The organism is Cohnella sp. GCM10020058 (genome assembly GCF_042683485.1).
Classification (GTDB): Bacteria; Bacillota; Bacilli; order Paenibacillales; family Paenibacillaceae; genus Cohnella.
The window spans coordinates 286,594-343,354 of the sequence record NZ_JBHUJV010000013.1; the positions used below are offsets into that span (position 1 = coordinate 286,594).

A 56,761-nucleotide genomic window follows, 5' to 3' on the forward strand; every position below is an offset into this window, starting at 1 on the left:
TGGCTTCACGATCTCGATCGCCTTGCCGCGCAAGACGTATACGTTGATCGGATCGCCGAAGTTCAGGCTGTCCGTCGTGATCAGCGTATCGCCTTGATGAATGTAAGCTTGCGGAGACAGCGCGACCGAATAGTTGTCGTCGCTCAGCGATTCCTTCTGGTAATAGAACGTGTTCGTCGTCTTGTCCGTGCGCCAGTAGGTCTTGCTGATCGGCGTAACGACGCTCAAAATCGTACGGTCGTTCTCGTCCTTGCGCAGCTCGACGCGGTCGTCCAGCTGAATCGCGGACAGCGAGTTCGACGAGACGCCGTTACGTATGACGAGCGGCGTAACGCCGACCGTCTGCTTCACAGCGGCGCCGGTGCCGGTGCGAAGGTCGATCGTACCTGCAGCCGTGTCGATCGCGACCACGCGCCCGAACGTCGAGGGCACGATCTTCGCGAGCGTCGGCGTCGCGCCTTGCAGCGTCACGTTCAGCAGCGTCCCTGCAGCGAAGCCGGACAGCTGCACGGCGTTGCCGCTTGCGTCCTGCAGCGCGAAGCCGGTGCCGATCGTCCACTCGGCGACCGAACCGTCGGAAGCCTTGGCCTTGAGCTTGGCCGCAGCCGTGTCGACGGAAGTGACTTCGAACTGAACGGTCTTCACGACCTGCAACCCGACGGCATAGTTTTGTCCGCCGTCCAGCAGCGCGACGATCTTGTCTCCTGCCTTGATGTCCGCATAGGTGCGGTTCGTCTGACCGTAAATCTCGACAGTCGGCGAGGTGTAAGGAACCGATACGGTCGAGTTGTTGTCCAGCAGGATCTGGAGCGTCTTGGTCGTCGTATTGTTAACCGACACCGTCCCCTTGTATTGGGCGACGAACGAAATCGAAACAATGTTGCTGCCCGAGTAACCGATATCGACCTTGCGGCCTTTGTAGAGCATGCTCGCGCCCGCGTCCGCGGTGATCGTCGTGCCGTTCAGATCGAAGCGTACACCGGAGCCGAGGGTGAAGGTTTTGATGCTTCCTGCGGCATCTTTAAGGATGAGCACCTTGGCATCGGAATCGTAGGAAGATACGATCAGCCCGTTCTGAACCTGGACGCTTCGGCCCGTCGCCTCGACAGCGGTGACCTTGCCTTCCGGGTTCAGCGTGAGCGTGACTGCGTCGCCTGCATACAGATCGGCGAGCGTAGCGTTGTTCAGTCCCGAAATTTTGACCGAGACGCCAGCGACGTATTCCTTGCCGATGATGTCGCTCGCGCCGGCGATCCGGTATTGGATCGTCTGCGCGGTCGTATCGATCTTGAACAGCGTGCCCGTCGCGCTGGCGGCGACGGCGCTCTTCGTGACCGTAACCTTCGTAAACAGGCCGCCTTTGATCTCATAGGATACGGTATCCCCGACCTTAATATCGCCGATGGCCGCCGGCACGCCGCTGACCGTGCGCAGCACCGCATTGGCGTCGAGCGTACGGGTCTCGGCGATCGACGTGGCGTTGTCCTTGACCTCAAGCTTGCGATTAGCCGTATCGACGCCGAGCACCGTGCCGGTGCCGGTCTTGGCGACGGCCGACTGGCCGGTCTTGACTGCGAGGACCTTGCCGGATTGCGTATACGTATCGATCGTCAGCGTAAGATCTGCGTTTTCGGGCAAATCCGCCAACGCCACCTTATTGTTCTCCGCGTCCGTCGCGGACGGCAGCCTGGACGCATCGTAAGAATACGACTGCACGTCTTCTCCGCTCAGCAGCGTGATCGAAGACTTGGACGCGCTAACGACGACAAGCTTGCCTTGCACCGTCTTGACCTGCGGGGTATCGCTTGCCTGCTCGACGTAAGCCGCGGAACCGTTCGCGGCCGCGATGACATTTACAGTACCGTAAACCTTCAGCGCATCCTGCGCCGTCAGCGCCTCGCTGTCCAGACGCGAGTACAGCGTGCCCGTTCCGACCGAATAAGCGGTAGCCGTGCCGTTCGCTTGCAGTACGGTGACACCGCTCGCATCGGCGCCGAGCAGCATGCCGGTCGTTTGCTTCGGATAAGCGACCTGCTTCGCCGCTTCCGCGCGGCTGAACAGCGTCGCCGCCGTCGCCCTGGTCACGACGCCTTTGGGCGCGAACGTGTTGCCGCTCAGTCCCTTCACGAGATTCAGATCGACTGCGGCTTTGACGAAGCCGACCAGATCCTTGTCGATCGAAGCGTTGTCGGCAAAGGAGGTAGCGCCCGTGGCCGCCGTCTTGCCGATCGTGCGGACGAGCAGGCGCGCGATCCACTCGCGGGTCGCCGGCGCTTCGCCCCAATTGACCTTGGGCTCCGCTTCGGCGAGCGCGAATTCCTCGTTACGGCTGAGCAGCCCTTCTTTCAGCGCGTAGCTGACATACAAGTTGGCATAGGAACTGACGTTAAACGTGCTTGGGAAGGCGGCGACGCCGGAATCAAGCGCCTTTTGCTCGAGACCGAGGAAGCGAATCGCGATGATGACAGCATCCTGTCGCTTGACGCTGTCGTTCGGCGCGAACAGGTTGGCGCCCTTGCCCGCGATTAGTCCTTGGAGCGCCAGCTTGGCGATATGCTTCTCCGCCCAGTGACCGGCCACGACGTCTGTGAACGGCGTCTTCGAGGCCGCGGAGGCGGTTGGCGTCGGCCCTACGGCCGCGGCACCGGACCAGAGCAGAGCCAGCAGAAGAATGGATAATAACAGATTCCGTGGTTTAAACGACATCGTGCGATCTCTCCGATCATGCGGCAGGCCGGACTCGCCGGCCGTCACGCTAATTTAAGATAAGCTTTGACCGCTGCGGCAAGGCCGGCAGCCGTACGATTCTGGAAGTCTTCGGTGAACAGCTTCTTTTCTTCCGTCGCGTTCGACAAGTATCCGGCTTCGAACAGCACAGCAGGCATCTTGGTCTCGCGCGTTACGGCAAGGCTCTTCTGGATGACGCCGCGGTCCGTCAAGCCCGTCGCCGGCGTCGCGTACTGCTTCACGACGTTGGCGAAGGCGAGGCTCTCCGCACGCGTATAATAGACTTCGGTTCCGCTGACCGTGTTTTTGGTGCTGCTGTTCGCGTGGACGGACAGGAACAGGTCGGCCTTGATCGAGTTGGCCATATTGTATCTGTCGCTGAGCGACGGGAACGTGTCCCCCGAACGCGTCATCACGATCTTGATTCGCGGATCGGTCGCAAGCAGTGCCTGCACTTTCAGGATGACGGCAAGGTTGAAGGTTTTCTCGTATTTGCCGCTGACCCCGATCGCGCCGGAGTCCGTTCCGCCGTGTCCGGCGTCGAGCACGACCGTGTACACCTTATTCTGAGGATCGGTAACCGGCGGCGTAACCGGCGGCACCGCATCCGCGCTCAGCTTGATTTTGAGCTCGCCGGCAGACGCGTCATTTTGAACCTCGTAGCCGTAAGCGCTGCTCAGATCAAGCACAAAACGCAGGGCGTTCGGATTGGTCTGGAACAACGAATAACGAACTTGCGTAAGCACCGGATGTCCGGCAACCGGATAGGTGCCGCTCTTCGCCGTCGTGCCGTTCACGACAAGATTCTGTGCGAAGTCTGTGGCGAAGTCGGACTTGGGCACGTCTACCACGATGCGGTCCGGACCCGTCAGCGACGTGACGACCGGTTGCACCGTTCCCTCGTAGCTCAGAATCACCGTTTCGTTTTCGAAACGAATCCCGTGAATGTAAGCGAGGCTCGTGTAAGGGTCGGTGATCGTCGTGCCGTTGCCTCCGTCCGTGGAACCGTCCGTCGCGGGCGGATCCTCGTCGACGACGCCGATCATGCCGCCGCCGGAAGCGTTGTCGCCGCTCCCGCCGACATTGCCCCCGCTCGTCCCGTCCGAAGTTCCGCCTGAGCCGGACTTAGACGTGTAGATGAACGCGGACTTCGTCTTGTTGTCCCAGACGATATCCGCGCCGAAGTTGTCCTTCACGAAAATGAGCGGAACCATCGTCGTGGCCGTCTGCGGCGTCGTCTGCTTGATGATCGGCGCCGCCTCGAGCTCGCTCGCGATGCCGTTGATGGTCGCCTTTTTGCTGCCGACGGTCATAACGATGACCGAATTTCCGTTCGAAACCGTTACTGTCTTGGTCGCATTGTCGAACTTGACGGTGTAGCCCAAGCTCTCCGTAACGGTACGAACCGGCAGCATGACGCGGCTATCGATTAGCGCGGGCGGTTCCTTGGGCGTTAAAACGACGCCATCCAGAATCAACTGGGGCGTGACGGTCGCCGCGGAAGCGAGACCGGCGGCCGTTAACAGCATCGATACGACAAACAGCAGGGAAATCCAGTACCTCATGCTTCACCTCGGTGTCAATGATTGGGCCGTTCCAAAAGCGGCGCTTCCGTTAAAAAAGTCCTATGCAGACCTTTTTATGGGAAGGGGCGCTTTTTGGCTTGTCCACCCTAATTTAGACGCCGGGCAATGTCAAAAGTTGCGAGTTAAAGCGGAAAAAAAGGCCTTCTTTCCCGAAAAGTGTCGACCCGGGAAAGAAGACCCATATAGCGTTAGAAATCAATAATCAAAATACGTTCGCCAGTCTCTTTTCGTTCTTGGATTCGTATGCTGCAATCTCGTCCGCATGCTTCAGCGTAAGGCCGATATCGTCGAGTCCCTGAAGCAGGAATTGGCGGCGGTGCTCGTCAAGTTCGAACGGAATGCGCAGGCCTTGATCGTCGGTGATGATCTTGTTCTCCAGGTCGACGGTCAGCTTGTAACCCTCGTTCGCTTCGGTGCGCTTGAACAGGTCGTCGACCTGCTCCTCGCTCAGCTTGATCGGCAGGATGCTGTTCTTGAAGCAGTTGTTGTAGAAAATGTCCGCGTAGGACGGCGCGATGATGACATTGAAGCCATAGTCGAGAATCGCCCAAGGCGCGTGCTCGCGGGAGGAGCCGCAGCCGAAGTTGGCGCGCGACAGCAGGACCGTGGAGCCTTGGTAGCGCGGCTTGTTCAGGTTGAACTCGGGGATGACGGCTCCCTGCTCGTCGAATCTCCATTCGAAGAACAGGAACTGGCCGAAGCCGCTGCGCTCGATGCGCTTCAGGAATTGCTTAGGGATAATGGCGTCGGTGTCGACGTTCACGCGGTCGACCGGCGCGACGAGACCCGTGGATTTGATAAATGGTTGCATATGCGTATGTCTCCCCTCTTAAGCCGTCACTTCGGACTTGAATTCCCAGTTGCGGACGTCGGTGAACTTGCCCTTGATCGCAGCCGCCGCGGCCATTTCCGGCGATACGAGGTGCGTGCGTCCGCCGCGGCCTTGACGCCCCTCGAAGTTGCGGTTGGACGTCGAGGCGCAGCGCTGGCCGGGCTGCAGGACGTCCGGGTTCATCGCGAGGCACATCGAGCAGCCCGCTTCGCGCCATTCGAATCCGGCGGCGGTGAAGATCTTGTCCAGGCCTTCTTTTTCCGCCTGGATCTTGACGCGTCCGGAGCCCGGGACGACGATCGCGGTGACGTTCGGGCTCACGCTGTGGCCGCTCGCCACGGACGCGGCTGCGCGAAGATCCTCGATCCGGCCGTTGGTGCAAGAGCCGATGAACACGTAGTCGATCGGAATCTCGGACATCGGCGTTCCCGGTGCCAGATCCATGTATTCAAGCGCCTTTTCGGCGGCTTTGCGTTCGTTCTCGGTCGGCAATTGCTCCGGATAAGGCACGATCGAAGTAATGCCGGTGCCCATGCCCGGGCTTGTACCCCAGGTGACTTGCGGCACGAGCGTTGCGACGTCAAGATCGACCTCGGTGTCGTATACGGCGCCTTCGTCCGTCGTCAATGCCTTCCACTGCTCGACGGCGCGGTCGAAGTCGTCGCCCTGCGGCGCATATTCGCGGCCGCGCAGGTAGTTGAACGTCGTCTCATCCGGCGCGATCAGGCCGGCGCGCGCGCCGCCTTCGATGGACATGTTGCAGACGGTCATGCGCTCTTCCATTGTCAGCCCCGTGATCGATTCGCCCGTGTACTCGATGACGTAGCCGGTCGCGAAGTCGGTGCCGTACTTGGCGATCAGGCCGAGGATGAGATCCTTCGCCGTGATGCCGGCCGGACGCTTGCCGATGAAGTTGACCTTCATCGTCTTGGCCTTCGATTGCTGCAGACACTGGGTCGCGAGCACGTGCTCGACCTCGCTCGTGCCGATGCCGAACGCCAGCGCGCCGAACGCGCCGTGCGTCGAGGTGTGGCTGTCGCCGCACACGATCGTCTTGCCCGGATGCGTCAGGCCGAGCTCGGGACCCATGACGTGCACGACGCCCTGATCGATCGTGTTGAGGTCGTACAGCTTGACGCCGAATTCGGCCGCATTGGTCGTCAGCGTGTCGATCTGCTGCTTGGAGATCGGATCGGTAATATTGAAGCGGTCCTTGGTCGGCACATTGTGGTCCATCGTCGCGAACGTCAGGTCGGGACGGCGCACCTTGCGGCCGGTCATGCGCAAGCCTTCGAACGCCTGCGGCGACGTAACCTCGTGAACCAGATGCAGGTCGATATACAAAATGCTGGGCTTGCCTTCTTCCGAATGAATCACGTGATTGTTCCAAATTTTCTCGAACATCGTTTGTTTGCTCATTTTACATTCACCCCGTGTAGATATCCTCGTCTAGAATGATTCTATAATAACATTGGTTCTATCATTGTTCCAAGATATAATATCTATAAAGTTGATAGTTCAGCCGAATAAGGAGAATGTTCCATGGAATTCAGATTGCTTCATTACGTCATCCAAATCGCCGCCGAGCGGAACTTCTCGCGCGCCGCCGAAAAGCTTCATATCGCACAGCCGTCGCTTAGCCAGCAGCTGTCCAAGCTCGAGAAGGAGCTCGGCGTGCTGCTGTTCAAGCGTACGACCAACAGCGTCGAGCTGACCCACGCAGGAACGGTATTCGTCGAAAAAGCGCAGCGGATCGTCGATATGACCGAGCAGCTGCGGCGCGAAATGGAAGATATCGCAGACCTGCGCAAAGGACGGATCGTCGTGGGCACGTTGCCGATTACGGGCTCGCATATACTGCCGCACGTGCTGCCCGCGTTCCGCGAGGCGTATCCCGACATCGAGATCGCGCTCGTCGAGGAGGCGTCCGCAACGCTCGAGCAGCTGACCGCGAGCGGCGGCACGGACGTCAGCCTGCTCACGCTGCCCTTGATCGAGCCGGCGCTCGCCTACGATCCGATCCTCGAGGAGGAGATCTGCCTTGCGGTGCCCCGCGACCACCCGCTGGCAGCGGCAGGCGCCGTCGAAGCGGACGTCGGCGCGCTCGCGGACGAGGCGTTCGTCATGCTGAAAAAGGGACAGGGCTTCCGTGCGATCGCGGTCGGCCTCTGCCGCAAGGCGGGCTTCGATCCGCGCGTCTCCGTAGAGAGCACTAATATAGAAACGGTGCAGTCCCTCGTCGCGGCCGGCATGGGCATCGCTTTTGTTCCGCAGATGATCACCCGCCGAGAGAACGACGGCCTGCAGCCCGTCTACTTGCCGCTAAAGGGACGGCCGACGCGCACGCTAGTCATCGCCTACCGTAAAGGCAGGTATTTGTCCAATGCGGCCGAGGCCTTCATTTCCACGTTTCGGGCTACGATGCGGAAGCTGGAGCCGTCATGAGCCATACGGTCTTCTCCATTTAATAGAGCGTCCTAATAAAGCGTCGGCCTGCGGTCCGCGAATACGGGGATCCTCCCGCGGACCTCGTCCGTCAGCGCCAGGTCGATCTCCGCGCGCAGGATCGTCTCCTCTTCGCCCGCTTCGGCGACGATCTCGCCCCACGGATCTACGACCATCGAGTGGCCGAAAAACCGCGTCTCTCCGCTGACGCCGCTGCGATTGCAGGCGACGACGTACATCTGGTTCTCGATGGCGCGCGCCTGAAGCAGCGTTCGCCAGTGATGCAGGCGCGGATGTGGCCATTCTGCCGGTACGAACAGCACCTTTGCGCCGTCCAGCGCAAGCTTGCGCGCGAGCTCCGGAAAGCGGATGTCGTAGCAGATCATCGCGCCCGCCTGCACGCCTTCGAGCTCGAACCGCCCCGGTCGTTCGCCCGCTTCAAGATGGAGGTGCTCGTCCATCAGCTTGAACAAATGAATTTTGGCGTACTCGGCGATCTGGCTGCCCGTGCGGTCGAATGCGTATGCCGTGTTGGTCACCCCGCCGCCGAGCGCGGCGCGGCTGGCCGCGACGGAGCCAGCCAAGACATTGACGCCGTGCTTCCGGCTGAACGAAGAAATAAAATCGATGGTGCGCGCGCCTTCGGGATCGGCAATCTCGCGAATGTGCGCGAGATCGTAACCGGTGTTCCACATCTCCGGTACCACGATGACGTCGGGCTTGACGCCTTCGCTCACGGCCCGCTCCAGCAGCGCCGCCAGGCGTTCGTAGTTATCGTCCGGGTGTCCGGCATTTATATCCATTTGGATGAGGGCCAGCTTCAGCTTGTCGTTCATTCCCCAATCGCTCCTTTGCCATGAAAGGCCTTTATCGTGCCGAGCTTGCAACTAGCTCATCGTAACCGATTCCCTTTGGGCGGACAAGAAGCGTTATTCCCCTCTTTTCCGATTGTCCTACTCGATTCCTTGTGCTATTGTCTACATAGATTGTATAGTCAACCTGATCCCTTTATAAAGTACTTTAATGAAAGCAACGGAGCGTGAAGCTGTCTCATGTCCATCTCCATTCAACCTGCGGACCGCATGTCCGGGCTGCCCGAGCAATTTTTCGCGGCGCTCGTCGGCAGGGCGAACGCCCGCGCCGCGACCGGGCGCGACGTCATCAACCTCGGCCAGGGCAATCCCGATCTGCCCACCCCAACGCACATCGTCGACAGGCTAAAGGAAGCTGCCGAAAATCCGCTCTACCACAAATATCCGCCGTTCCGCGGATTCCCTTTCTTAAAGGAAGCCGTGGCGAAGCGATATAAAGAAGACTACGGCGTCGAGCTCGATCCCGCGACAGAGGTCGCGGTGCTGTTCGGCGGCAAAACCGGACTCGTGGAGATCAGCCAGTGCCTGCTCAATCCCGGCGACGTCTGTCTCGTGCCGGATCCTGGCTATCCCGATTACTGGTCCGGCGTGGCGCTCGCAGGCTCGCGAATGAGCCAGATGCCGCTGCTTGCGAAGAACGGCTTTCTTCCCGACTACGAGGCGATTCCGTCCGAAGATCTGACACGCGCAAAGCTGATGTTCCTCAACTATCCGAACAATCCGACGTCGGCTGTCGCGACGCCCGCGTTCTATGCGGATACCGTGCGCTTTGCGGAGCAACACGGCATCGTCGTGGCGAGCGACTTCGCCTACGGAGCGATCGGCTTCGACGGACGCAGACCCGTCAGCTTCCTCGAAACGCCCGGCGCCAAGAATGTCGGCATCGAGTTTTATACGTTGTCCAAAACTTACAACATGGCCGGCTGGCGCGTCGGCTTCGCGCTCGGCAACAGCAAGATCATCGAGCTGCTCAATCTGATTCAAGACCACTACTACTGCAGCCTGTTCGGCGGTATCCAGGAAGCCGCCGCGCTCGCGCTCACCGGTCCGCAGCAAGCCGTAACGGATCTGGTCGCCGTCTACGAACGGCGTCGCGACGCGCTTTACGACGCCTTGGCGTCGCACGGCTGGCACGCTCCGAAGCCGGACGGCTCGTTCTTCTGCTGGCTGCCCGTGCCCGAGGGATATGACTCCGCCTCCTTCGCCAACCTGCTGCTGGAAGAAGCGGACATCGTGGTCGCGCCCGGGATTGGCTTCGGCACGCACGGCGAAGGGTACGTCCGCCTCGGCCTGCTTGCCCCGGAAGCTCGACTTCGCGAAGCCGCCGACCGCATCGGACGGCTGGGATTGTTCCGCTAAGTCGGCAAGCCTAGCGGACGTTCGCTTCCTTTACAAGGTGTTGGGGCCGTGCTATTCTTAAACCAATCGGCATCGCCAGCAAGGGCGGTGCCTCCGTCCTCATTTAAACGCAATGACGGGAAACGAAGGAAATTCGCGCCGATCAGAGAGCAAATTCCATTGGCTGGGAGAATTTGCGCGGTCGCCCTCCTTCCCCCATCCCCGAGCGGCCGGCGAAGAGCCGGACAGGGCCCGCTGTTACCGGGCGTTCAAGCGGACGTTTCTTCGCCCTCGCGGCAGGAAGCGTCAACGAAGGTGGTACCGCGGGAGCCAGGCTCTCGTCCTTTGAACAGGACGGGAGCCTTTTTGCTTGCGCTTCTTCGTTTAAGACTTGAATGTTGGATCATGCACAAGGAAAGGAAGCGGTAAGGATGCGTCGCATCGTCGTCAAGATCGGCAGCAGCTCGCTCGCCGGCGAATCCGGCGGACTTAACCGGGTCAGCTTCGCCTACTTTGCTGCCGAGATCGCCGCTCTGCACCGTCAGGGCGTGCAGACTTTGCTCGTCAGTTCGGGCGCCATCGCGGCCGGATTCCGGGCGGTCGGATACGAGACGAGGCCAAAGCTCGTTCACGAAAAGCAGGCGGCCGCCGCCGTCGGCCAGGCGCTGCTCATGCAAGCCTATCAGGAGGCGTTCGCGCCTTACGGCATCGCGGCCGCGCAAATCCTGCTCACGCGGCCGGATTTCAGCCAGCGGCAGCGCGCGCAAAACGCGCAGCGCACGATCGAGGAGTTGCTTCGGCAGGGCGTCGTGCCGATCATTAACGAAAACGACACCGTCGCCGTCGACGAGATCAAATTCGGGGAGAACGATTCCTTGTCCGCGCTCGTGGCGAATCTCGTCAAGGCGACAGGCCTGTATATTTTAACCGACATCGAAGGGTTGTTTACGGCGGATCCGCGCAAGGACGCCTCGGCTGTCCGCATCGAGCGCGTGGAGGTCATCTCCGAGGAACTCTATCGGATCGCCGGCGGCGCGGGCTCGTCGGTCGGCACGGGCGGCATGCGGTCCAAGATCGAAGCGGCGCGGATCGCCATGGGCGGCGGCGTGCCGACGTTCGTCGGACGTTCGACCGAGCCCGGAGATCTGTCTGCCGCGGTCGAGGGCCAAGGCAGAGGTACCTACTTCGCCGCCTCCCTCCACTCTTTGCCGGCAAAGAAGCAGTGGATCGGCTTTTTGTCGGTGCCTCAGGGCCGCGTTTTCGTCGACTCCGGCGCCGAAGCGGCGCTCCTGAACGGCGGACGCAGTCTGCTGCCTGCCGGCGTCACGCATGTCGAGGGCGAATTCCACCCCGGTGACGTGGTTGAAGTCGTGAGCGGCGGACGGACGCTTGGGCGGGGCGTGTCGAACTACGACGCCTGGCAGGTCACCGCGGTGGCCGGACTGTCGAGCGATGAAGCCGCCCGCCGCGTAGAGGTCGGGCGCATCGAAATCATACACAGAGACGAATGGGTCACGACTTACGTACCCAAGGAGGCGAAGGGATCATGAGCGAAGCAAGAAATAAAGCGATCGCGGCCGGAACGGCGACGGCTGCGTTGAACAACCTGACGACGGCGCAAAAGAACGAAGCGCTCGCCCTGATGGCGGAGGCGCTCGTAGCCGACCGCGATGAGATCGTTGCGGGCAACGACCTCGATATTCAGCGCGGGCGGGCAGCCGGCACATCGGAGTCGCTCCTCGACCGGCTGAGGCTCGATTACAAACGCATCGAGGCGATCTCGCAGGGTCTGCGCGAGGTCATCGCCCTGCCCGACCCGGTCGGCGAGAAGATCGCCGAGTTCGAGCGTCCCAACGGCCTGCGGATCGAGCAGCTGCGCGTACCGATCGGCGTCGTGGGCATCATTTATGAAGCGAGGCCTAACGTCACGGTCGATGCTGCGGGTCTGTGCCTGAAGACCGGCAATGCGGTCGTGCTTCGGGGAGGTTCCGCCGCCATCGAATCGAACAAGCGCATTATAGCGTCACTTCGCGGCGCACTCCGCAACAGCGCCATTCCAGAGGACGCGCTGCAGCTCGTCGAGGATGCGAGCCGGGCTTCGGCCAACGAGATGCTGAAGCTCAACGGCCTGCTCGACGTCATCATACCACGCGGCGGCGCCGCGCTTATCCGCAACGTCGTCGAAAACGCCACCGTGCCCGTTATCGAGACCGGCGCCGGCATCTGTCACACCTATGTCGATGCGACGGCCGACTATGACATGGCCGAGGCGATCGCCTTGAACGCCAAGGTGCAGCGTCCTTCCGTCTGCAACTCGATGGAAACGCTGCTGATCCATGCCGACTTTGCGGGCAAGCATCTCGAACGCCTCGCCGAGCGCTTCCGTCAGGCAAGCGTCGAGCTGCGCGCAGACGCAGCGGCAAGAGCCCGCGTAGCCTGGGCAAGCGAAGCGACGGACGAAGATTTTGCGACCGAATACAACGACTATATATTAAACGTACGCGTCGTCGGCGATCTCGACGAGGCGCTGGCGCACATCGCGCGCTTCGGTACGAAACATTCCGAAAGCATCGTGACCGAGAATCAGGCGAATGCCGACCGCTTCCTGCAAGAGGTCGATGCAGCCGCCGTTTATCACAATGCGTCGACCCGTTTCACGGACGGCTTCGAGTTCGGCTACGGCGCCGAGATCGGCATCAGCACCCAGAAGCTTCATGCGCGCGGACCGATGGGCCTGCCTGCGCTGACCTCGACCAAATATCGTATTCGAGGCAACGGACAAACACGCGGATAATCATTCGCCCCATTAATCATTAAAGACGTTAATTAAAAGAAGGGAGTCGAACGACGATGACTGCAACGCTAGACAAACTCGCTCAGTCTAAAATTTGTTTTTACGGCGCCGGTTCGATGGCGGAAGCCATTATCCGCGGACTCGTGGACACCGGCACAGCGCCGGCCGGCAATATCACGGTTTTCAACCGTTCGAACTTAGGCAGGCTCGCAGAGCTGCGCGGACGCTACGGCGTCCTGACCGCGGACAGCGAGGCTGCAAGACAAGACGCGCTGCTCACCTCGGACGTCATTGTGCTGGCGATGAAGCCGAAGGATGCCGCTGCTGCGCTGAAGGCGCTCGCGCCTTCGCTGCGCGCAGAGCAACTGCTCGTCTCTCTTATCGCGGGCTTGTCGATCGAGACGATTCGCGGACTGACGAGCGCGAGCCAGCCCGTCGTGCGCACGATGCCGAATACGTCGAGCAGCATCGGCCTTGGCGCGACCGGCATTGCCTTTTCCGAAGGCTTGGCGGAGGAAGCGCAGCGCCTTGCCCTCGACATGTTCGGTGCGGTCGGCATCGCGCAGGTCGTCGAAGAGCGCCTGCTGGAGGCGGTGACGGCCGTCTCGGGCAGCGGCCCCGCTTACATCTATTTCATCATGGAAGCGATAATTGCCGCGGGCGTCGCGCAAGGGCTGACGCCCGAAGCCGCGCACGAGCTGACCGTGCAGACGGTTCGCGGCGCGGCGGACATGGTCAGGCTCACCGGCGAGCAGCCTTCCGAGCTGCGCCGCAAAGTCACTTCGCCAAACGGCACGACCCAAGCGGCCATCGAGACGCTGCAGCGGCTTGGCGTCGACGAAGCGTTCTCGGCTGCCATGAATCGCTGCGCAGATCGCGCCGGCGAACTCGGTCGCGCGATTGCCGAAGAGGCGCTGCGCGGTTGAGTGCCGCCTAACGATATTTTCAGCAACTTACAGCAACTTTTTAACAGAAAGAAGGTATCGCGAATGAGCGCAAACAAAAGCCAGGCCACCTATCGCCTATTCGACGACAAGGCGGACTTCGCCAAAAAAGCCGAAGGCATCGCCGTCGGCCTGACGGTCGGAAGCTGGACCGAGCTGCCGGAAGTCGCCAAGCAACAAATGGAGAAGCATCTCGGACACGTCGTCTCCGTAGACGCGCATGAACCCGAAGGCGCCGGACCGGGCGAGCGCTACGCCGACATTACGATCGCGTATCCCGACCTCAACTTCAGCCGAGACATTCCCGCGCTGCTCGTGACCGTGTTCGGCAAGCTGTCGATGGACGGCCGCATCAAGCTGACCGGCCTGAAGCCGTCCGCCGAATTTCTGTCCGCCTTCCCGGGTCCCAAACTTGGACTGGCCGGCGTGCGGGATTATCTGGGCGTTCAGGATCGCCCGCTGCTCATGAGCATTTTTAAATCCGTCATCGGCTACGACCTGGACGGCTTGCGCGAGCAGTTTCTCCAGCAGGCGCTCGGCGGCGTCGATCTGATCAAGGACGACGAGATTCTGTTCGAAAATCCGCTAACGCCGCTCGAGCGCCGCGTCGAAGCCTGCATGTCCGCCGCCCGCGAAGCGGAAAACATCACCGGACAGAAGTTGATTTACTTCGCCAATCTGACGGGACCGACGTCCAAGCTGCGCGAAAACGCGCTGCGCGCCGTCGATGCCGGCGTCAACGGCCTGCTGTTCAACGTGCTGGCCTATGGCTTCGACGCGCTGGCCGAGCTGGCCGCCGATCCTGCGATCAGCGTTCCGATCGCGGCGCATCCGGCGATGGCGGGCGCTTACTACCCGTCGCCGCATTACGGAATCTCGGCCTCCGTCCTGCTAGGCACGCTCATCCGGATCGCCGGTGCGGACCTGTCGCTCTTCCCTTCGCCTTACGGCTCCGTCGTTATGCCGAAGGCCGAAAACCTGGCGGTCCAGGACGCGCTCGTGAACGCCGAGCTGCCCCAAAAGGCCGTCCTGCCGGTGCCGTCCGCGGGCATCCACCCCGGCCTCGTGCCGCTGATCGTCCACGACTTCGGACGTGACGTCGTCGTCAACGCCGGCGGGGGCGTCCACGGTCATCCGCTCGGCGCGGCCGCAGGCGGACAAGCCTTCCGCCAGGCGATCGACGCCGTGCTCGCCGGCCAGGACCTTGAAGCCTATGCGTCCGCCGGCGGCGACCGCGAGCCTCTGAAGCTTGCGATCGAGCGCTGGGGGGTGCGCCGCCCTTGAGCAAGCGAACCTTCAACAAGCCGCCTGTCCTGTTCTGCGATTTCGACGGCACGATCACGCTGAGCGACAACATCGTGGCCGTCATGAAGCAATTCGATCCGCCCGGCTGGCGGCCGATCGTCGATGACATTGTCGCGCTGCGCAAATCCGTGCGCCAGGGCGTCGGCGAGATGTTCGCCCTGATCCCCTCCGCCCAAAGGCAGGAGATCACGGATTACATCCTGTCCACGGCCGGCATCCGTCCCGGCTTTCAATCGCTGCTCGATTGGTGCAAGGACAACGGCGTCGAGTTTTACGTGACGAGCGGCGGCATCGACTTTTTCGTCTACCCGATGCTGGCGCCGTTCGACATTCCGCTCGATCATATTTATTGCAACGGCAGCAGCTTCGAGGGCGAGCGCATCGAGATTTTGTGGCCGCATGCCTGCGACGACGCGTGCGACAACGATTGCGGCATGTGCAAAACGACGGTCATCCGCCGTTTCCCCCAGGACCGGTATACGCGGATTCTCATCGGGGACAGCGTCACGGATTTTGCCGGAGCGAAGCTGGTCGACCTTGTGTTCTCCCGCTCCCATCTGACCGAACGCTGCGCCGAGCTCGGACTGCCGCATGTACCGTTCGAGACGTTCCACGACGTCGTCAAACATCTGGATGAAGGAGATTGGTAATCATATGAGCGACATTTTACTGGAAGACAAGCAGCGGGTCTACCGCGAACTGGATGCGGTCAAGTCGGACTTTGCCTCCCGGGGCTGGTTCCCGGGCACGAGCGGCAATCTGTCGATGCGGGTAGGCGGCTTCGAGCCGGACCGATTCGCATTCGCAGTGACGGCGAGCGGCAAGGACAAGGCCGCATCGACGCCGGAGGACTTTTTGCTCGTCGATCAGACGGGTGCGCCGATCGAGGCTACGCGGCTCAAGCCTTCTGCGGAAACGCTGATTCATTGCGAGATTTACCGCCAAACGGGCTGCGGCGCCATATTTCATATTCATTCCGTCTACAACAGCATCGTCTCCGAGTTATTCTGGGAGCGCCGCGCCGTCCCTGTCGAAGGCGTCGAGCTGATCAAAGCCTTTAACATCTGGGATGAAGAAGCCGTCATCGAAGTGCCGATCGTCTCCAATTTTGCAGACATTCCGCGTATCGTGCCGGAGGTCAAGGAACGCCTGGACAAACGGATTCCCGGCATTCTGCTGCGCAAGCACGGCATTTATGCCTGGGGCCGCGATGCGTTCGAGGCGCGCAAGCATCTGGAGGCGTTCGAGTTTCTGTTCGAATACGTCTACCGAATGGCGCTGCTGAAGCGCTGATCCTTTATCCTCACGCACGCATGCAAAGAGCCCGCCTTTCCATACGGAAGCGCGGGCTTTTTTAATATCGTATGAAGTTCGCTCACGACCTGCCTACGAGCCGCAAGCCCCTGTCTTTTTCCCGCTCGAAGCCGTAAAAACGTGTGCCCTGGTACGTAAGCATGCCGGCATCCTGCTCTGCCAGCAAACCGTACTCGCCGCCGCTCAGCTTGAATTCGATGCGGGCGCCGTCCGGGAGCTCGAACGTCGCGTAATAAAAAGTATCCGACTGGTGATGGGAAACGCCGTCGTCGTGATGATGGCGATAATGGACGAGCGAGCGCTTGGAGACGACACGGGAGGCGACGGACAACAGCGGCTGCTTGTTGTTGTGGCTCCACTCTCCGATGCTACGGACGCCGAAGATCGCGATGATGCCGAGTACCACGCAGAACAGAACCGGAAGAATGACCTGCAATTCGCCCAAAATGTCCAAATCGATCCGCTCCTCTCAGTTCCTGTCGCCGGCCTAGCCGCTTATACCTATATGTACGCGGCTCGGTCCGAAAACTTAACTGAAAAAAACGGAATCGTCTCGGCGTCTTAGAAAACAAGGCGATCAGGGCTTCGTGGACTTGACCTTGCTGACATGGCGGAAGCGGAGCGCCGACCAGACGACGTCGATGGCCACGTTGCTGACGACGCGGTAATCGGTGCGGGTCTCCATGATCCGCCACAGGAGATCGCGGTTCAGATCCGTCACGACCTTGGCCGATTGCTTCGGGTAAGAGATCCAGCAGACGGCGTCCGGCTGCAGCAGCGGGATGATTTTCGGCAGCGTTTTCAGCACGTCTTCGGTATTTTTGACGAACACGAGCACGAAATCGAATCTGCCCTCCGCCTCCGTCTCGACGTCTACGCCGAGGTCGAAGCCTTCCGGCGCCCCGTATACGAGCGCCCTCCCCGTCTTGTAATAAAGTTTCTGATAAAGCGGCTTTTCCATCGTCGCATACTCCTTCTTGTGTTCGAATCGATATGGCCTGCCTCCGGTCAGCGTCCGGTACGGAAGCGCTGGGCGTGCGCCCTCGCATCCTCGACGCTGCGAACCCGATTGCGGCTCCATTCAAGCAATATTCTGTCCATGTACCGAAAAGAAAGCTTGCCCGCAAACACGGATTCCTTGAGGGCGAACAGGATCAATTCCTCCGCGTACTTGTCCTGGTCAAGCCAGCCGGCGATCGTCTCCGCCTCCATCGGCGAGATCGGGCGCCCGAATTCCCGCTCGAATACGGCGAACAGACTGACCGCCTCGGCGTTCGGACCGTCCTCCAGGGCGGAGCGGGCGCCTGCTGCCGAGACTGCGGCACTCTGTGCGGAGGAGCCGCCTTGCGTACCAGCAGCCCGCACAGGAGCCTCGCCCGATACGAGCAGTTGGGCGACGGCCTGGAACAGGCCGGCCAGATTGTACCGCTCAGCCCTGACGCCCGATACCGGGTCGCTAACCTCGTCGATCGCGATCAAGCCGCGGCGGATGAGCTTCTGAAGCGATTCGCCGATGACGGCGCCGGTAGCCCCGAGCCGCTGCTGCAGCTCCTCCATCGTGGGAAAATCGTTTTGCTCCAGCTGCCTGAAGGCGATCACCTGAATGAGCAGCATGCATTCCGTGTCGGACAGCCCGAGCATCCGGTAGACGCGCAACAACGCGTAAGGGATGCTGGCCGCACCGTCCATGTAGGCTTCGGCCAGGCTTGCAGCCATGCCCCCGGCTTCATTCATCGACTGCCGCCTCCTTGGCTGTCACGACGAGCCTGTAGGTATCGCGCGCAATGAGGAGCTCTTCGTTCGTCGGCACGACGAGCACCTCGATCTTGGAAGCATCCGTCGAGATCCGCCGCGGATCGCCAGAGCGCACGCGGTTGCGCGCTTCGTCGAGCTCGATGCCAAGAAACGTCAGCCCCTCGCAGACCGCCTTGCGCAGCACGTCCGAGTTTTCGCCGACACCTGCCGTGAATAAGAGCACGTCGATGCCGTTCATCGCGGCCGCATAGGCGCCAACGTACTTGCGGATGCGGTAGACATACATCTCGAACGCGGTCTTCGCGGGCTCGCTGCCTTCATTCATCGCCTGCACGACTTCGCGCATATCGCTGCTGATGCCGGAGATCGCGATTAGACCGCTATGCTTGTTCAGCATGGAGTTGACCTCCGACAGGGTCAGTTCTTCTTTGTTCATCGCATACGGTACGATCGCGGGGTCCAGGTCGCCGCTGCGCGTGCCCATCATGAGCCCCTCGAGCGGCGTCATGCCCATGCTCGTATCGAACGACTTGCCGCCCATTATTGCCGTGCAGCTCGCGCCGTTGCCGATATGGCAGCTGACGATCTTCAGCTCTTCAAGCGGCTTCTCCAAATATTCGGCAGCCCGCTTGCTCACGTAATCGTGCGACGTCCCGTGGAAGCCGTAGCGCCGAATCTGATGCTTGCGGTAGAGCACCATCGGAATCGCGTACAAGTAAGAGGTCTTGGGCATCGTCTGGTGAAAAGCCGTATCGAAGACGACCGCCTGCGGCACGTCGGGCAGATTCGACTCGACGGCCAGAATGCCCATCATATGTGCCGGATTGTGCAGCGGCGCCAGGTCGAACAGCTTGCGGACCTCCAGCTTCACGTCAGCGTCGATGAGCACGGACTCGCTGAACGTCTCGCCCCCGTGAACGATCCGGTGGCCGACGGCCTGCACCTCGTCGATATTGCGCAGTACGCCGAATCGGCGGTGCGTCAGCATGTCGAGCACCTTGCGCACCGCTACCGTATGCTCGAGAATCTCGCTAACCTCGCGCACTTCCGGCTGCCCCTCGACCTCGTGCGTCAAGATCGACGACTCCATGCCGATCCGTTCCACGCGGCCTTTAGCGAGCACGTTTTCCGTTTTCATGTCGTACAGCTGATACTTCAGCGAGGAGCTCCCCGCGTTAATGACGAGTACGTTCATGACCTGCGCTCACCGTCCTTCGTATACTGGAAGAAGCCTTGTCCCGACTTCACGCCGAGCTGTCCGGCGCGAACCTTCTTCTTCAGCAGAATCGACGGCCGATACTTCAGTTCGCCGTAGTCTCTGAACATCCGGTCGAGCGCCGCCCACACCGAGTCCAGGCCGAACCGGTCCGCCATCTCCAGCGGACCGTATTGAAACTGGTATCCGATGCGCATCGCCGCATCGATATCCTCCGGCGAAGCGACGCCTTCCTGCAGAACGTTCAACGACTCGTTGATGAGCAGGCAGATCAGCCGCGTCGTCACGAAGCCGGGCGATTCGAACACCATGACGCCTTTTTTGGACAGATCCCGCTCAATGAATTCCTTCGTCCGCTCGAACGTCTCATCCGATGTCTGCAAGCCCCGCACGATCTCCACGACGTCGATCCGGAACGCGGGATAGACGAAGTGCATGCCGATCACCCGCTCGGGATGCTTGGTCACGCTCGCCAGCTCGGTGAGGCTGAGCGTCGACGTATTGCTTGCCAGCACGCGGCCTTCAGGTATAATATCGTCCAGCTGCCGGAAAACGGACTTTTTGCTTTCCAGGTCTTCGCTGATCGTCTCGATAATCAAATCGCACTGAGCCAGATGCTCCAGCGAAGGCTCGGCATGGATTCTGTTCAATATGAGTTTTTTCTCCGCCTGCGTAATGGCCCAACGCTCGATCTGACGGTCGAGGTTTTTTTCGAGCGCGAGCTGCGCCTGCTTCAGGCGAGCGCCGGAGCTGTCGGTCATATGCACGTCCAGCCCTTTGCCGGCCAGCATCTCCGCGATGCTCTGGCCCATCGTCCCTGCTCCTACAACGCCGATCGTCCGAAACATCCGCCATTCCCCCTCCCCATTGCACGTTCTGCATCCAACCTGACTTTCCCATATTAACATAACCGTTCTCCGACATAAACCGACGGAGCTTGCGGAATCCGGGAAGGGTTTGAGGCAGTTTTGCGTCGGGAATGTGACAAGCGCAAATAACCGTTCCCTGCGGTTCAGTTAGTCAGCTTCGTTGCGAATGTCAGTAGCGTCAATCGCTCTGCTATCGGATTGCAAAACGTCCGCTAAGCAAGCGAGCAACAGGTCGATCTCTTCTGCGGCGCCGACTGATATGCGCAGACAGCCGGGCAGCTCCCATCCGGCTCCGCTTCGAACGATGACGCCTCGCCTCAGCAGTTCGTCGTAAACATAGACTGCCCGGCTACCGAAGTCCGCGAGCATAAAATTAGACTGCGACGGCACGCAGCGAATGCCAAGACGCCCCAGTCCCTCGCGCAAACGTATGCGGCCCGCCGCGTTCGCAAGCAGCGTCGCTTCAAGGTGCGCCTCATCGTCCAAGGCGGCCGCCGCGGCAGCCTGAGCGAGCGCGTTGACGTTAAAAGGCTCCTTGACGGCGAGCATATGGGCGATGACTTCTGCCGGACCCGCGGCGAATCCCGCCCGTATGCCCGCGAGTCCGTAGGCTTTGGAAAAGGTCTGCAGCACGACGAGCCATGCTCCATTCTTCAGCAGCTCGAAACCGTCGGCATAATCCGTGGCATCGGCGAAATGCGAGTAGGCGGCGTCCAGCACAAGCAGGCAGCCGTCCGGAAGCCGGGATCGCAAATACGCAAGCTCCGTCTTCGTCATATAGGTGCCAGTCGGATTGTTCGGCGAGCAAACGAAGACCAGCTTCGTGCGCGCATCCACCGCAGCCAACAGGTCGTCGGCCCGCAGCTCGAAAGAATCGGGTAACGGAACTGCGATCGTCTCCGCGTTCATCAGCCGCCCGCCAAATGCGTATTCGCTGAAAGTCGGCGCGAACGTTACGATTCGCTCGCCCGGCTCGAGATAAGCTTCGCAAATCAGTGTGATGAGCTCATCGGCGCCGTTAGCGACAATGAATTGGGACGGGAGCAAGGATAGCTTCGTTGCCAGCTTGCTTTTCAAATGCCCCGCGCGATCGTCAGGGTATCGATGAATGTCTGGCAGCATCTCGCGAATAGCTTGAAGGGCATGCGGGGACGGACCTAGCGGATTTTCGTTGGACGCCAGCTTGACGACCCGTTCGAGTCCGAATTCGGACTTGATAGCGGAGATCGAACGCCCGGGTACGTAAGGCTGCATCGCTGCGATCACCGCGCGGGGGGACGGACTTCGCGCGTCTGTCCCATGATTCTCTGGGAAGTCATTCCCTGCAGACGGATTCATTGATTTCATGTTTGGATCATCTCCTGAACGCTTAATATTGATATATTATATTAACGCGTTAATATAGTAAAGCATTAACGTAAAATAAAACTGCAATTCGCAATAAGGCCTCGAATTGCAGTTTCCTTAAAACCTATTATTTCACGCTGCGCTCGGCCGAATCGTCCACAAGCACGGTAGCAAGCTGTTTTTTCCAGCTGTCCAAGTATTTGTCTTCCTTCGCCCATTGCGCCATAATCAGCGACTCGTTCGATTGAAGCGGAATGCGGAGTGGATCCTGATCTCCGCCCAGCATATGGTAGGGATAGATTACCAGCTCATCGTCAAGTACGATGACGAGCATGTCCTCATTAGGCGAGGAATAAGCATCCTTGGCGCCCGGCTCAATCTGGAGAATCTGGGACCAGGTCGGATAAAGCGTGTCGAATTTGTTGATCGAATCCGGCAGCGGGGTCGACAGCTCCGTCAGTGTCTTGTTGGCAAGCGGCGCATAGGATTGCCCGGCCGTGTCGGCCGCCGCCGCTACCCAACTGCCCGTGCGACGGATAATCGACCACTGTTCCGTGCGCTGGGCGGTGGCAGCATCCTTTTGGGCGACCGGCGTCTCGGTCGCCTCCGCGGTTTTCATTGCCTCTTCCAGCGAGATATGCGGCTCGGCTTCCGGCTCGAACGTCGTGCGCTGCGCGCTTGCCGCCAACTGGTCCATATCTTTAACCCACCGATAGACGCGATTGGGGGCATCCGACGGATTTTGCTCGACCGATACGTATTTGTTGCCGACGAAAAGCAGCCGCTCGGTGAGCGGCGCCGAAGACGATTCGCGAAGCGCCTTAGTGTCGGTCTTGGCGGCATCCTTGCCTGTAACGGGATAAGCGATCAGCTTCTGGGCGGTTGCCGCGCTGCCCGCATCGGACGTTACAGCTTCGATCTTCCAGAAGTTCTGGCCGTAAGGCATGACGATGCCGTCGCCTTGCGCCTCCAGCTCGAACTGCCCGTCCGTCGGCGCGATGAAGAGCGTGCGGTAACTGCTGACGACGCTGCCGTCTTCGCTCTTCGGGTCCATGCGAAGGCCGAGCAGCAACGCGGAGTGCAGTTCCGAATTGGCATCCGCGAACAACGGAGATTCGGTGCCGGCGGTCTGTCCGGCCATCTGCAGGTTGATCGTGCCGGCAGGTCCGCCGGAGCCGAAAGACCAATGCCACAGTCCTACGAACAGAAGCAGCATAGCCATCGCGGCGAGACCCGCGCCGTGCCAGCCGAACCGAAGAAGCGGATGGCGGCGCCCCTCGGGGCGTTCGATCGCTTCTTCGATGCGGGCGATTAATCGCGCGTCAAAACCGTGTTTGATGAGCGGGCCCCGCGATAGCTGCTGTTTGAGGTCTTTGTCATTCGGTTCCATGGCCGTTGCGCTCCTTCATTTTCGCGATTTTGCGACGAGCGTGAAACATCCGCGACTTGACGGTCCCTTCGGTCACGCCCAGCACATCCGCGATCTCCTTTAGAGACAGCTGATGGTGCGCGTACAGGATCAGCACCTCGCGCGACTTGACCGGCAGCTTGAGCACTTGCTTCCACAGGTCGTTCACGGCGTACTGTTCGATAACGTCGTCCTCAACGGAGCGCCGCTGTCCGGTGTCCAGGCTCCAATCCGTAAGCGACACCCGCCGGATAAAAGCGGAGCGCTGATGGTCGATCACCGTATTGCGCGTGATCGTAAGGAGCCAGGTGCGGATGGACGAGTCGCTCCGGAACGTGTCCAGGTTTTTGAAAACCTTGATGAAAACGTCCTGCGTAATATCGTCCGCCACGTCCCACTTCCGCGTCAGGCTGTAGGCAAAATTCCATACCTCTTTGCCGTAAGCGGTCATCAGCTCGTGGAGCACCGTTTTTTTGTCGTCGGAATCGCTCATATATTTCAAGTATTCAAAATTGGCGTCAGAGTTCTGCAAACAACCACCTCATTATTGGACGAAGACAAATGACTTCCGGTTCAAATTATTATGTTACCACAATTATTTGGATCGGTCATTTCCTGTCGCCCCCGGGCAAATCGGGCGCCGGTTCGCAAGAGCGGGAATAAAAAAAGGCCGCCCCGCAGCCTTGCTCGGCTAAGCGGGACAGCCTCATGGCTGCCGGTCAGGCAGCCGCAGCGCTCAGATGCGTACGGAGCTCTTCGCCCGACAGCGTCTCCTCGCGGATCAAAATGGCAAGCAAATTCGCGAAGGTCTCCATGTGACTCGACAGCAGCTTCCTAGTATTTTCCGTCAAGGCGTCCAGAATCCGCCCGTTTTCCTTGGACCACTGCTCTGCGGTAAGCGCCTCGGGGTGAATGATGCCGAGTTCCGTCATGCCCGACTCGATCAGCGTCTTAACGATATTGGTCGCCTGGTCGAAGTCGCCGCGCGAGCCGGTGCTCCGTCCGCCGTAGTGCAACTCTTCCGCAACGGCACCGCCGAGCGCGATCTGGATCTGCGCCTCGAGATAGGTTTTCGTATAAAGATAGCTGTCCTTGCGCGGATGATGGCGTACATAACCGAGCGCCTGGCCCCGCGGCGTCAGCGACACTTGCGCGACACTGCCCGGACGCACGCTCTCGGCGACGATGGCATGGCCAAGCTCGTGCAGCGCTACGCGCTCCCGCTCCTCGCTCGTCGTCTCGCGGTCCATCCGCTCGCCCATCATAACCTTATCGATCGCTTGCGCCAGATGCGCCGGCCTCAGAACCTCGCTCTCCTCGCGCATGGCGTAGATCGCCGCTTCGTTCATGACGCTCTCAAGCTGTGCGCCGGAGAAGCCGAACGTCTCCTCTGCGACCTTATCTAGAGACACCTCTTCGGCCAGCGGCTTATTCCTGGCGTGCAGGCGGAGAATATGCTCGCGTCCGTGCCGGTCCGGCATGTCGACTTGGATGTGCCGGTCGAAGCGTCCGGGTCGGGTGAGCGCATTGTCGAGCAGCTCCTTGCGGTTAGTGGCCGCAATGATCAATACGCGGACCGACTCGTCGCCCTGAATGCCGTCCATCTCGGTCAACAGCTGGTTCAGCGTCTGGTCGTACTCTTTGTTCTGCGAGCCGTCGCGCTTGCCGCCGATCGCGTCGATTTCGTCGATGAAAATAATGGCGCTGTCCCGCTTCTGCTTGGCTGCCAATGTACGTGCCTGGCGGAAAATATCGCGGATGCGGCCCGCGCCGACGCCGACGTACATCTCGACGAACTCGCTGCCCGAAGCTGCCACGAACGCCGAATCGGTGTGCTTGGCCGCGGCCTTGGCGAGCAGCGTCTTCCCCGTTCCGGGAGGACCCGTAAGCAGGATGCCCTTGAGCGGACGGATGCCGAGCTTGGCGATCCGCTCCCGCTGGACCAGAAAATCGAGCGCTTCTACGAGCTCGCGCTTGGCCTGTTCCTGACCGCCGATATCCTCGAACGTCAAGTAAGCGGGCGGGCGAGACGGTCCCTTGCGCATGGCGCCGCCGAACGCCATCCCGTTGCGCGACTTGGCCATGAACAGCAAGCCGCCGACGAGCCCTGCGCCGAGCAGCAGCGGAAGTGCAGGCACGCCGACGAAAATCATGAAGACGATAAATACGGGCACGAATCCGATCGCGATTTCTTTGCCATAGGATCTCCAATTACGCATTCGGCCACACCTCCAATTGCTCGCCCTGGCGAGGCAGAATGACATACTTGGCGCTGCCGGAAAGGCGCAGGCTGATATACACGTTTTGCTCGTCGATCTCCGTGGAAGCGGTCAGACCCGGCGTCTGCGACTGGAGCTTGGCCATCGCATCGCGGATTTCGGTATATTCCTTGCGGTCCATCGCTTGCGCGACGTCAAACAATGCCGATCGCCAGATTTTCTCGAGCGCTTCATTATCCGAATTCTCTGCGACCAGCTTCAAGCTCTTGGAGCCGATCGCGCGGGCGCCTTCTTCCTTCACCGTTCTATATACATCCGCCAGATCAGCGGAATCGCTAAGCTTGACCTTGATCGTGACGCCGTCCGCATTCATGTTCGAGCTGGCCGATTCGACGCCCGGCACCTTCGCCGCAGCGCGGTCCAGCGGCTGCTCCACGCCATAATGACGATAAGCAAACCAACCACCGAACAACAGCGCCACCGATACCACGGCCGTCGTCGCTATAGGCAGGATTCGCAATTTCATTTAGGCATTGGCCTCCTTTAGTCTGATATAAATTGTGTCCATCATGTCTCTGCTCCAACAATACATCAGCTAGTATATCATATTCTGATAGACTAAATATATATCAACGCTTAAAAAGTTGTGTCAAATATTTGCGTATGGGGTAAATGATAGGTCGCACGCAAGAAAACCGCCAGGGATGTTCCACCTGACGGTCCTTTTAGTTTGCGGATATCCGAAACGGGAGTCGCGCAGAACACCTGTTGCCGGCTTATCCGCCCGCCTTTGCGATGGGACGGCGTTTCGTCGCATGCCACGTTCATTCACCGCAATACATGCAAAAAAACATCTTTTTTCTCCGATTACGTATCATCGTACAGAATAGATGTTAAAAGAGTTACTACACAAGAACTCCTAGGCGCCTCATACACATGACTGGCCGAAGTTATTCCTGCTTAGGAACTCCTTGACGCTCTATAAGCAACGCCAGCCGAAATTGTACTTAAGTAGGAACTTAAAAGGCAGTTATTTTCTTTATCTAACCGGAATATCGGCTAAAAAACTGATCTTTCTAAAGAAGACCCGCGCCGTAAGGGCGCAGGCCATAAATTCCGATACCTATTATTTACGAGACCAAATTATAAGTTCTAAGCGCGCTTCCGTCCTTGAAGGAATAGAAGACGATCGCTTGCCGTTTCAAATCGGGATCGTCCATGTAGCGAATCTCCCAGGCGGGTTGTCCCGAAAACCACCCCGGCAGCAGACGTACGATTTTTTTGCCCGGATGATCCGAATTGAAGCGGTCACGGATGCCGTCTTCGCTATAGCCGTCCCCGACCTTCTCCTTGAGCGAGCCGTCCTGACGCAGCCATACGAACCAGTCGGTATTGGAAGCGTCCTTGCCCTCGACGACCCAGACCGAATCGTCCCACACATGCTGCGAAACGTTGCCGATCTTAATAAGCCCCGCTTCTTGCTTGGCCTTCGCGACCGCGGTTCGCTCCTCGCCCCGGTATTCGGCATCCGCGCTCCGGATGTATACGACAAATACGACCGCAACGAAAAGGAGGAAGCCAAGGACAATTAAGGTCAGTCGCCACCCTGTCCACGCCGACTGCCGTCTCCGCTCCGCGATCCGGCTAGGCGTCATCCCCGCAGCCTCTCGAAGCAGCGCTGCGCTTCATAGCGGATCCGTTCGACGTCAAGCGTCAGCAGTTCGCGATCGCGCATGATACGCCGGCCGTCGACCCACACGTGCGCAACGTCCGCTCCGCGGGCCGAATAGACAAGATGGGAAATATAATCGGTGCGCGGCATAAAGTGCGGCTTGTCGATCGAAACCGCGGTGATATCGGCCTTTAAGCCCGGACGGAGACTGCCGGTTACGTCTCCCAGACCGATCGAACGGGCGCCGTAAAGCGTCCCCATTCGCAGCGCTTCCACCGCGGGAACGGCCGTCGGATCGCCGGACACGCCCTTGTGGAGCAGTGCCGCAAGCCGAATCTCCTCGAACAGGTCGAGATTGTTGTTGCTGGCGGCGCTGTCCGTCCCGAGCGAGACGGTGACGCCGGCGCGCAACAATTCGGGCACCCTCGCTACGCCGCTCGCCAGTTTCAGATTGCTGACCGGATTATGTGAGACGGCGACGCGTCGCTCGGCGAGCAGCGCGATCTCGTCGTCGTTCAGATGCACCGCATGGGCAACGAGCGACGGACGGGAAAACAGCCCGAGCTTGTCCAGATGCTCGACCGGACGCGCGCCATACTGTTTGACGTTTAATTCAACCTCGGCAGCCGTCTCGGACATATGCGTATGCAGCGGCAGATCAAGCTCGTGAGCGGCGGCCACGATGCGTTCGATATAGTCGGGCGGGCATGTGTAAGGCGAATGCGGAGACATCATCACCTGAATGCGGCCGTCTGCCGCGCCTTGCCAATCCTTAGCGAATTGAATCGCGTCGTTCAACTTCGCCGTCTGGATGTCTGGCGGACAGAGTCCGATTACGCCGCGGGTAAGCGTAGCCCGCAGTCCTGCCTGGGCAGCAACCTCCGCGACTTTGTCCATGTGATCGTACATATCGACGAAGGTCGTCGTTCCGCTAAGAATCATTTCCGCTGCGGCAAGGGACGTCCCCCAATATACGTCGTCGGCCTTAAACTTCGCTTCCATGGGCCACATATGATTTTCAAGCCAGTCCTGAAGCACCAGATCGTCCGCCAGGCCTCGCAGCAGCGACATCGCCGCATGACCGTGCGTGTTGATCAGACCGGGCATGAATAACAACCCTTTTCCGTTTACGATTTCCTCCGCCTGATCGCGAAGCTCCGCCGGGGGGGCGCCTTCGCCCGATGCGGAGATATACCCGTCCTCAACGTAGAGCCACCCTTCGAAAATTTGCCGATTAGCGGACAGCTCCGCGAAAATGCCGTTCTCGATCAGCCAACGTTTCATTGTTCCACTCCTTCTTCGTCGTCGGATACGCTTGACTCTTCAGCCCCGTCCGCATCCAAATCGTGATCCATATAATAAGCCAAGCTCAGCAGGTCGCTCGTAAAATCCGCATGATGAATGCGAATGCCCGCAGGTATTTTCAGCACCGTCGGCGCGAAGTTCAGAATTGCCCGGATTCCCGCTTCGACAAAGCGGTCCGCGACCTTCTGCGCTTCGCTCGCCGGCACGGTGATGATTCCGATCGAGATCTCCTTGTCCTTCACTTCATGCGGAAGCATCTGTATCGGGTTAACGGTCAGATTGCCGATGGCCACGCCTTTTTTGGCCGGATCGTCGTCGAACACCGATACGATTTTCATATTGTCCTTCAGGTACATATTGTAATTGCACAGCGCGCGGCCCAGGTTCCCGGCGCCTACGAGCGCCACATGAATCGGGCGGTCGAGGTTGAGGATATGGCGGATCTTTTCGATCAGATAACCGACATTGTAGCCGACGCCCTTTCGCCCGAACTCGCCGAAGTAGGCGAGATCTTTGCGGATCTGGGCGGGATTGAGATCGAGCTTGTCTCCGAGATCCTGCGAGGACACGGTCTGTACGTCGCTGATGCTTAGCTCGTTGAGGTAGCGCAGGTAGATCGGAAGGCGCCGGACGACCGCTTCGGAAATTTTGATTTGCTTCAACTGGAGACTTCTCCTTCCCACCCACCGGATTCCTGCTTCGGTTTTTTAGCTCTTGTCCGTTTCGTCTTGGTGTTCCCGGGTGCCGATGCCTCCGGAACGCCGGCTTCGCCGGAAGGTGCGGACGGCATATCGCGGGCGGATGCGGGCGATGAACCGCCTTGCTCTGCAGCATCCGTTAGCACTCCGCCCGTCGGTGCTGCAGAACGCCGGTCCGCGTCGGAGCCGGACTCGACTGGGACCTCGGCTTCGGATGGGGCCCCAGCGTTGGAGGCAGCATCGTTGTGGGAGGCGGCTTCGGCGTAGGACGCCGTTTCCGCGGCAGCGACAGCATTCGCCGGATGCAGCCATTCCCGTATGCGCGGCACCAGGCCTGCAAGCGGCAGATGTTCCATCTTGGGGCCGGGCAGCGAGTACAAAAAGTATTTGCCGTAGCTCGTATCGATGACGCGCGTATCGTACAAGACGACGATGCCCTTGTCCGAGGCAGTTCGCACGAGTCTGCCGAAGCCCTGCTTGAACTTGATAACCGCTTGCGGCAGCGACAGCTTCATGAACGGATTTTTGCGCTGCGCCGTCAGGCGCTCGCTCTTGGCCTCCGTCACCGGATGGTTCGGCGGCTGGAACGGCAGCCGGACGATAGCGAGACAGGTCAGGGCATCGCCCGGAAGATCGACGCCTTCCCAGAAGCTGCTCGTGCCGAGCAGCACCGAGCGCGGTTGCTCCATGAACTGGCTCGTCAGCCGGCTGCGGCTACTGCCGTCCATCCCTTGCCCGAGTACTTGAATATCGACCGGCCCGAGCGCGGACTTAAGCGGCTCGTATACGGTTTTCAGCATTTTATGAGAGGTGAACAGCACGAGCATGCGGCCGCCGGTCTCGGTCGCCACCTCGGCCAGCGATGTCGTCAGCGCCTGTAAAAACGCGGCTTCGCCGTCCCTGCCCTTGATCGACGGGAAGTCCCGGGGAATGAGCAGCAGCGCTTGCTGACGGTAATTGAACGGCGAAGGAAGCTGCGCAGTCCGCAGTCTTCCCTGCTGCTCCGCTTCGTCAAGACCAAGTTGCTCCTTGACGTACTGGAACGACTTGTCGACCGTCAATGTGGCGGAAGTGAGCACGATGCTTTCCTTTTGACCGAACAAGCCCTCCTTCAGCAAGCCGCTGACGTCGGCGGGCACGATATACATCCATAACGAGCGGCTTTTGTATTGGGTGTGTCCTTCGATCCAATAAACGCACTCCGCCTCGGACATCGAGACAAACGTCTGCAGGTCGCCGCGAACGGATGACAGCTCCTTGACCGAGCCGTTCATGTCGGTCAGAAGGCTCTGCAAGGCCAGATCCTCGCTTCGGTCGCGAATCTCCGCCAGCAGCTTCTCCAGCGGACGCACGAGATCCGAGAGCCGCAACACGACATTGTCCCCGTCTACGCGGATCGACTCCCAATCCCTCGGCATCGCGTCCGGCTTAAGCCGGTAGCTAAGCCCGCCCGTCTCGTCGGCGGCAGCACCCGAAGCGAGCAGGCCGTAGAGCCTGTCCGTCCATTGTTCCCACGATTCCCGAAGCTCCTGCACGCGCGGCAGCAGCTCCTCCAGCTTTTCGGCCCAGGTACCGCTCGCGCTCTCCGCCGTGCCGGTCAACTGGGAGATCAGGCTCGGCAGCTGCCCGGTCCTGGCATCCTTCGCGAGCCTCGCGAGCGCGGAAGGCAGTGCGCCGTAACCGATCCGGCGTCCGAGATGGTTGCTCGCCACCTCTTCCATATGATGGGCTTCATCGACGATCAGCCGATCGTAGGCCGGCAACAGCCGGTGCTCCGCGCGCATATCGGTAAATACCATCGCATGGTTGGTAATGACCAGATCCGCCTTGAGGGCATCCTGCCGCGCACGGTGGTAGAAGCATTTGCGGAACCAGGGACACTGTCTGTTCAAGCAGGAATCCGCGTCGCTTGCGACGGCGTTCCACTCTTCCTTGGAGCGGCTGCCTAGATTGAGCTCCTCGGCTTCGCCTCGCTCCGTCTCCGACAGCCAGACGGCCAGCTGGCCTCTCGCCACGGCTTCCTCCCGGGACAGCGCGAACGCGGGGGTCTGCATCTGCTGCTCGAACTTGCGCAGGCACATGTAGTTGCTTCGCCCTTTGAACACCGCCGCCTTGAACGGAACGGGCAGCACGTCCTGCAGCAGCGGCAGATCGCGCTGGCGCAGCTGTTCCTGCAGCTGAATCGTATGCGTCGTCACGACGATTTTTTTATTTTCTTTTAATCCATAATAAAGGGAGGGCAGCAGATAGCCGAGCGACTTGCCGGTCCCGGTGCCGGCTTCGACCAGCAGATGGGAATCTTCGGCCAGCGCCTGATGAACTTCGTCGTACATGATGCGCTGTCCTTCTCTTGGCTCGTAGCCCGGAAACAGCTCCTTCATGCGATCGGCGACGATGCCGAGATAGTTCTCGAACGGCATATCGGCGAGCGAGCGCTCCGCCTGCAGACGCTGAGCCTCGCGGCCTTCATCGTCGTCCGTCCAGTCGGCGATCCGCATGGCGAACTGACGGTAGTATTGATAACCCTCCGGCTCTTCGAACCATGTGGTATCGCGCTCGGCGCGAAGCGACGTCAGCAGCCAGCCGAGATCGCTTCGCTCGCCGTCGGTCAGCTCGCACAGCCGCTCAAGCGTCAGCGTCGGCAGCGCCCGGAGCCTGCCGATGCAGGCCGTCAGCACCTCCGCCGTCGCCAGCGCGTCGCTATCGGCCTGGTGAGGCCTGTCGTGCGCGATGCCAAGACCGTGCGTAATTGCAGTTAGCCGGTAGGAAGGCAAAAACGGAAAGACCAGTCTTGCCAGCTCGACCGTGTCGAGCACGCGCCCGGAAAACGGCAAATAACCGCTCTTGTCTAGAGCGGCTTGCAAAAAGGCGGCATCGAAGCCGGCGTTGTGCGCGACGAGGACGGCATCGTGAAGCAGCGGCACCATCTCGGCTACCGCGTCTTCGATCGCCGGCGCATCCGCGACGTCCGCGTCGCCGATCCCCGTCAATGTCGTAATAAAAGCGGGTATCGAGCGGGACGGCTTCACGAGCGATTGAAATACGGAAGACACCGCGCCCGTGTCGTCCACGACCGCGATGCCGATTTGTATAATTTCATCTTGCTGGGACGACGTCCCCGTCGTCTCGAAGTCGAGTACCGCAAATTTCATGAAAGACTTCCTTTCCTGCACTTCGCCTTCATCGCGCCATCGGACTTGCTGCGCGGTCAGCTTCAGCCAAGCGCGAGCGCCGACAGTTCTGCGCTGCCGAAGGAGAGATGTACGCTGCCGGCGTCGCAAATACAGGCGTCCAGGTTATGCTTCGCATCGGCGAAGCCCGGATCGAGCTCAAGCGCCTTGCGAAAAAATTGCTGTGCCTGCGCCATATTCGCTTGAACCGCCTGTACGCAGCCCATCGCGTTGTAGGCGATCGACTGCAGCTTGGGCTCGTCGGCCGTTCCGGCTACGAGCTGAAAATGGCGGTGCGCTTCCGCGAACTCGCCGAGATGCATGCGGCTCATTGCCAGATACAGGCGGGCAAGGGACCATTCCGCGTACCGGGCGAGCAGCAGTTCGAACTGGCACGCGCATTCGCGAAACATATGCAGTTTGAAGTACCCCTGCCCCTTCACGAACGGAACGGGCCATTCGGTCGGCATAACGGGATCGGCAGACTTTCCCTTAAAGCCGTCGATATCGCCGGTTTGCCGCCGTCTGTAATCGCCCATCTTTTCCTCAAGCGCAAGCCATGACTCAATGATATCATCACTCATCGATTTTAACACGTTCCATTGCTCTTCCAGCGCCAACTTTTCATCCGGCGATGAATTCGGGTAGCGTTCGATCATCTGGTCCAGCACGTCGTTCATGGCGGAGAAAAAGGGTTGAATCACGGAAGAAGGCCCCCAGTCGCAGACGATTTGTACTGCTCATTCTGCGTTTACCGGAGGCCTTTCATACGCTTCAGACGACGGTCGAATGAGGCTCCTGCGCCATCATTTGAACGACGCGGTTGCCTTCGTCCAATATGGCGACCTTCGGCTTGTGCCGCTTCGCTTCTTCGTTTTCCATATAGCCATAAGCGATAATGATTACCTTGTCTCCCGGCTGCACGAGACGCGCTGCCGCGCCGTTCAGGCAAATGACGCCGGAGCCGCGAGGCCCCGGAATCGTGTAGGTCTCAAACCGCGCGCCGTTGTTGTTGTTCACGATCTGAACCTTTTCATCCGGCAAAATATCGACCAGTTCCAGCAAATCCTCGTCGATCGTAATGCTCCCGACATAGTTCAGGTTCGCTTCCGTCACCGTCGCTCTATGAAGCTTGGATTTCATCATTTGTCTCATCATAAGGAATGCGCCTCCGGAAGGGAAATAAGAATATTGTCAATGAGGCGCGTGCGTCCGAAACGGACCGCTGCCGCGACGATGATCCGTCCGCCTGATTCGGACTCGGACAGCGAGGCGTCCGGAGCGGGCGCCTGCAGTCCAGGATAAGTCAATACCTCGACGTAGTCGATATCGGCCAGCGGCGAAGCCGTTATGCCTTCTTTGACGGCTGCCGTCAATTCGACTGCGTTCATGCCCGATCCGATCCAAGCGGGTACCTTGGCGAGCGTGGCTGAAATAACCAGCGCCTCGCGCCGTTCGTCGGCCGACAAATACACGTTTCTCGAACTCATGGCAAGTCCGTCCGCCTCCCGCACGATCGGACACGGCACGATCGCGACCGGTTGATTGAGATCGGCGACCATGCGTTCGACGACGGCGACCTGCTGCGCGTCCTTCAGGCCGAAGTACGCGCGGTCGGGCTGAACGATGTTAAACAGCTTCGTCACGACAATGCCTACGCCGTCGAAGTGTCCGGGCCGACTGGCTCCGCATAGACGCTCTGTGACGTCCGAGATTGTAATGTGCGTCGCCGCGGGAGTCGGGTACATCTCTGCGACGTTCGGCAGGAAGACGATATCGGCGCCTGCGCGGGCGGCGACGTCCAGGTCTCCGGCTTCGTCGCGCGGATAGCGTTCGAAGTCTTCGTTCGGGCCGAACTGAAGCGGATTGACGAAAATGCTGAGCACCGTCAGTCCGTTTTCCTGGCTCGATCTGCCGATCAGACTGGCATGGCCTTCATGCAAAAATCCCATCGTAGGCACGAAACCGACGGATGCGGCCGCGCCGGCATCCATCCGGTAGGCGCGGATCGCTTCGCGCATCTGTGCAATCGTGCGAATGACCGCAGGAGCCGAAGTTATCGTAGCCGTCACTTTGGATCGCCTCCGTACAATTTGGTCGTTGGCTTTTCTTGGGGCTGGGCTTGCAACTGGAACGAATGGCTTTCTTCCGGAAACCGTCCGTTCTTCACTTCGTTCACATATTGCGACACGGCGGATCGGATCGTCTCGCCGACATCCGCATAAGGCTTTACGAATCGTTTATCGCGAATACCCGAGCCGTACCTGATTAAGTCGTGGTAAACGAGCACCTGCCCGTCGCAGCCCCTTCCGGCGCCGATGCCGATCGTCGGAATAGACAGCGCGCGCGACACGGCAGCCGCTGCAGGCTCGACGACCAGCTCGAGCACGACGGCTGCTGCACCCGCTTGCTCAAGCGCCTTTGCATCGGCCAGCAGCCGAGCGGCCTCAGCCTCATCGCGGCCCTGCACTTTGTAGCCGCCGATCTGCAGCACCGACTGCGGGGTAAGTCCCAGGTGGCCGATGACGGGAATTCCGGCGGATACCAGCAGCGCGACCTCCTCGGCGAGCTCGGCTCCGCCTTCGAGCTTCACCGCGTGAGCACCGCCCTCCTGCATGAGCCTGGCGGCATTGCGGAGGGTCTGCTCCTTGCTCCCGCGATACGTGGCGAACGGCATGTCGGTCACGATCATCGTGCGGGGAGCGCCTCGTAGTACGGCTCTCGTATGATAGATCATATCCTCAAGCGTCACAGGCACCGTCGTCTCGTAGCCGAGCACGACATTGCCGAGCGAGTCTCCGACGAGCAGGACGTCCACGCCGGCCTCCTCGGCCAACCTTGCGGACGGGTAGTCGTAAGCGGTGACCATGGCGATGGGCGAACCCTGGGCTTTCATCGATTTCATTTTAGGCGGCGTTAACGGTTGACTCATTACGTAGGGCTCCCTTCTGTGGGCGGCCAGCCATCCGAGCGCGCAAAAAAACCTTCGTTTGCCCATGAGCAAAGAAGGTGTCCATTCAGCAGGAACGCTTCACGTCCTTCTGTCTCGGTCCCTTGGGCTCAGAGCAGAATCCGCCGCGAATCATCACGGTTATTCGGTTCTTTTCGGCATAGCTCGTCATTGGTTAGCATGTCTCTCAGTGCGGTTCGTCATGATACCGCCCGAGAGCTATATTATAACAGACCGGCCTCGGATCGTAAACGGTCCGATTCCCCGATGAGGCCCCATTAGCGGCTATCTTGATCCTTGGTGCCGGGCAGCGGCGCCGCATCGCCGATCTCCGCCGAATAGATCGTCCGGACGCCGCCTTCCGGCAGCTCGACGCGAAGTCCTCCGCTCTCGTCCAGACCTCTCGGCACGCCTTCGAAAAATCCTTGCCCGGCGTTCAGGGATACCGTGCGGTTCAACGTTATCGAATAGGTTTCCCATAAAATGCGAATCGGCTCGAAGCCTTGCTGCTTATAGACGGCGTACAACTGTTCGAATTCAAGCAGCACGGCGGCGACAAGGGCAGCACGGTCGAAGGCGCGCCCGGCCGCCAATTTCAGAGAAACCGCTCGCGACAACAGCTCCTCGGGATAATCTTCCTCGTCCAAATTCACTGCGATGCCGAGTCCGACTGCGACATACCTCAGGCGTTCGTCCTCGGTTGCGGACTCCAGCAATATGCCGCTGATCTTGCGTCCGTCCACGAGCAGGTCGTTCGGCCATTTGATCCCGATCGTCAGGCCGGTCTCGCGGCCAATGCTGCGGCACAACGCGACGGCCGCTAGCAGCGTCAGCTGCGGCGCCAGCTGCAGCGGCACGTCAGGCCGCAGCAGCAGGCTCATGTACACGCCGCGTCCGGGCGGCGACACCCAGGAGCGGCCCATGCGCCCCCGGCCGTTTTCCTGACGCTCGGCGATGACGAGCGTCCCCTCGGGCGCTCCCGCTTCGGCAAGCTCGCGCAGCACGTCCTGCGTAGAAGAGACGACCTCGCGGATATGCAGGCGCCTGCCAAAGAAATGCGTTCCGAGCTTGCTCTGAAGCTCAGCGACATTCAGTCGGGAAGGCCTCCCCGTCAGTCTATAGCCTTTGCGTGGCACAGCTTCGATCGCGAAGCCCTCGGCCTCCAGTCTGCGGATTTGCTTCCAGACGGCGGTCCGGCTGACGCCCAGCAACCGGCTGATTTCCTCGCCGGATACGAATTCGCCCTGCTTGCCCTCCAGCAGCGTCAACAGCTGCGATTGTTCCATCAATGCTCACCTTCCTGTTCGAGCGATGTAAACCCGCTCTGTATCTCTTACGAACCGTTCTTTTCATTGCCGAGAACGCTGTAGTAGACGCGCCCTGCACCACGAGAGGCGTTGAACCCCCGCAGCTCTGAAGATGCGCCATCCCCTGGATCAAGAGAGGCAATGAACACTATTCATGGTCCCGGAGGCTCCTTAAATAAGCGTTACGCAGCGTTTCCGCGTCATTGTGCAGCTCGCCCAAAGCAACCCGCTCGAGCAGGTCCCGGAGCGCGATCGCGATCCAGGGCCCCCGCGCTATGCCGGCTGCGGCCGCCAGCTCGTCTCCCCGGAGCGCGAGATCGGCAGCCCGAACCGCGGGCAGCGCCGCCGTCCACTCGGGCACAACCGAATGCAGCTCGCCGGGCACGCCCAATGCCAAGCGAACGTCCTCGGTGCCGAAAAGCTCATGCCAGTCCGCGGCGGCTTCGGTCCCCCGGTCGAGCACCCCTAAAGTCCAGTTTCGACGCCACAGCTCCGACACTGACGATATAGATAAACCTAGGTGCAGGCGAAGAATGTCGACAATTCGCTTGCTCCGCTTCCCCGCGAAGTGCAGCCGCCTCATCGCTTCTTCCGCCGCTTCAGGGGACGCCTCACCAGCGAGGAATAACGCCGTCCATCGCAAATCGCCATCTACATCCTTCGGCAAATAACGAGCGAGACTGGACTTATAGGCGAGGCCTGCCGCTTGAATAACCCCGGCCTCCCCTTCGGCTGTTCCTTCAATCTGCCGAAGGCGAGCAAGCCACGCCTCCGGCAGCGGCAGCTTGAACCGCTCGGGCAGCGATGCCGCCAACAGCAGCGCGAACGCGCGGCCCGGATCGCTGCCGGCCACCATCTTGTCGAGCTCCGCTCCGATGCGCTCCATCGCGACGAGCGGAAGCTTGTCCCGGCAAGCCAGCACGCCCCTCCAGGTCGATTCGTCGATGGCGAGACGGTACCGGGCCGCAAATCGCACGCAACGAACGATTCGCAGCGCATCCTCGTCGAACCGCTGAGCCGGATCGCCGACCGCGCGCAGCCGGCACGCTCGAAGATCGTCCATGCCGCCGAACGGGTCGACGATTGCGCCGTCGGGACCTGCGGCCATCGCGTTTATCGTAAAATCGCGACGCGCCAGGTCTTCACGGACATTCTGCACAAAAAAGACGTCGTCAGGTCGTCTGCCGTCACTGTAGCCGGCTTCCTGCCGAAACGTAGTCACCTCAAAAAAAAAGCCCGAACGGCGAACCGTCACGGTGCCGTGCTTCAGGCCCGTCGGCAGCGCATCCGGAAACATTTGCAGCACTTCGCCGGGGGCGGCCGAGGTGGCGATATCGATATCGCTGGCTTCGATCCCGAGCAGGGCGTCGCGCACGCAGCCGCCGACGAAATAAGCCTCGCTGCCCTGTCGGCCCAAGATGCGCAGCACCTCGAGTCCCGCTTCCCATTGCGCACCTTCGTAGCTCATCATGGCGATCGCCCCCTCTTCGTATGGGATCCGGAGAACCGCTCAACCCGGTCAGCGGGGTTCGCAGGCCGGTTCGATGTTCGGGGCCGGAATGCCCAGCACATTGTAATAAATTTGTTCATATTGCGCCGTAATCAGATCGTTGCAAAATTGCGTGCGCGAGCGCATCAGGCAGGCTTCCCTGAATTGCGCGTAAAGCGCTTCGTCCGAGAGCAGCCGCACGGCATGCGCCGCCATCTCCGACGTATGGCCGATCGGAGCAAGATATCCCGTCTCTCCGCTGACGACCAGCTCCGGAATGCCGCCGGCGGTCGAGCCGATCGTCGGCACGCCGCAAGCCATCGCCTCAAGTGCGACGAGACCGAAGCTTTCCTTTTCGGAAGGAAGCAGCACGAGATCGGCCAGCGACAGCACTTCGGCGACATCGTCCTGCTTGCCGAGATAATGCACACGATGCTCAAGCCCCATCGACCGGATCTTGGACTGGATCTTCGGCAGGTCCGGTCCTTCGCCTACGAGAAGCAGCTTGGCGGGCAGCTCCGCATGGACTTTAGCGAAAATGTCTACGACGTCGGAAGTGCGCTTGACTGGACGGAAGTTGGAGATATGCATGAGCACCTTTTCGTGCGGTTCCGCAAAGTCTTTGCGCATTTCCGAAACTTCGCGCGGATAATAAACGCGTTTGTCTACGAAATTGTATGTCAATTCGATCGGCGTCCTGATGTCGAGCAGCTCCTGCGTCTCGCGAATCAGGTCCTGGCTGACAGCGGTTACCGCATCGCTTGCGCCAATACCGAGCCGAATGATGTCCTTGAGCGATTCGTCCTGCGCCAGCACCGTGATGTCCGTACCGTGCAGCGTCGTGACGATCTTGAGCTTGCCGCCGGACATTTGCTTGGCCAGCAGCGCGCAAATCGCATGCGGCACCGCATAATGGACATGGAGCAAATCGAGCTCCTGCAGCTTTGCGACCTGGTGCATCTTGCTCGCGAGCGACAGATCGTACGGCGGATATCGGAAAACGTAATAATCCGACACTTCCACCTCGTGATAATAAATGTTCCGCTGGAACTTGCCGAGCCGAAAAGGCATGCTCTGCGTGATGAAATGAATCTCGTGTCCCTTCTCGGCGAGCAGCTTACCGAGCTCGGTAGCCACGACGCCCGAGCCGCCCAGCGAAGGATAGCATGTAATGCCGATCTTAAGCGGTCTGAACATTTGCGAATCCCTTCTTCCCGAGCGTGAGCGGCGGTCTGCGATGCAAGGAACCTGGAAGGAGATCCATGCAGGGTACCGCCGGTATCGCGATGTGGTCCTTGGCAAGGCAGTTCTTTAAAATCCGTCCAGCTTCAGCGAGCCTTTGGAAATGAAGCCTTCGGCGTAGGCAACGCGGTGAGGCGCCCCGAACAGACGGTCGCGCGCGGCGACGTTGTCCAGATAACCTGCCGTGAGCGGCGTCGGGACCCAGTCGGGCGTCTCCTCCATCGGAGCGAACTGGGACCGGTAAGCCGACAGCGCATCCATTTTCACCGACTGGCAGGCCGTTATATCGACGACCAACTGCGGCGCATGCATATCGTTAATGAAATAGTAGCAAAGAGCGTCCGGAGACCAAGCTTCCCATTCTGGCCGATAGCGTCGCAGCTTCGCGTTGAATACCGCTTCCTCTGCAAGCCGGCTGCATGCCGTATGATCCGGATGCCTGTCTTCGAAGTAAGGCGCAAATACGATACGCGGACGGTGCCGGCGTATGACCTCGACCAGCTTGTCCACCTGTTCGGAGCCTGCCTTCAATCCCCGGTCGGGCAGACCCAGATTGCCGCGCACAGCGAGTCCCAAAAGCTCGCTCGCCATGGCCGCTTCTTGCTGGCGCGTCTTGGGGTCGCCGTTGGAAGACATCTCCGCAAAGGTCAAATCGTACAAGCCGACGCGGCGTCCTTCGCGCGCTGCCTTGGCGATCGTGCCGCCCATGCCGATCTCGGCGTCGTCCGGATGCGCCGCGAATACGAGCAGGTCAAGCTGCAAGGCGTCGCTCATTCGTCGATCCCGGGCTTGTACTTATGCACGAGCTCGCGCCACGCGAAATCGCCGCGTTCGAGGCATTTTACCAGCAGCTCCGCCGTTGCGACATTGGTCGCGACCGGGATGCCCTGCACGTCGGAAAGACGAAGTAGCGCGATGATATCCGGCTCGTGCGGCTGGGCCATAAGCGGATCCCTAAGAAATATAATAAAGTCCATCTCGTTGGTCGCGACCATCGCGCCGATTTGCTGGTCGCCGCCGAGCGGGCCCGACGCGAACCGGTGTACCTGCAGCGCCGTATTTTCCATGATACGCGCGCCGGTCGTGCCGGTCGCGTAAAGCTTGTGAGGCTTAAAAACATTTTCGTAAGCGATCGCGAAGTTCACCATCTCGTCTTTTTTGCGATCATGAGCAATCAGTGCGATATTCAGCATCGTTGAACCGCGTCTCCTCTCCCGGGAGCGGGATAATAGGTTTGCAAAACGGGTTGAATCAGTCGAGCAAATGTTCGAAGCCGTAAACCAGTCCGGTTACGCCTATGATCTTCTTGACGGCCGTAGCCACGCCAGGCATGTAACCTGCACGGTCGTAGCTGTCGTGCCGAATCTTGAGCGTCTGTCCATGTCCGCCGAAGATGACTTCCTGTTGGGCGAAAACGCCCGGAAGACGCACGCTATGTATTCGGAAGCCGCCAAAATAACCGCCGCGCGCCCCCTCGATCACTTCTTCCTCGTTCGGGTTGCCCTGGCGCAGCTCGCGCCGCGTCTCGGCGATCCGTTCGGCAGTCTTGATAGAGGTGCCGGACGGCGCGTCCAGTTTCTGGTCGCCGTGGTATTCGATGATCTCGACATGCGGCATATACTTGGCCGCTTCGGCGGCGAACTTCATCATTAACAGGGCACCGATCGAGAAGTTCGGCGCGATCAGGCAGCCGATGCCGCGCTCGAGGCACTCCCGGTCGATCTCGTCCATCTGCTCCTGCGTAAACCCGGTCGTACCGACAACGGGCCTGACGCCTAGCTTGACCGCTGTCATCGTATTGGGCATGGCGGACTTGGGGTTCGTGAAGTCGACGAGCACGTCCGGACCGCTGTCCCGCAGCGCCCGCGCCAGATCGTCGGTCATAGCGACGCCAGCTTCGGGCAGCCCGACGAGCCGACCCGCATCCTCGCCGGATGCGGATCGGCCGATGGCGGCCACGAGCGTGAGCGACGGATCCTCCAGCACCATTTTAACCACTTCGCGCCCCATTCTTCCCGCTGCGCCGGCTACGGCGACTTTGATTTGCTGCGACATCCGCGATCACCTGTTCCTTCTTCTAGTATAATGGGTATAAATGAGCCGCCAGCGCCTCGCGCGCTCCATCTTTGTCTCCCGGAGCAGCCTGCCCGCTTCGAGCAGCATCGGATTCATCTCCTTGGCGGTGCACAGCGCATCGATCGCCCGGTCGTATTCGCCCGCGAGCCGGCATGCGATGCCGAGCAGCAAATACGCGCCCGCATCGAGCGGATCGAGCTCGACCGCCTCCTGCAGCAGCTCGATCGCCGTGTCCGGCTCGGGCTGCGGCTTCGCCAGCAGTGCCTTGGCCTGGCGGGCGAGCTGTCGCCCTTCGACCAGCCGGAGATGCAGGCGATAGTCGGCCTCCCTCGGAGCAAGGCGTACGGCACTGCGCGCATAGTCGAGCGCCAAGTCGAGCTTGCCGTTCCGTGCGAGGCTGATGGAGCCTTTATAATAGTAGGAAGCATTGTCCGGCTCCGCCTCGACCGCCTGGCGGAACCAATCGACCGCGGCTTCGAAGTCCGAGGCCAGGATGGCTTCGTAGGCGCGGCGCAAGCAAGTTTCCCCGTCCTTCACATGTACCATCCTCCTCGAATTGGGGATGATACAGCATATGTATCTACGGGATATCCGTGTGCTTCTTCGTCCATCTGTCCGCGTCGCGCGTGCCGAACTTGTGCAGGACGCGCTCGATGGCCCGGGTAAGATCGATCCCTTCCCGGTTGGCGAAGCACAGGACGATGAACAGAACGTCGCCCAGCTCCATCTCGATGGAATTGTCGGCTTCATCCGCCTTCTTCGGCTTTTCGCCGTATTTGTGATTAACTTCCCGTGCCAGCTCCCCTGCTTCTTCGGTTAATCTGGCCAGCATCGCGAGCGGAGAGAAGTACCCTTCCTTAAACTGCGAAATATAGGCGTCGACGTCTCGCTGAATATCTGACAGGTGCCGCTCGGCGAGAACAAGGTCCGCGATTTTGGATTCAGCCACGTGTGACGGTCCTTTCCATCGGTTTCTTCTTATGTTAGCTTAAGATGTCTGCAAAAATCAAATGAATTTCAGCATGGAGGTTTTGCGCATGACTCGGCAAAAGCTGTGGGCTTCGGTCCGGACGTGGAGCATTTTGCTGCTCGGCACCGCGCTTTACGGATTCGGAATCGTTTATTTTATCGTGCCGAACAGGCTGATGGAGGGCGGCGTGACAGGCGTAGGCATCCTTTTGCTCTATGCGGCGGGTCTGCCGGCTTCGGTCACGACGCTTGTTCTCAATCTGCCTCTATTCTGGCTCGGCTGGCGCAAGCTCGGCTTTCGGGCGATGGTATATACATTCGGCGGCACGGTATCTTTATCGATATTTTTATGGCTCTGGCAGGCCATCGTCGACCATGGATGGCTTACGCCTTTCACGACGCAGCAGGACTTCATACTTGTCGTGCTTTATGCCGGGGTGACGCTGGGCGCAGGGCTTGGGCTCGTCTTTTACGCCGGCGGCACGACGGGCGGGGTGGATATTATCGCGCGCATCGCCAACCGCCGCGGCGGGGTCAGCATGGGCCAATTCATTTTGCTCATGGACGTTATCATTCTCGGCACCTCGCTCATCTTTATTCCGAAGGAAAAAGTGCTCTACACGCTCGTCAGCGTTTTTATATCCTCTCGTGTCATCGATTTTGTGCAAGAAGGTGCTTATGCCGCCAAAGCCTTCACGATTTTGTGCCGGGAGCCGGAGAAGTTGGCCAAGCAAATTACGAGCGAGCTCGAGCGCGGCGTCACCCTTATGAACGCGGTCGGCGCTTATTCGGGAGAAGCCAGGATGGCCGTTTACTGCGTAGTCAGCCGGTTTGAGGTGCGCAAATTAAAAAGCCTCGTCCGTCAGCACGACAGACAGGCTTTTATCGTTATCGCCGACGTGCACGACGTGCTTGGCGAAGGCTTCAGAGAAGAATAGACTGCCGACCGAATGGCCGGCTTATTTTTTTCGCTGCTCTCCGCGGTATTTACGCCATCCCGAGTAGGTCAGCACCGTGAGGATGAACGCGCCGATCGCCGAGAAAAATCCGGCAGGCGGCGCCGCGGCAAGCGGTCCCGAAGCGGGGGCCTCCGCTGCAGGCGGGTACAGTCCTTCGATCGCCGCACCGATCTGGGGCGCGAGCTTGGCAGCAAGCGACGGGTCCGAAGCAGCGGCGGACAGGATTCGTCCCGCATAGCGAATGACCGCATCCGCGCGCGCTGCCTGTTCCCCTCTTCCCGTGGCGACGACCGCCGGCCTTATAAGGCCGTAATGGCCGTTCAGGGCGGCCAGCTTCTCCTTCGCTTCGGGGCTCGTCTTGCCTCCGGCGCTTACGATGGCTGCTTGGAGCGCATCCGTATCTTCGCGCATCAATCTGCGATACTCCAGCCACAGCCCCTGCCCGTTCAAAGACACCGCGTCCGCGGCGAGCCGCAGCGAAGCCGATGCGCCATAAACCTCTTCCGCATCCGGGGACAGTGCGGATACCGCTCGCCGCATCCGTTCCATGGCGGCAGCAAGCGCAGCGGCGGCTTCCGGCGCGGGTAGACTTTTGGACGGAACCGCATGCAGCGCTTCTTCGGCCTGCGTTACTTTTCGCAGCACGACAAGCGGGTCGCCGTCACTCACAGATCTGTATAGGCTCTCCGCCGCCACGCGGAAACGGTCGACCGGATCTTGATCGGCCGCTTCGCCGGCCGCTGCAGCGGCTTGTCCGCCGAGCAAGGCTTCAAGCCAAACAAGCAATACGGCAGCCGCGAGCACGCGGCGCGACAAGCGTATGCGTACACCGTTCATCGACATGGACATCCCTCCACTAAAAAACTATGAGGGGATGTCCTACTTTAGACCTCGCCTCGTACCGCGGAGGTACGTCTGGCGCGCTGATTGGCAAACGATACGATTGCGGCAACGCCGACGCTGAAGATGGTCAGCGCAAAGGTAAATATCGCGACGCCAAGCAGCCGGTCGTCGAGGGATTGCGGCAGGCTCGGGTAGACGCCGAAGCCGTAGTCGACGATATCGTTGAGCAGCGTCCAGGCAGCTGCGATGCCGAGCGCGATCGCTCCGTACAAGAAAAACCGGCCGTACAGAACGGCGCATACCGCCATGGACATGTGGGAGACGATCAGCATCCAGTCCTGCCAGACGATCGGGCTGCCATAAGCCGCGCTGGCGAAAATGATTACAGTTGCCCATATGCCGTATTTAATAGAAGTAACGACCGCAAGCGCCTCAAACACGCATCTCACGCCTGTTACGACCTTGTTATCCCCATCGCCAAAAGAAGACAACCAAAGCCATAACGCCGCGATCGTAAAAAACAGCGAAGCTGTCGGACTGTCCGGCACGAAGGGGATCAGCCAAGCGGGATGCGTCTGCATCGTGTCCACCAGCTGGTTTTTGTACCAGTAATAGCCGTAGATCGTCCCGAACACGTAAAAGACCATAAGCAGCGTCATAACCCAATTTTGCGTCAAAAATCGGCGCGACAGCAAAACATTCGGATCCATCCCAGCACCTCGGCCATCTCAAAAATCTGGAAAAGGGCCTGACCATGCCGGTCAGGCCCTTTGATCGTGCGTCTTATTCGGTTGCAGCCTTTTGCTTCGCCAGCCAAGTTGCGACCTTGTCGATCTCTTCGTCGGACAATGTGCCCTTGAAGGACGGCATGCCGTCGCCCTTGCCGTTGGTGATGATCTCTTTGATCTGATCGTGGTTCAGCGTATCGCCGATCCCCGCCAGCATCGGACCGACTTGACCTTGAAGCTCGGTGCCGTGACAAGCGATGCACTGCGCCTTCATCGTAACGGAGAACGCTTCGTCCTCAGGCGCGACCAACGCCGGCACTTTTTCCTTGCCGTAGATATAACGGCCTTTACCCTCGGCGATCTGCTCTTCGGACTTCATCTCCCGCTCGATATGCTCGGGGATGGTGCCGTTCGCTTCAAGCTCCTTGGTGTAGTGATGCCATGATACCCAGGTCAGGTACACGCTTGCGATCAACGTTACGAACATGAGCGAGCTTGCGATCGGACGGCGATAGAATCTGCGCTCCTTGCCCGTATCGAGGAACGGAGCGAGGAACAGCGCGCCGAACAAAATCGCCGGAAGTCCGATTGTACCGAGTACGATGTAGTTCTCGGACGTGTACGGATACTTCAGCAGCTGATAAATGAAAAGGAAGTACCAGTCCGGCATCGGAATAAACGCGCCGTTGAGCGGGTTCGCCGGATAGCCGAGCGGAGCGGGCTCCGCGATCGTCAGCGTCAGGAAGCCTACGAGCACGACGACGCCCGCCATCCATTCCTTCAGCAGGAAGTTCGGGATAAACGCTTCGGACTTGCCGGGAAACGCCGTGTAATCCGGCGGTGCCGGCTTGTCCGGGTGCGGCTTGCGAATGCGCGAGTCGCCTACGTATACGATCTTCTCGTTAGAATTGCCTTTACCATGTGCCAATGCTTGCCACTCCTCTCTCTTACAGCGGCCCGGAAATGCCCTGTTTGCGAATCATGAAGAAGTGTGCGGCAAGCAGCGTCAGCAGCACGCCGGGCAGGAAGAACACGTGAATCGCGAAGAATCGAGTCAGCGTCTGCGCGCCGACGATCGTGCCGCCGGCCAGCAACTCCTTGATATATCCGCCGATCCACGGTACCGAACCCGCAATCTCCATGCCTACCTTGGTTGCAAAGTATGCTTTGTTGTCCCACGGAAGCAGGTAACCGGTGAAGCCCAGTCCCAGCATGACGAAGAAAATCAGCATCCCCACGACCCAGTTCATCTCGCGCGGCGCCTTGTAGGAGCCGGTAAAGAAGACCCGAAGCGTATGTAGGAACATCATAACGATAACGAGGCTCGCGCCCCAGTGGTGCATGCCCCGGACGATAACGCCGAAGGCGACCTGGTGCTGCAGATAGTCTACGCTGTAATACGCGTTAATGATATCCGGCACATAGTACATCGTAAGAAACATCCCCGAAAGGATCTGGATGACGGTAATAAAGAACGTCAGTCCGCCGAAGCAATATACGAACGCGGAGAAATGGTGAGCTGGGTTAACGTGCTCAGGCACCTCGTGGTCCGCGATATCTCTCCACATCGGCGTAACATCGAGACGTTCGTCAATCCAGTTATACATGCCTTTAAACATGGACGAGACGCCCTCCTTCTATACCCGTGTGTTCGATTCCAGCGGTCCGAGATATACCCAGCCGTTCTCGACCTTGACTTGGTATTCGTCAAGCGGCTTAGGCGCCACCTTGAGATTTTTGCCGTCTTTTGTATATCTTGCACCGTGGCAAGGGCAGTGATACAGATTCGGCGCTTCTTCGCCGCTCCAGCTGATCGTGCAGCCCAAGTGCTTGCACACCGGGGACAGCGCGAAAATCTTGCCGTCGTCGCCCTTCGCTACGAAAGCTTGGAGCTTCGGGTCGCTCTCGTACCACCCGTCGACCTGGTGAACCTTGAAGTCGATGCTCTTCGGCTCCTTGGTCACGTCTTTCTCCTCGATTGCCTTGACGAAAGCGGTCTCAGCCTTCTTCTGCAAAAGCGGGTCTACAGCGAAGCGCAGCATCGGGATGATCGCGCCGCCCGCCATGAATGCAGTGGCTCCGCCGAGCGTATAAGACAGAAATTGACGTCTTGTCATTTCATTGCGCTTGATCGGCTTATGCGAGGTTTCGTGCTGCTTATTGTGGTCCATTTTTTCTACCCCCTTTGCCCACCAAAATCGCGTCCGATACGGACTTTCACCTCTTGTTCACAAGGACATACCTATAATATCCCACGTGTCAAAGAGCGTCAAGAATACCCGTTCCGGATTTGGACACATCTCGGAATCGCATGAACTAAAATGTTGTCATTTTGTCACATTTAACCGAGGGCGAACATGCTTTTGTTATGCCCCGTTCCATCGATCCTATACAGACCGCCGTTCCCGATGGATGATGGATTCAAACCTGTGCCGGCCGCTTCCACATGTCCGACACGCTCCGCCGCAGCGTTTCCAAATCAGGCTCGCTCTCTTCGTCGGTCGGGCTCACGAATAAATCCGCCGACGGAACCCGCGTCTTGTCCCAACCGGGCTTGCCCGACACGACGACGACAAATTTAAAGCCGCGGGACTTGAGCCGGGCACACCATTCGTCGAGCGAAGCTTCTTCGCCTGGACCCGCGTAGTGATGGGCCGGATAGGTGACCGTCCTACCCTTGAAAGCCGACTCGATCGGCGCCAGCCAGTCTCCGGCAGCCCCGACGAGTTCGGCCGCTTCCGGAGGCGACTCGCCTCCCCGCAATCCCGTCACGGGAATGAGCGCGGTGTCCAGATACGGCTGAAGGTCGCTCCAATTGTTTTCGTCGAACTCGCTGAATCTCATCGCTTCAACTTCCTTCCATTCCGCATGCTTCTTCTATCCTACCCGATTCAGGCGCGCATGCAAGCCATTTTTGTCCGAATCTCCGTTCAGCAAAAACAGACTCGTCCCGACGCGCGGGCGAGCCTGCCTGACAAACGGGTGTCTGTCCTAATGAAGAATGGCCTTGAGCTCTTCGGTCAACCGCAGGAACGATTCCGAATCCCCTTCTTCGAGCGCATGGTCGATCTCGCCATACAACTGCTCCTTGCGATATTTTCGCAGCGCCTCGTCAAGCGTCATCTCGGCCGCGAGGCCAAGCATCGTCTCGTATGCGATTCTAATGTCCATAGGTTGCCCTCCTGATCTTTCGCGAGGCATCCGGCGTTAACGAATGCCTCCCGCTTATTTAGCGACCTCCGTCGCATCATCTTTCGTTTCGTAACGGCTGCTCTGCGTTTTGGAAAAGAATGCTGCCGGACACTGAGCCGGCAGTCAAACGGCCCCGTAGGACCAGGGAAGCGTATCTTCGAACCCGATCTCGCTGCCTGCGACGAGCAATACGCCTTGCGGCGTCATCGTCACGACCGCCTCTCCGTCCGCCGTCTCGCCGAGCCTCAGCAACCCCAGATGGAGCATCATCGAAAGCGTACGTTGTTCGAACACGCTTTTCTCCGTGTCATAGTAGTACGACTTCACGAGCGGGAGCAGCGTCGCGCCCAGCGATGAGACGGTTACCCACGAATGTCGCGACAGCCGCATTACCCACTGCACCAGCGCCTGCAGATTCGGCACGGGCAGCTTGTAAAGTCGAAGCCAAAACCGATACAAATCCGCAGGGTCGCAAGCTGCGTTGCCATCAGCCATCTCGCGTCCCCGCTCCGATAGCCGCAGCTCGCCTTCCTCTTCAAGGAGCAAGCCCGAATAGTAGGCATAATCATAGAGCAGCGAAAAGCGTTCGGGATATTCCTTGAACCGCCGACCGTACCCGAAGCGGAAAGCGGTCTTGGCAGGCGCCTGTTCCATGACCGAAAACGTGTCCAGCAACTGCTGCAGCTGCCTCTTATAAAGGTAGCCTTCGGCTGTGAGCGGCGTGTCGTGGTCTCTGACGAACTTTAGCATCCGAACGAGATCTCCGGCCATCATGCCCCGCTCGTCGCGATACGCCTGCGGTTCGTCGCGAAGCTCGACGCTCGTGCGAAACTGATCTTCAATAGCGCTGCAAAGCTTTTTTTTCACATCCTCCGGTACATGGAACAAATACCGCGTCTGCTGCGTGATGCCTCCGAACAGCCAGCCATAGCGCTTAAACCTCGCGATTGCGCTTCTACGTTCGTCTGAGGGACTTTTGGGTTCCTCCGGCAGCTTGGCTTTTTTCCGGCCGCCTGCCGGCGATTTCTTTGAGCTGCCGCCGTCCGCCGCGCCGCCCGTTTTGGACACGCCGGCCTGCGCTGCCTGCTTCGGATCGCCGGCCTGCGTAGGGGCCGATTCTGCCGCGAGCGCGGCTCTTGCGGTCAAGTCCTCCAGACTGTAAGCTTCCCGCTTTTCGAAAAGAAGGGAGTTTAGAAACCGGAGATCGCCGAGACTCATTTCTTCGACGCGCCGCGCCAGTACTTCGCGCCTCTGCACAGCGCTTAAGATCGATTGGATCAGCTCGTTTTTAGAATGGCTGCTGCATTCGCATTGATAGACTTCCGCGATGCCGGACAATTGCGCGATGTCCGCATAACTGAGCATGTCCGCCAAATTCATCGGGATCCCTCCTAAAACCGCTGATAGGAGAAGTATTGTCGCGATGCCGCGCATTTAAACGTAAACGGGTCATGGGAGGCATGCGCAAAAAAACCGACCGGATCGTGCCGGTCGGTTCGAGGTGCTCGATTCAAATGGATTCATCTTCCATCCTAATCTAGCAAGGAGAAGACGAAAGACGGAACGAAATGCAGTGCTCGCGTCCGCAGATCATGCCTTCTCCAGATGCGCCGTGCAATTGTGGAGCGTAGACACCCAGCCCGCATCCTCGCGCTCTACGATTGTCAGCGACAAGTTCGCGATCCGGCTGTCGTCCACGCCGCTCTCAAGCGCCTGAAGGAGCTGTGCCAAAAAACTGCCATGCGTCACCACCAGCCAGCTCTCGCCCGGATGTCTCGAGGTAAAGGCCTCTACGAACGACAGGCCTCTCGCTCTTACTTGCTCATCGGACTCCTGTCCGGGAACCCGCCCGCGCCAATCGACGCCCCATCTCGCAATACGCTGTTCCTCCGTCGTGCCCTCCGCCTCGCCGAAGCTGCGCTCGCGCAGCAAGACATCGCTCGCCAGCGGCAGCCCCAATCGCTCCGAGATCAATTCGGCCGTGCGCCTGGCCCGCATCAGGTCGCTGCATACGATACCGTCCCAAGTCGCCGGTTCCCTGCGAAGCCGGTCCGCAAGCAGCAGCGCTTGCCGCTCGCCTTCCGCGCTGAGCGGAATATCGGTCGCGCCTTGAATCCTCCCGGTCATATTCCAGGACGTGACGCCATGCCGAACCAACCCTAGTTTCATCCTGTCGTTCATACTTTTTTCAACCTCGAATACCAGTTTACGATGAGCAACGCCGCCAATAGGCCGAGTACCGACAGCATAATCCAATAGCCTGGCATCGCCGGTGAAGAATTGAGTACGAATGGATCGCTCATGCGGGACACGGGCATGTCGATCTGCAGCGCGCCGCGCATATCGCCCGTCCCGGCTGCTTCCATAATGCCTGCAGACTTGGCAGGATCCGCATGCATACGGTCGTAAAGCGTGAGCAAAATGCCGCTGCAGCATAGCGCCAGCAGACAGGCGACGATCGTCATGACCCTGCGACGGAACGGACCGGTGAATGAGTACGCCCTGCGTGCCGGCGGAAGCAGCCAGCCGTCTTCCGCATAGATCCGGCTCATCACGCCGGCATTCACCGCTTGGGCGGCCAGTGCAGGCACCGTCTCGGACTCTTCGAGCGCAACCTCTCGAATGAGCGCCGCGCTCTCCTCCCACCATCGGAACTCGGCTGCGCATGCCGGGCAGACCGTCACATGCGCGTCGATCTCCCGACGCTGCGGATCGCCCTCTTCGAGATCCCAGTACGCTTCCATCTGCTGCTGAACGTGTCCGCACGTCAGGGTCATCTTGACTTCAACTCCTCGTAAACCTTCATCAATGCCGGCTCCGGCTCGTGAAAATACTTTTCCAATTGAATCTTCACGCTGGCTCTCGCGCGAAACAGCAGCGACTTGACCGCGCTTACCGTCTGTCCGAGGATGCCTGCGATCTCCTGGTAGTCGAGCCCTTCATATTCTCTTAGCACCAGCGCGGAACGCTGCTTCTCCGGGAGATTGTTGATCGCTTCGCGTACCAGCGCGACTTTTTCATTGCGGAGCAGGGTCTGCTCCGGCGCCGCTTCATAGGGCGCTAGCGGTACGTAAGTCGTATCGTCCAGAGACAGATGGGCGGCCTTTTGCTTGCGAAGCTCGCTTAGCACGGTATTGCGGGATATCGTATAAAGCCAGGTCGAAAATGAAGCGTCTACCTCGCGAAAGGAATGCAGGCTCCGATACGCCTTGTAAAAAGTCTCGGAGCACAGGTCCTCGGCCATCATCTCGAGCTTGGCGCCGCGAAGCATATGATAAATAAAAGATAAGATCTTCTTCTGATACTTGGCCATCAACTCGGAATACAATTCCGCGTTGCCTTCCTTGATTTCCCGAATCAGTTGAGAATCGGTCATCATTTTAACGCGACCTCCACCTTCCGGGGGACGTCTTCGGCCTGCATAACGTTATACCGGCACTAAGACATAAAGTTGCGATTGCAGCCAAAAGAATCATGGCTTCCCCAGTTTTTTACATAAGATATCATCATTGTATCATAGGACGTCTATGTAAAGAATTAAATTAGCCTTAAAAATTTCTCAATATTACGTTTGTATAGGCCAAAATAGCGCAAATAGAACAAAAATCCGTTCGCTAACCTTCCTCTCAACCCGAGACCGCAAGATTCGCGAGAAGACGCAAGACGCAAGAAAACCGCCAGAGCGATCGAAATTCGCCCTGACGGTCCCCTTGAAGTTCGGCGGATATCCGCAACTAAATTCGCGGAACGTTTATTATCAGCGCATCTGGCCTCGGTCGGTTGGCGTATCGTTGGTCTGTCGCTGGTCTGTCGTTGGTCTGTCGTCGCCCGTTGCGTTCTTTTGCCGCAATGCCTGCAAATACACATCTTTTTCTGCCGATGTCGACCCTTTTGTACAGAATTGATGCAAAAGTGCAGTTATTTTACGCCATTCGCCGAATTTCAGGCTTGCGCTTTGCATTTACCTGCACATTTGCATGCATTTTTATCAAGTGCGTTTGGACGTAGTAAATACATGTACAAATGCAGGTTTTCCGGCCCCAAAAAGTCCTCAAATCTCCTGCACCCCGAACACACGCTTAACTTTCTACGATACGCCGCCGCCCGAGTCAGGAAGAAGAGCAAAACTTCCCGCGCTCTCTCCCTTTAATTGCAAAAAAAACACCGCCACAATGGGCGGTGCCGAATGCACGAAGCATCCAGGATTAGGATAGGAGTGGAGAGAAACCATACTGTACTTTTATTATATGTATCCGTTTTCATATTGTCAATAAGCGTTTTCATTTTTTAATAAAAAATAAAAATGCAGGGTCGTCTGCGACCCTGCGGCAATTCGAAGTTAAAAATAAACCGAGTACGCAAGCGATCGGAGAAGCTCGACCGCGCGCTCGAGATCCTCGCCGTGGCGGAAAGACAAGCGCAGCACGCCGGGCACATCCTCCCTGCTCTCGATTATGTGCAGATTGCTGAGATTGATGCGGGCTTGCCCGAGCTCCGTCGCGATCCGGCCCACGATGCCCGGCTGATCGGGCACGTCGACATAGCATTCGTGCAGCGAAGTGATCATGCCCTTGCGTCGCTCGGGCAGATTGTCGCGAAACCGGCCTGCGTTGCTGAATCGCTCGACGATGCCGGCGCCTTCCCGGTCCTCGAGCAGCCGCTCGAACGCGGCGATCTCTCCCCGCCAATCCGCGAGCAGCTTAAGCAGCACGTCGCGGTTGCCGAGCAAAATGTCCCGCCATATGTAAGGATCGCTGGACGCGATCCGCGTAATGTCACGGAAGCCTCCGGCTGCCAGACGCCGGTACAAATCGTTCGATTCGTTGTAATCAGCGATCTGGTTGACCAGCGCGACGGCGATGATATGCGGCAGATGGCTGATCGCGCCTACGATGTCGTCGTGCAGGCCCGCTTCGATCTTGACGATGTTGGCGCGCGTCCAGCAAATCAATTCCTCAAGTCGTTCGATCGCCTCGGGCGGCGTGCCCGGCGACGGCGTTAGCACATAAAAAGCATTCTCGTACAAGTCCGGCGTGGCGGCCTCGACACCCGAGCGCTCCGAACCTGCCATCGGATGACCGCCGATGAAAACGGCGCCTTTGAGCTTAAGCCGCTCCGCGCAATTTACGACAGACGCCTTGGTGCTGCCGACGTCCGTGATGATGCATCCTTCTTTAAGCGGCAGCTCGGACAGCCGCTGCAAGTAATCGTCAAGCATGCCGACCGGGACGCACAGCACGATGACGTCGGCGCCTGCAGCCGCCGCTTCGACCGACGTCGTCGCTTCGTCCACGACGCCGAGCGCCAGATATTTGTCGACCGATGCCGCGTTCACCGAATGGCCGACGATGGTAAGCCCCGGCTTGCCCTTCCAGCACAGCGCCAGCGAGCCGCCGATCAGCCCGACGCCGAAGATGGCGATCCGCAGCGGGACTTTTCCGTTTGGAGTCGTTTGCAACGTTTCGTGAACGGCTTTGCCTTCGATCATACCCTACGCTTGCACCCCGATTTCCTGCAGAACGGCTTCTAGCGCTTCCGCGACCTTGGCGTTCTGCTCCGCGCTGCCGATCGTGATGCGGATGCGCGTCGGATAGCCGCGCTGGCCGGCCCGGATGATAACGCCCTTGCGGAGCAGCGCGTCGAATACTTCCAGGGAAGGACGCTTCACGTCGACCATAATAAAGTTGCCGTGCGCAGGAAAGTAGTCGAGTCCGAGTCTGTCGAACTCGGCGCGCAAAAATGCCAGTCCCTCGCGGTTGGCCGTGCGGCACCGCTCGAGGAATTCGTCGTCGTTAAGCGAAGCGAGCGCAGCCGCCTGGCCGAATCGCGACGTATTAAACGGCTCGCGAACCTGGTTGATCGAGCGGATCAAGCCCGACGCCCCGATGCCGTAGCCGATGCGAAGCGAGGCAAGGCCATAGATTTTCGAGAACGTGCGCAGCAATATCAGGTTGGGGTATCGCTTAAGCAGCGCCAGGCCGTCCGAATAGGACGGATCCTCCACGTATTCGCAGTAGGCCTCGTCCAACACGACGAGGACGCGGTCCGGCACCTGGTCGAGAAACGCCGTCAGCTCTTCGTCGCTGACGATCGTGCCCGTCGGATTGTTGGGATTGCACACCCATACGATTTTTGTCTTATCGTTCACCTTGGCCAGCATCGCCGGCAGATCGTGCTTGCCGTCCGTGAGCGGGACTTCGACGCTGACGCCGTTTTCGATCGTGACGTTGTGCTTGTATTGCGGAAACGTCTCGACGGCCATAATCGTCTCGTCGCCCGGTTGCAGGTATGCGCGCGCGATCATCAAAATAATCTCGTCGGAACCGGCGCCGAAAATAATCTGGTCGGCATTCACGCCCGTACGCTTCGCGATGGCTTGAGTCAGCTCGACGGCCGCGCCGTCCGGATAAATGCTGATTTGCTCGATCTCGCGGCGAATCGCGTCCGCTGCCTTGGGGGAACTGCCGAACGGATTTTCGTTGGAAGCCAGCTTGATGACCTCGTCGAGGCCAAGCTCGCGCTTTACTTCTTCGATCGGCTTGCCTGGCTGGTAGACGGGCAAATCGACGATATTCGGTTTGGGCTGCATAGGATGGTTTCCTCCCTGGCTTCATCATAAAGGACGGAGCGATTGTCCGCTCCGTCCCAAGAACAACATGCCTCTATTGTGACATATCTCTATGTCGCTGTACAGATGCAAAGCTTTCAAACAAGCAAGCGCCCTTCGCTCGCCCGGCACATCCGCTCTCCTGCAGCAGCCAGCAAGGAATCGGCGGCCGTTCGCTGTCCGACTAAACCTTGCCCGCCTTGCGCGGCTTCAAATCCGAGATAAACGCCTGAACCTCGGCAAGCCCGGCCTGCGTCCGATCGGCATCGCCCGATGCTTCCGGCGGCAGCGACGCTTCGACCTGGCGCACGATCGCGCTGCCGACGATGACCCCGTCGGCCACGCCTGCGAATCGCTCCGCCTGCTCGCGCGAGGAGATGCCGAAGCCGACGCAGATCGGCACGCTGGACGCGCGGCGGACCGTCGCGAGGAATCGGTCGATGCCCTCGTGGAAATCGGACCGCACGCCCGTTACGCCAAGCGAGGATACGCAGTAAACGAAGCCCTTCGCCTTGGAGGCGATCCGCTCGACGCGCGCATCGGACGTCGGCGCGACGAGCGGGATAAGGTGGACGCCCGTCCGCTCCGCAATGCCGCGCACTTCCGCGTCCTCTTCGAGCGGCAAATCGGGAATGATGACGCCGCTAAAGCCGTGTTCCTGCAGCAGGGCGAAAAAGCGCTCGAGTCCGAGCTGAAGCGCCGGGTTGAAATACGTAAACAAAATGAACGGCATCCGCACGCCGGCCGCGCGCGCCTTACTCGCGACGCCGATGCAGTCGGTGAGCGAGATCCGATGGCGGAGCGCCCGCTCGGAGGCCCGCTGGATAACGGGACCGTCGGCCAGCGGATCCGAATAGGGCACGCCGAGCTCGATCATGTGTGCGCCTGCCGCTTCTGCGGCGGCAATGAGCTTGACCGATGTCTCCAGGTCCGGGTCGCCCATCGTCAGGAATGGAATAAGAGCCGTCTCTCCGCTTGCAGTCAGCTCTGCGAATACGGTATCGATAGCGTTCGCTGTGGCCGTGCTCATGGCAGATCACCTCCCAAATATCCGATGATCGATTCGACGTCTTTATCCCCGCGTCCGGACAGATTGATGACGATGATCTGGTCCTTCGGCAGCGTCGGCGCCAGCTTCAGCGTATGCGCCACGGCATGCGCCGATTCGAGCGCCGGGATGATGCCTTCCTTGCGGGACAGCAGTTGGAGCGCGTCAAGCGCCTCCGCGTCCGTGATCGGCACGTATTCCGCGCGCTTGATATCCTTCAGGTAGGCATGCTCCGGTCCGATACCCGGATAGTCAAGACCCGCGGAAATCGAATGCGCTTCTTGCACTTGCCCGCCCTCGTCCTGGAGTACGTAGCTCATCGATCCCTGGAACACGCCCGGCGTCCCCTTGGTCATCGTCGCCGCGTGCTTATCCGTATCGACGCCGCGGCCGGCCGCTTCGACGCCGATCAGGCGCACGGACGTATCCTCTACGAACGGATGGAAAATGCCCATCGCGTTGCTGCCGCCGCCGACCGCCGCGACGATGACGTCCGGCAGCCTGCCTTCCGCTTCGAGAATCTGATCCTTCGTCTCGAGGCCGATGACGCGCTGGAAGTCCCGTACCATCATCGGGTAAGGATGCGGCCCCGTGACCGATCCGAGAATATAATAGGTGTCGTCGACATGGCTGACCCAATAGCGCAGCGTCTCGTTGCAGGCATCCTTCAGCGTGCGCGTGCCCGAAGTAACGGGAACGACTTCGGCGCCGAGAAGCTTCATGCGGAAAACGTTGAGTGCTTGACGCTTCGTGTCCTCTTCGCCCATGAACACCTTGCATTCGAGACCGAGCAGCGCGGCGACCGTCGCGGAAGCGACGCCGTGCTGGCCCGCGCCCGTCTCGGCGATGATTTTCTTTTTGCCCATACGCTTCGCCAGCACCGCCTGCCCGATCGTGTTGTTGATCTTGTGGGCGCCGGTATGATTCAGGTCCTCGCGCTTCAGATAGATCTTGGCTCCTCCGAGATGCTCGGTAAGACGCTCCGCGTAATACAGCGGCGTCGGACGTCCCGAGTATTGCTTGAGCAAATAACGGACTTCCGCCAGAAAATCAGGATCGTCCTTATAACGATTGTAAGCTTCCTCCAGCTCGTACAGCGCGTTCATCAGCGTCTCGGGGACGTATCTCCCGCCGAAGCTGCCGAATCTGCCGTAAGTATCCGGCACTTGTGTCGTCGTCATGATTGCTGCTTCACCCTTTCCGCAAATGCGGCGATTTTGGTCGCGTCCTTGACGCCGTTCGTCTCGACGCCGCTTGAAATGTCTACGCCGTCAGGCTTGTACGCCGACAGCAGTTCTTTTACATTGTCCGGATCCAGGCCGCCTGCGACGAGTAGGCGAATGCCGGCAGCCTGAGCTGCCCGCTCGTAGGCCGGAATGACTTCCCACGGAAAAGCGCGTCCCGTTCCGCCGCCCGCCGTATCGATCAGCACGGCCGATACCGCGCCGCCATAAGCGCCAAGACGCGCGGAGCCGGCATCTACAGCTTCGCCTTCATCGGCGTCGGCGCCCGTTGCTTCTTCGCCGGCCGCAGAT

General features: G+C 59.5%; 56 protein-coding genes (2 of these 56 running past the window's edge). 9 read left to right on the top strand and 47 right to left on the bottom strand.

Annotation, left to right across the window (positions count from 1 at the left end; genetic code table 11):
- The 4 genes from ACFSR7_RS22675 to leuC form a co-directional block, all read right to left on the bottom strand.
- Positions 1-2,706, bottom strand: the 5' portion of a protein-coding gene (locus ACFSR7_RS22675; protein WP_378165512.1) for an S-layer homology domain-containing protein. Its footprint begins 3 nt before the window's first position; 2,706 of the gene's 2,709 nt are visible here — the first part of the coding sequence; it begins with the start codon at positions 2,704-2,706; the stop codon falls past the left edge of the window.
- Between the two features lie 44 nt (positions 2,707-2,750).
- On the bottom strand, positions 2,751-4,292 hold the full coding sequence (locus ACFSR7_RS22680) for an N-acetylmuramoyl-L-alanine amidase (RefSeq protein ID WP_378165514.1): 1,542 nt from the start codon (positions 4,290-4,292) through the stop codon (positions 2,751-2,753).
- A 223-nt stretch (positions 4,293-4,515) separates the two neighbouring features.
- Positions 4,516-5,124 carry a 3-isopropylmalate dehydratase small subunit gene (gene leuD / locus ACFSR7_RS22685; RefSeq protein WP_378165516.1) on the bottom strand — a complete coding sequence of 203 codons (609 nt, stop codon included), beginning with the start codon at positions 5,122-5,124 and terminating at the stop codon, positions 4,516-4,518.
- 18 nt (positions 5,125-5,142) lie between these two features.
- Positions 5,143-6,564, bottom strand: coding sequence for a 3-isopropylmalate dehydratase large subunit (gene leuC / locus ACFSR7_RS22690; protein ID WP_378165518.1), 1,422 nt, complete (start codon positions 6,562-6,564; stop codon positions 5,143-5,145).
- A gap of 123 nt (positions 6,565-6,687) precedes the next feature.
- Between leuC and ACFSR7_RS22695 the strand changes: the two genes are divergently transcribed.
- Entirely contained in the window at positions 6,688-7,590 is a 903-nt protein-coding gene (locus ACFSR7_RS22695; protein WP_378165520.1) for a LysR family transcriptional regulator, read from the top strand.
- 32 nt (positions 7,591-7,622) lie between these two features.
- Here ACFSR7_RS22695 and ACFSR7_RS22700 read toward each other — a convergent pair whose 3' ends face one another.
- Positions 7,623-8,426: a carbon-nitrogen family hydrolase gene (locus tag ACFSR7_RS22700; protein WP_378165522.1), complete on the bottom strand. Its 804-nt coding sequence runs from the start codon at positions 8,424-8,426 to the stop codon at positions 7,623-7,625.
- Positions 8,427-8,642: 216 nt separating this feature from the next.
- Here ACFSR7_RS22700 and ACFSR7_RS22705 point away from each other — a divergent pair, with 216 nt between their 5' ends.
- From ACFSR7_RS22705 to mtnB, 7 genes are all read left to right on the top strand, one after another.
- Positions 8,643-9,821, top strand: coding sequence for a pyridoxal phosphate-dependent aminotransferase (locus tag ACFSR7_RS22705; RefSeq protein ID WP_378165524.1), 1,179 nt, complete (start codon positions 8,643-8,645; stop codon positions 9,819-9,821).
- Between the two features lie 410 nt (positions 9,822-10,231).
- On the top strand, positions 10,232-11,350 hold the full coding sequence (proB, locus tag ACFSR7_RS22710; protein WP_378165526.1) for a glutamate 5-kinase: 1,119 nt from the start codon (positions 10,232-10,234) through the stop codon (positions 11,348-11,350).
- Positions 11,347-12,594, top strand: coding sequence for a glutamate-5-semialdehyde dehydrogenase (locus tag ACFSR7_RS22715; protein WP_378165528.1), 1,248 nt, complete (start codon positions 11,347-11,349; stop codon positions 12,592-12,594). Before proB ends, ACFSR7_RS22715 begins: the two co-directional genes overlap by 4 nt.
- Before the next feature lie 56 nt (positions 12,595-12,650).
- Entirely contained in the window at positions 12,651-13,520 is an 870-nt protein-coding gene (gene proC / locus ACFSR7_RS22720; RefSeq protein ID WP_378165529.1) for a pyrroline-5-carboxylate reductase, read from the top strand.
- Between the two features lie 63 nt (positions 13,521-13,583).
- Complete coding sequence (locus ACFSR7_RS22725) at positions 13,584-14,822, top strand: 2,3-diketo-5-methylthiopentyl-1-phosphate enolase (protein WP_378165531.1); 1,239 nt, start codon at positions 13,584-13,586, stop codon at positions 14,820-14,822.
- On the top strand, positions 14,819-15,493 hold the full coding sequence (locus ACFSR7_RS22730; protein ID WP_378165533.1) for a 2-hydroxy-3-keto-5-methylthiopentenyl-1-phosphate phosphatase: 675 nt from the start codon (positions 14,819-14,821) through the stop codon (positions 15,491-15,493). Before ACFSR7_RS22725 ends, ACFSR7_RS22730 begins: the two co-directional genes overlap by 4 nt.
- 4 nt (positions 15,494-15,497) lie before the next feature.
- Complete coding sequence (gene mtnB / locus ACFSR7_RS22735; protein ID WP_378165535.1) at positions 15,498-16,136, top strand: methylthioribulose 1-phosphate dehydratase; 639 nt, start codon at positions 15,498-15,500, stop codon at positions 16,134-16,136.
- Between the two features lie 82 nt (positions 16,137-16,218).
- On the opposite strand, the gene ACFSR7_RS22740 is transcribed toward mtnB, so the two are convergent.
- The 26 genes from ACFSR7_RS22740 to ACFSR7_RS22865 form a co-directional block, all read right to left on the bottom strand.
- On the bottom strand, positions 16,219-16,611 hold the full coding sequence (locus ACFSR7_RS22740; protein WP_378165537.1) for a DUF2500 domain-containing protein: 393 nt from the start codon (positions 16,609-16,611) through the stop codon (positions 16,219-16,221).
- 123 nt (positions 16,612-16,734) lie between these two features.
- Positions 16,735-17,118 (bottom strand): hypothetical protein, encoded by a 384-nt coding sequence (locus ACFSR7_RS22745; protein WP_378165539.1) that lies wholly within the window; start codon positions 17,116-17,118, stop codon positions 16,735-16,737.
- A 47-nt stretch (positions 17,119-17,165) separates the two neighbouring features.
- The gene (locus ACFSR7_RS22750) at positions 17,166-17,891 is read right to left on the bottom strand and encodes a DnaD domain-containing protein (RefSeq protein ID WP_378165541.1); all 726 of its coding nucleotides are present in this window, start codon (positions 17,889-17,891) and stop codon (positions 17,166-17,168) included.
- Positions 17,884-19,107: an acetate/propionate family kinase gene (locus ACFSR7_RS22755; RefSeq protein WP_378165543.1), complete on the bottom strand. Its 1,224-nt coding sequence runs from the start codon at positions 19,105-19,107 to the stop codon at positions 17,884-17,886. Before ACFSR7_RS22755 ends, ACFSR7_RS22750 begins: the two co-directional genes overlap by 8 nt.
- Entirely contained in the window at positions 19,104-19,976 is an 873-nt protein-coding gene (locus tag ACFSR7_RS22760) for a 3-hydroxyacyl-CoA dehydrogenase family protein (protein ID WP_378165545.1), read from the bottom strand. Before ACFSR7_RS22760 ends, ACFSR7_RS22755 begins: the two co-directional genes overlap by 4 nt.
- 168 nt (positions 19,977-20,144) lie before the next feature.
- Positions 20,145-21,344: a histidinol-phosphate transaminase gene (gene hisC, locus ACFSR7_RS22765; RefSeq protein WP_378165547.1), complete on the bottom strand. Its 1,200-nt coding sequence runs from the start codon at positions 21,342-21,344 to the stop codon at positions 20,145-20,147.
- Between the two features lie 127 nt (positions 21,345-21,471).
- Positions 21,472-22,734 (bottom strand): hypothetical protein, encoded by a 1,263-nt coding sequence (locus tag ACFSR7_RS22770; protein WP_378165549.1) that lies wholly within the window; start codon positions 22,732-22,734, stop codon positions 21,472-21,474.
- Positions 22,721-23,245, bottom strand: coding sequence for an RNA polymerase sigma factor (locus tag ACFSR7_RS22775; protein ID WP_378166086.1), 525 nt, complete (start codon positions 23,243-23,245; stop codon positions 22,721-22,723). Before ACFSR7_RS22775 ends, ACFSR7_RS22770 begins: the two co-directional genes overlap by 14 nt.
- A 226-nt stretch (positions 23,246-23,471) precedes the next feature.
- Positions 23,472-24,971: an AAA family ATPase gene (locus ACFSR7_RS22780; protein WP_378165551.1), complete on the bottom strand. Its 1,500-nt coding sequence runs from the start codon at positions 24,969-24,971 to the stop codon at positions 23,472-23,474.
- A complete protein-coding gene (locus ACFSR7_RS22785) occupies positions 24,964-25,497 on the bottom strand; it encodes a hypothetical protein (protein WP_378165552.1) in 534 nt (177 codons plus the stop codon). Before ACFSR7_RS22785 ends, ACFSR7_RS22780 begins: the two co-directional genes overlap by 8 nt.
- Before the next feature lie 604 nt (positions 25,498-26,101).
- Complete coding sequence (locus ACFSR7_RS22790) at positions 26,102-26,626, bottom strand: cell wall elongation regulator TseB-like domain-containing protein (protein ID WP_378165554.1); 525 nt, start codon at positions 26,624-26,626, stop codon at positions 26,102-26,104.
- Positions 26,623-27,927: an amidohydrolase gene (locus ACFSR7_RS22795; protein ID WP_378165555.1), complete on the bottom strand. Its 1,305-nt coding sequence runs from the start codon at positions 27,925-27,927 to the stop codon at positions 26,623-26,625. Before ACFSR7_RS22795 ends, ACFSR7_RS22790 begins: the two co-directional genes overlap by 4 nt.
- The gene (locus ACFSR7_RS22800; protein ID WP_378165557.1) at positions 27,924-28,610 is read right to left on the bottom strand and encodes a redox-sensing transcriptional repressor Rex; all 687 of its coding nucleotides are present in this window, start codon (positions 28,608-28,610) and stop codon (positions 27,924-27,926) included. The genes ACFSR7_RS22795 and ACFSR7_RS22800 overlap by 4 nt, the downstream gene beginning before the upstream one ends.
- On the bottom strand, positions 28,607-31,798 hold the full coding sequence (gene dinG / locus ACFSR7_RS22805) for an ATP-dependent DNA helicase DinG (RefSeq protein ID WP_378165558.1): 3,192 nt from the start codon (positions 31,796-31,798) through the stop codon (positions 28,607-28,609). The genes ACFSR7_RS22800 and dinG overlap by 4 nt, the downstream gene beginning before the upstream one ends.
- 62 nt (positions 31,799-31,860) lie before the next feature.
- A complete protein-coding gene (locus ACFSR7_RS22810) occupies positions 31,861-32,520 on the bottom strand; it encodes a hypothetical protein (protein WP_378165560.1) in 660 nt (219 codons plus the stop codon).
- A 70-nt stretch (positions 32,521-32,590) separates the two neighbouring features.
- Positions 32,591-32,974, bottom strand: a complete 384-nt coding sequence (gene panD, locus ACFSR7_RS22815) for an aspartate 1-decarboxylase (protein ID WP_378165562.1) — start codon at positions 32,972-32,974, stop codon at positions 32,591-32,593.
- Entirely contained in the window at positions 32,971-33,888 is a 918-nt protein-coding gene (panC, locus tag ACFSR7_RS22820) for a pantoate--beta-alanine ligase (RefSeq protein ID WP_378165564.1), read from the bottom strand. Before panC ends, panD begins: the two co-directional genes overlap by 4 nt.
- A complete protein-coding gene (gene panB / locus ACFSR7_RS22825) occupies positions 33,885-34,748 on the bottom strand; it encodes a 3-methyl-2-oxobutanoate hydroxymethyltransferase (protein WP_378165566.1) in 864 nt (287 codons plus the stop codon). Before panB ends, panC begins: the two co-directional genes overlap by 4 nt.
- 296 nt (positions 34,749-35,044) lie before the next feature.
- Positions 35,045-36,052, bottom strand: a complete 1,008-nt coding sequence (locus tag ACFSR7_RS22830) for a biotin--[acetyl-CoA-carboxylase] ligase (protein ID WP_378165568.1) — start codon at positions 36,050-36,052, stop codon at positions 35,045-35,047.
- Positions 36,053-36,221: 169 nt separating this feature from the next.
- Positions 36,222-37,544 (bottom strand): CCA tRNA nucleotidyltransferase, encoded by a 1,323-nt coding sequence (locus tag ACFSR7_RS22835; protein WP_378165570.1) that lies wholly within the window; start codon positions 37,542-37,544, stop codon positions 36,222-36,224.
- A 48-nt stretch (positions 37,545-37,592) separates the two neighbouring features.
- Entirely contained in the window at positions 37,593-38,759 is a 1,167-nt protein-coding gene (gene bshA / locus ACFSR7_RS22840) for an N-acetyl-alpha-D-glucosaminyl L-malate synthase BshA (protein WP_378165572.1), read from the bottom strand.
- 114 nt (positions 38,760-38,873) lie between these two features.
- Complete coding sequence (gene bshB1 / locus ACFSR7_RS22845; RefSeq protein WP_378165574.1) at positions 38,874-39,578, bottom strand: bacillithiol biosynthesis deacetylase BshB1; 705 nt, start codon at positions 39,576-39,578, stop codon at positions 38,874-38,876.
- Positions 39,575-39,997 carry a methylglyoxal synthase gene (locus ACFSR7_RS22850; protein ID WP_378121483.1) on the bottom strand — a complete coding sequence of 141 codons (423 nt, stop codon included), beginning with the start codon at positions 39,995-39,997 and terminating at the stop codon, positions 39,575-39,577. The genes bshB1 and ACFSR7_RS22850 overlap by 4 nt, the downstream gene beginning before the upstream one ends.
- Before the next feature lie 58 nt (positions 39,998-40,055).
- Positions 40,056-40,859 (bottom strand): 4-hydroxy-tetrahydrodipicolinate reductase, encoded by an 804-nt coding sequence (gene dapB, locus ACFSR7_RS22855; protein WP_378165576.1) that lies wholly within the window; start codon positions 40,857-40,859, stop codon positions 40,056-40,058.
- A 6-nt stretch (positions 40,860-40,865) separates the two neighbouring features.
- Positions 40,866-41,417, bottom strand: a complete 552-nt coding sequence (locus ACFSR7_RS22860) for a tetratricopeptide repeat protein (RefSeq protein WP_378165578.1) — start codon at positions 41,415-41,417, stop codon at positions 40,866-40,868.
- 43 nt (positions 41,418-41,460) lie between these two features.
- Positions 41,461-41,829, bottom strand: a complete 369-nt coding sequence (locus tag ACFSR7_RS22865) for a nucleotide pyrophosphohydrolase (RefSeq protein WP_378165580.1) — start codon at positions 41,827-41,829, stop codon at positions 41,461-41,463.
- Between the two features lie 88 nt (positions 41,830-41,917).
- On the opposite strand from ACFSR7_RS22865, the gene ACFSR7_RS22870 reads away from it, so the two are divergent.
- Entirely contained in the window at positions 41,918-42,787 is an 870-nt protein-coding gene (locus ACFSR7_RS22870; protein WP_378165582.1) for a YitT family protein, read from the top strand.
- A 21-nt stretch (positions 42,788-42,808) separates the two neighbouring features.
- On the opposite strand, the gene ACFSR7_RS22875 is transcribed toward ACFSR7_RS22870, so the two are convergent.
- The 16 genes from ACFSR7_RS22875 to ACFSR7_RS22950 form a co-directional block, all read right to left on the bottom strand.
- Positions 42,809-43,651 carry a sporulation protein YpjB gene (locus ACFSR7_RS22875; RefSeq protein ID WP_378165584.1) on the bottom strand — a complete coding sequence of 281 codons (843 nt, stop codon included), beginning with the start codon at positions 43,649-43,651 and terminating at the stop codon, positions 42,809-42,811.
- Positions 43,652-43,692: 41 nt separating this feature from the next.
- Positions 43,693-44,361 carry a DUF1405 domain-containing protein gene (locus ACFSR7_RS22880; RefSeq protein ID WP_378165586.1) on the bottom strand — a complete coding sequence of 223 codons (669 nt, stop codon included), beginning with the start codon at positions 44,359-44,361 and terminating at the stop codon, positions 43,693-43,695.
- 73 nt (positions 44,362-44,434) lie between these two features.
- Entirely contained in the window at positions 44,435-45,307 is an 873-nt protein-coding gene (locus ACFSR7_RS22885) for a menaquinol-cytochrome c reductase cytochrome b/c subunit (RefSeq protein WP_378165587.1), read from the bottom strand.
- Between the two features lie 19 nt (positions 45,308-45,326).
- Positions 45,327-45,998, bottom strand: a complete 672-nt coding sequence (gene qcrB / locus ACFSR7_RS22890; RefSeq protein ID WP_090112781.1) for a menaquinol-cytochrome c reductase cytochrome b subunit — start codon at positions 45,996-45,998, stop codon at positions 45,327-45,329.
- 18 nt (positions 45,999-46,016) lie between these two features.
- Positions 46,017-46,550: a Rieske (2Fe-2S) protein gene (locus ACFSR7_RS22895; protein ID WP_378165589.1), complete on the bottom strand. Its 534-nt coding sequence runs from the start codon at positions 46,548-46,550 to the stop codon at positions 46,017-46,019.
- Between the two features lie 250 nt (positions 46,551-46,800).
- The gene (locus ACFSR7_RS22900) at positions 46,801-47,223 is read right to left on the bottom strand and encodes a DUF2487 family protein (RefSeq protein WP_378165591.1); all 423 of its coding nucleotides are present in this window, start codon (positions 47,221-47,223) and stop codon (positions 46,801-46,803) included.
- 147 nt (positions 47,224-47,370) lie between these two features.
- The gene (locus ACFSR7_RS22905) at positions 47,371-47,550 is read right to left on the bottom strand and encodes an IDEAL domain-containing protein (RefSeq protein WP_090112787.1); all 180 of its coding nucleotides are present in this window, start codon (positions 47,548-47,550) and stop codon (positions 47,371-47,373) included.
- 144 nt (positions 47,551-47,694) lie between these two features.
- The gene (locus tag ACFSR7_RS22910) at positions 47,695-48,951 is read right to left on the bottom strand and encodes a hypothetical protein (RefSeq protein WP_378165593.1); all 1,257 of its coding nucleotides are present in this window, start codon (positions 48,949-48,951) and stop codon (positions 47,695-47,697) included.
- Between the two features lie 210 nt (positions 48,952-49,161).
- The gene (locus ACFSR7_RS22915) at positions 49,162-49,752 is read right to left on the bottom strand and encodes a histidine phosphatase family protein (RefSeq protein WP_378165595.1); all 591 of its coding nucleotides are present in this window, start codon (positions 49,750-49,752) and stop codon (positions 49,162-49,164) included.
- A complete protein-coding gene (locus ACFSR7_RS22920; RefSeq protein WP_378165597.1) occupies positions 49,749-50,348 on the bottom strand; it encodes an anti-sigma factor family protein in 600 nt (199 codons plus the stop codon). The genes ACFSR7_RS22915 and ACFSR7_RS22920 overlap by 4 nt, the downstream gene beginning before the upstream one ends.
- A complete protein-coding gene (locus tag ACFSR7_RS22925; RefSeq protein WP_378121513.1) occupies positions 50,345-50,947 on the bottom strand; it encodes an RNA polymerase sigma factor in 603 nt (200 codons plus the stop codon). Before ACFSR7_RS22925 ends, ACFSR7_RS22920 begins: the two co-directional genes overlap by 4 nt.
- Positions 50,948-51,910: 963 nt before the next feature.
- Complete coding sequence (locus ACFSR7_RS22930; RefSeq protein ID WP_378165598.1) at positions 51,911-53,059, bottom strand: prephenate dehydrogenase; 1,149 nt, start codon at positions 53,057-53,059, stop codon at positions 51,911-51,913.
- A 3-nt stretch (positions 53,060-53,062) separates the two neighbouring features.
- Positions 53,063-54,160, bottom strand: a complete 1,098-nt coding sequence (hisC, locus tag ACFSR7_RS22935) for a histidinol-phosphate transaminase (protein ID WP_378165600.1) — start codon at positions 54,158-54,160, stop codon at positions 53,063-53,065.
- A gap of 202 nt (positions 54,161-54,362) precedes the next feature.
- Entirely contained in the window at positions 54,363-55,208 is an 846-nt protein-coding gene (trpA, locus tag ACFSR7_RS22940) for a tryptophan synthase subunit alpha (RefSeq protein ID WP_378165602.1), read from the bottom strand.
- The gene (trpB, locus tag ACFSR7_RS22945) at positions 55,205-56,407 is read right to left on the bottom strand and encodes a tryptophan synthase subunit beta (protein WP_378165604.1); all 1,203 of its coding nucleotides are present in this window, start codon (positions 56,405-56,407) and stop codon (positions 55,205-55,207) included. The genes trpA and trpB overlap by 4 nt, the downstream gene beginning before the upstream one ends.
- Positions 56,404-56,761, bottom strand: the 3' portion of a protein-coding gene (locus ACFSR7_RS22950; RefSeq protein ID WP_378165606.1) for a phosphoribosylanthranilate isomerase. 398 nt of this gene lie beyond the right edge of the window; the window shows 358 of its 756 coding nt (coding positions 399-756); its start codon lies off the right edge, out of view — the gene reads right to left on this strand; it ends in the stop codon at positions 56,404-56,406. The genes trpB and ACFSR7_RS22950 overlap by 4 nt, the downstream gene beginning before the upstream one ends.

Excerpts from the sequence above, each read along its gene's own strand:
- panD (WP_378165562.1), bottom strand. The coding sequence starts at position 32,974 with ATGATGAGACAAATGATGAAATCCAAGCTTCATAGAGCGACGGTGACG.
- ACFSR7_RS22725 (WP_378165531.1), top strand. The coding sequence starts at position 13,584 with ATGAGCGCAAACAAAAGCCAGGCCACCTATCGCCTATTCGACGACAAG.
- ACFSR7_RS22930 (WP_378165598.1), bottom strand. The coding sequence starts at position 53,059 with ATGATCGAAGGCAAAGCCGTTCACGAAACGTTGCAAACGACTCCAAAC.
- ACFSR7_RS22785 (WP_378165552.1), bottom strand. The coding sequence starts at position 25,497 with ATGAAATTGCGAATCCTGCCTATAGCGACGACGGCCGTGGTATCGGTG.
- trpA (WP_378165602.1), bottom strand. The coding sequence starts at position 55,208 with ATGAGCACGGCCACAGCGAACGCTATCGATACCGTATTCGCAGAGCTG.
- ACFSR7_RS22760 (WP_378165545.1), bottom strand. The coding sequence starts at position 19,976 with ATGTTTCGGACGATCGGCGTTGTAGGAGCAGGGACGATGGGCCAGAGC.
- ACFSR7_RS22900 (WP_378165591.1), bottom strand. The coding sequence starts at position 47,223 with ATGAGATTCAGCGAGTTCGACGAAAACAATTGGAGCGACCTTCAGCCG.
- ACFSR7_RS22880 (WP_378165586.1), bottom strand. The coding sequence starts at position 44,361 with ATGGATCCGAATGTTTTGCTGTCGCGCCGATTTTTGACGCAAAATTGG.
- ACFSR7_RS22835 (WP_378165570.1), bottom strand. The coding sequence starts at position 37,544 with ATGATGAGCTACGAAGGTGCGCAATGGGAAGCGGGACTCGAGGTGCTG.
- bshB1 (WP_378165574.1), bottom strand. The coding sequence starts at position 39,578 with ATGAGCGACGCCTTGCAGCTTGACCTGCTCGTATTCGCGGCGCATCCG.
- mtnB (WP_378165535.1), top strand. The coding sequence starts at position 15,498 with ATGAGCGACATTTTACTGGAAGACAAGCAGCGGGTCTACCGCGAACTG.
- ACFSR7_RS22680 (WP_378165514.1), bottom strand. The coding sequence starts at position 4,292 with ATGAGGTACTGGATTTCCCTGCTGTTTGTCGTATCGATGCTGTTAACG.
- ACFSR7_RS22790 (WP_378165554.1), bottom strand. The coding sequence starts at position 26,626 with ATGACGCCTAGCCGGATCGCGGAGCGGAGACGGCAGTCGGCGTGGACA.
- ACFSR7_RS22895 (WP_378165589.1), bottom strand. The coding sequence starts at position 46,550 with ATGGACCACAATAAGCAGCACGAAACCTCGCATAAGCCGATCAAGCGC.
- ACFSR7_RS22830 (WP_378165568.1), bottom strand. The coding sequence starts at position 36,052 with ATGGAACAATCGCAGCTGTTGACGCTGCTGGAGGGCAAGCAGGGCGAA.
- qcrB (WP_090112781.1), bottom strand. The coding sequence starts at position 45,998 with ATGTTTAAAGGCATGTATAACTGGATTGACGAACGTCTCGATGTTACG.
- ACFSR7_RS22780 (WP_378165551.1), bottom strand. The coding sequence starts at position 24,971 with ATGCGTAATTGGAGATCCTATGGCAAAGAAATCGCGATCGGATTCGTG.
- ACFSR7_RS22870 (WP_378165582.1), top strand. The coding sequence starts at position 41,918 with ATGACTCGGCAAAAGCTGTGGGCTTCGGTCCGGACGTGGAGCATTTTG.
- panB (WP_378165566.1), bottom strand. The coding sequence starts at position 34,748 with ATGAGTCAACCGTTAACGCCGCCTAAAATGAAATCGATGAAAGCCCAG.
- proC (WP_378165529.1), top strand. The coding sequence starts at position 12,651 with ATGACTGCAACGCTAGACAAACTCGCTCAGTCTAAAATTTGTTTTTAC.
- hisC (WP_378165600.1), bottom strand. The coding sequence starts at position 54,160 with ATGCAGCCCAAACCGAATATCGTCGATTTGCCCGTCTACCAGCCAGGC.
- ACFSR7_RS22715 (WP_378165528.1), top strand. The coding sequence starts at position 11,347 with ATGAGCGAAGCAAGAAATAAAGCGATCGCGGCCGGAACGGCGACGGCT.
- ACFSR7_RS22700 (WP_378165522.1), bottom strand. The coding sequence starts at position 8,426 with ATGAACGACAAGCTGAAGCTGGCCCTCATCCAAATGGATATAAATGCC.
- ACFSR7_RS22905 (WP_090112787.1), bottom strand. The coding sequence starts at position 47,550 with ATGGACATTAGAATCGCATACGAGACGATGCTTGGCCTCGCGGCCGAG.
- ACFSR7_RS22705 (WP_378165524.1), top strand. The coding sequence starts at position 8,643 with ATGTCCATCTCCATTCAACCTGCGGACCGCATGTCCGGGCTGCCCGAG.
- ACFSR7_RS22695 (WP_378165520.1), top strand. The coding sequence starts at position 6,688 with ATGGAATTCAGATTGCTTCATTACGTCATCCAAATCGCCGCCGAGCGG.
- ACFSR7_RS22775 (WP_378166086.1), bottom strand. The coding sequence starts at position 23,245 with ATGAGCGATTCCGACGACAAAAAAACGGTGCTCCACGAGCTGATGACC.
- dinG (WP_378165558.1), bottom strand. The coding sequence starts at position 31,798 with ATGAAATTTGCGGTACTCGACTTCGAGACGACGGGGACGTCGTCCCAG.
- leuD (WP_378165516.1), bottom strand. The coding sequence starts at position 5,124 with ATGCAACCATTTATCAAATCCACGGGTCTCGTCGCGCCGGTCGACCGC.
- ACFSR7_RS22915 (WP_378165595.1), bottom strand. The coding sequence starts at position 49,752 with ATGAACGACAGGATGAAACTAGGGTTGGTTCGGCATGGCGTCACGTCC.
- ACFSR7_RS22875 (WP_378165584.1), bottom strand. The coding sequence starts at position 43,651 with ATGTCGATGAACGGTGTACGCATACGCTTGTCGCGCCGCGTGCTCGCG.
- ACFSR7_RS22745 (WP_378165539.1), bottom strand. The coding sequence starts at position 17,118 with ATGGAAAAGCCGCTTTATCAGAAACTTTATTACAAGACGGGGAGGGCG.
- ACFSR7_RS22910 (WP_378165593.1), bottom strand. The coding sequence starts at position 48,951 with ATGAATTTGGCGGACATGCTCAGTTATGCGGACATCGCGCAATTGTCC.
- ACFSR7_RS22925 (WP_378121513.1), bottom strand. The coding sequence starts at position 50,947 with ATGACCGATTCTCAACTGATTCGGGAAATCAAGGAAGGCAACGCGGAA.
- ACFSR7_RS22755 (WP_378165543.1), bottom strand. The coding sequence starts at position 19,107 with ATGAACGTACTCGTCATTAACGCGGGGAGCTCCTCGCTGAAGTATCAG.
- ACFSR7_RS22920 (WP_378165597.1), bottom strand. The coding sequence starts at position 50,348 with ATGACCCTGACGTGCGGACACGTTCAGCAGCAGATGGAAGCGTACTGG.
- ACFSR7_RS22750 (WP_378165541.1), bottom strand. The coding sequence starts at position 17,891 with ATGAATGAAGCCGGGGGCATGGCTGCAAGCCTGGCCGAAGCCTACATG.
- proB (WP_378165526.1), top strand. The coding sequence starts at position 10,232 with ATGCGTCGCATCGTCGTCAAGATCGGCAGCAGCTCGCTCGCCGGCGAA.
- ACFSR7_RS22770 (WP_378165549.1), bottom strand. The coding sequence starts at position 22,734 with ATGGAACCGAATGACAAAGACCTCAAACAGCAGCTATCGCGGGGCCCG.
- dapB (WP_378165576.1), bottom strand. The coding sequence starts at position 40,859 with ATGTCGCAGCAAATCAAAGTCGCCGTAGCCGGCGCAGCGGGAAGAATG.
- bshA (WP_378165572.1), bottom strand. The coding sequence starts at position 38,759 with ATGTTCAGACCGCTTAAGATCGGCATTACATGCTATCCTTCGCTGGGC.
- hisC (WP_378165547.1), bottom strand. The coding sequence starts at position 21,344 with ATGAAATCAATGAATCCGTCTGCAGGGAATGACTTCCCAGAGAATCAT.
- trpB (WP_378165604.1), bottom strand. The coding sequence starts at position 56,407 with ATGACGACGACACAAGTGCCGGATACTTACGGCAGATTCGGCAGCTTC.
- ACFSR7_RS22850 (WP_378121483.1), bottom strand. The coding sequence starts at position 39,997 with ATGCTGAATATCGCACTGATTGCTCATGATCGCAAAAAAGACGAGATG.
- ACFSR7_RS22795 (WP_378165555.1), bottom strand. The coding sequence starts at position 27,927 with ATGAAACGTTGGCTGATCGAGAACGGCATTTTCGCGGAGCTGTCCGCT.
- leuC (WP_378165518.1), bottom strand. The coding sequence starts at position 6,564 with ATGAGCAAACAAACGATGTTCGAGAAAATTTGGAACAATCACGTGATT.